This window comes from Mesorhizobium sp. WSM3868 (assembly GCF_002294785.1).
GTDB lineage: Bacteria > Pseudomonadota > Alphaproteobacteria > Rhizobiales > Rhizobiaceae > Mesorhizobium.
In genome coordinates this window covers 108,807-163,845 of the sequence record NZ_NSGB01000008.1, presented here as the reverse complement: position 1 = coordinate 163,845, position 55,039 = coordinate 108,807, and the positions used below count along the sequence as shown (strand labels likewise).

The following is a 55,039-nucleotide window of genomic DNA, read 5'->3' as shown; positions in this document are numbered from 1 at the left end:
TTCTAGCCATGGCGTGCGCGAGCCGAAGATGCTGGCGCGCGAGATCGTGCTTCTGATGGACGGCGCCTTTTCCAGCATGCTGATCCACCACAATCCCGACTACATCACGGCCGCCGGCCACGCCGCCGCGACGCTGGTGCGGGCGCGAATGGCAGCGGCGTAGACCTCGCCTGGCGTCTTGACCCCGTGGACCGCGACGGGCGAGTCCGGCGGCCTCAGCCGCGCGCTGCCACCTCCTCTGCCAACAGCCAGTCGATCATGGTGGCGGCGGGCGCGGGCGGACGGTCCGGTGCGAGAATCGAGAGAGCGCGGCCGGTCGGCACGCGCAATTCGGGAAAAGGCGCCACCAGCGAGCCGGCGGCAAGAGCGCGCGACACCAGCGCCTCATGCCCCATCAAAACGCCGGTGCCGTCGACGGCGGCCTGCACAGCCATGCTGTAGAGCGAGAATTCGGAACCCGTTTCGATCGACGGGCCTTTCACGCCGGCGACTTCGAACCAAAGGCTCCAATCCTCCGTCCAGGTGGTGTCCCAGAGCAGGAACTGCGAGGAAAGTTCGGCCGGCGTCTTCAATTGTCTGGCCAACGCCGGCGCGCAGACAGGAAAGATGACGTCGTCGCAGAGCTTGAAGGATCGGCCGGCGCCCGATCTGGTGAGGAAAATAGCGAGGTCGAAAGGCTCGCGCCGGAAGTCCGGCGGCTCTTCCAGCGCATGAATGGAGGGGCGCAGCGCCGGATGCGCCGCGCGTAGGGCCGGCAGCCGCGGCGCCAGCCAGAGCTGCGCGATCGAAGGCAATGCCGCAACGCTGACCTGCGGCCGGGGCGCCGAGATGCGCAATTCCTGCACGGCGAGCCCCAGGGCGTCGAAAGCGGTGGAAAACGAGGGTAGCGCCGAACGCCCAGCATCGGTGAGGTGCAGGCCTTGCGCGTGGCGCACGAAGAGCGGAGAGCCTAGCCAAGCCTCCAGCGCCTTCACCTGATGCGAGACGGCGGCGGGGGTCACGCCGAGTTCGTCCGCCGCCTTGGCGAAGCTTTCATGGCGTGCCGCCGCCTCGAAGGCCCTGAGGGCGTTGAGCGGCGGCATGCGCGGTCGCGGCGGATTGACGGCCATCTGCAGCTTTCCCAAATGCCGCGCCGCCTGCCATGACGGCGCGGCAATGCTTCGAGCGAAAGAACGGCGACCGCCTGCGCTCGCCTCCAGGACCTCAAGTCTATTTGAGGGCCACCGGAATGAGCTTGCCGTCGACCTTCCGCCACTCAAATACGACGAAGCCCGGCTGCTTGATATCCCCTTTGTCGTCATAGGAAATGGTGCCAAGCACGGTCGGGATAGCCGCTCCCGAATGGAGATACTCGGACGCCGCCTTCGGGTCGTCGACCTTGGCCTTGGCGATCGCCTCGGCGAGGATTTGGGTGGCGGCATAGGCATAGAGCGTGACGGCTTCAGTGGGCACGTTCTTCGCCTTCAGGTCGGCGACCGCGTCTTTGGCTTCGGGAAAGCTCGCCGGATCGGGGAAGGACGTCATCAGCGTGCCGGCCGCGCCATCGCCGCCGATGGCGCCGAACTCGCTGTTGGATATGACGTCGCCGCCCATCAGGACCGTCTTGACGCCCTGGTCGTGCATCTGGCGCACGATCAGGCCGGCCTCTGTGTGCTGGCCGCCGTAATAGACAAGGTCGGCGCCCGACTCCTTGATCTTGGCGACAAGCGCGCTGTAGTCCTTCTCGCCCGGGTTGATCTCCTCGCGCAGCACCTCCTTGCCGCCGCCGGAATTGTAGGCCTTGGCCATCTCGTCGGCGAGGCCCTTGCCGGCCGTCGACTTGTCGTCGACGATCGCGACCTTCTTGCCGGCAAAACGCTCGAGCACGAATTTCGCGGCGATGATGCCCTGCTGGTCGTCGCGGCCGCAGGCGCGGAACGCGTCCCATAGGCCTCGCTCAGTCACCATCGGGTTGGTGGCCGTGGGCGTGACGAAGAGCACGCCGTTTTCTGCATAAATCTCCGAGGCCGGAATGGTGACACCGGAATTGTAGTGGCCGACGACATAGTGCACGCCGTCGGCGACGAACTTGTTGGCGACCGACACGCCCTGCTTGGGGTCGGAGACATCGTCACCGACCGAGACGCTGAGCTTTTGACCGAGCACGCCGCCATTGGCGTTTATGCGCTGGATCGCCGTCTCGACGCCGACGCGGTACTGCTCGCCATAGGCGGCGTTCGGCCCCGACATCGGGCCGGCGACGCCGAGCACGATATCCGCCCTGGCGACGCCGGCGGCGGCGGCCATCAGGGCAGCAGTCATCAATCGCAGAATCATGCGCATGGTCATTCCCCTTTGTTGAAGAAGGCGGGCTTCTCGCCCGCGGCCCTTGCTTTTGACGAAGCGGGCTCCCTGCCCGCGGGTTCAGGCGCTCAGCTGACGAAATGCAGCTTCGTGAACCGGCGCCGGAATGCACTCACATCCGCCGCGACATCCTCCACGGCATCGTTGCCACGCAGTCCCCTGGCGATGAGGGCGGCAAGCTCGGGCATGTCCTTCTCCGTCATGCCCCAGCGCACGATCTCCGGCGTGCCGAAGCGCAGGCCGTTCATGTCGCCATCGACCCCCGTGACCGGCAGGCCGATGCCGCAGGTGAGGATGTTCGCACGCCTCAGCCGCTTCGCCGCCGCCTGGCCGCCGCCGAACTCCGCCGCCTCGATGGCGAGCTGGTGCGAGGCGGTGTGCCCCTTCGCGGTCGAGAACACCGGCAGGCCGCGCTCAGCCAGCGCGCTCGCCAGCGCCTTGGCGGTGCCGGCCATGGCGGCGGCATAGGCGCGGCCATGCGCCTTCCAGTCGAGCATGGTGATGGCCAGGGCGGCGGCCTTGGCGGCATCGAAATTGGCGGTCATGCCGGGAAAGGCGATGCGGTCGAGCTTTTCGGCGATCTCGGCGTCGTTGGTGACGATCAGGCCCGAAGGCGGGCCGCCGAGGCTCTTATAGGTGCTCATCGTCATCAGATGGGCGCCCTCCTCCAGCGGCTGCTGCCAGGCCTGTCCGGCGATCATGCCGCAGAGATGCGCGGCATCGAACAGCACCAGCGCACCGACCTCGTCGGCGATCGCCCTGATTTCCTGGATGGGATGCGGCAGCAGGTTGAGGCTGCTGCCGATGGTGATCATCTTCGGCCGGATCTCAAGGGCAAGTGCGCGGAGCCTCTCGACATCGACCGTGTAGCCGCCGGCATCGACGGGCGCGGCATGGATCTCCAGCCCGCACAGACCGGCGCAGCCCGCCATATGATGCGTGACATGGCCGCCGATGGCCGGCGGCGGCGCGATGATGGCGTCACCCGGCCGCGCCGCGACCATGAAAGCGTAGAGGTTGGCGATGGCGCCGGAAGGGACGCGGATTTCGGCATATTTCGCGCCGAAGACTTGCGCCGCAAGCTCGGCGGCGATGACCTCGATGCGTTCGACGCCCTCCAGCCCCATCTCGTATTTGTCGCCGGGATAGCCGAGCGACGGACGCGAGCCGAGCCGGGCGGCAAGCGCGGCCTCCGCCTTCGGGTTCATCACATTGGTCGCCGGATTGAGGTTGATGCAGTCGGCCTCGTGGATTTGCCGGTTGAGCGCGATGCCGTCCTCTATCGCGGCGAGCACGGCGTCGTTCCCCTGCCCGCTTGTGGCGGTTGCCAGCGCCTGGATAAAATCCTCGCAATGGGCGGGAACCCAGGGCCTGCGGGCAAGAGCGGTCATCGAAGCCTCCCTGTTGCCGGATGCGATGTCCGGCTCGTCAGGGCATGGTGGAGGCTTGGCCGGCCGGGCGCAAACGAGTAGTTCTAGCGGCTAGGCTTAGAAAATTTAGGGGTAGGAATTAGGGCAATGCGCCTGACTTAGGTGGTGCAATGCAGGAAGCGGATGGTCATTATAAGGAGAGTCTTTATAACGGTCGATCTGATCATGACCACCAAGGGGAGACGATGCGCTACATACGTCCGCAATCAATAGAAGAGGCCGCCGGCCTGTTGGCCAGCGCGGCCGGCCCGGCCGCGATCCTTGCCGGAGGCAGCGACCTTCTGGTGAGGATGAAGGGCGGCTTCATCGAGCCCGAGCTGATCGTCGACATCAAGGCGATAGCGGGCCTTAGCGAAATCAAGGAAACGGCAGACGGCTTCAGCATCGGCGCCGCGGTGCCCTGCGCGGTGCTCGGCGAGAACGCGGCGCTGAAGAAGGCCTGGCCCGGCGTCGTCGAGGCGGCCAAGCTGATCGGCTCGAAGCAGGTGCAGGGACGCTGCACAATCGTCGGCAATCTCTGCAACGCCTCGCCCGCCGCCGACAGCGTGCCGGCGTTGGTGGCTGCCGGCGCCAAGGCTGTTGTTGCCGGGCCGAACGGCAGGCGCACGATTCCCGTGGAAGCCGTGCCGACCGGACCGGGCCGTACCTCGCTGGCCAAGGGCGAGATCATCGAGGCGATCCTGCTCGACAAGCGCGCGCCAAATGCGGGCGACGCTTATCAGCGCTTCATTCCGCGCACCGAGATGGACATCGCCGTGGTCAGCGCCGGCGTGAACCTGACGCTCGGCGAGGCGGGCGCGATCAAGTCGGCCCGCGTGGCGCTGGGCGCCGCGGCGCCCACGGTGCTGCTGGTCGAGGAGGCGGCCGAGGTGCTCGTCGGCTCGAAGCTGGATGAGGCGACGCTGGAGCGGCTCGCCAAGATCTGCGCGGGCGCCTGCCGCCCGATCGACGACAAGCGCGGCACCATCGAATTCAGACGGAAAGTTGCGGGTGTGCTGGCGAAGCGTGTCGCCACCACCGCCTATGAGCGTGCAGGAGGCAAATGATGGCCGGTGTAGCGGTTTCAACGACAATCAACGGCGATCACGTCGAATATCTCTGCCAGCCGGACGAGACGCTGCTCGACGTGCTGCGCGACCGGCTGGGACTGACCGGCGCCAAGGAAGGCTGCGGGACCGGCGACTGCGGCGCCTGCAGCGTCATCGTCGACAACCGGCTGGTGTGCTCTTGCCTGGTGCTCGGCGCCGAGGCCGAAGGCCGCCAGATCGAGACCATCGAAGGTATGGCGCATGGCGACCAGTTGCATCCGCTGCAGCAGAAATTCCTCGAGCACGCGGCCTTGCAATGCGGCATCTGCACGCCAGGTTTTTTGATTGCGGCCAAGGATCTGCTCCAGAAGAACCCCTCCCCGAGCGAGGAGGAAATCCGCTTCGGGCTGGCTGGCAATCTCTGCCGCTGCACCGGCTATGACAAGATCGTGCGCGCCGTCCAGGACGCGGCAAACGTGATGAAGGGAGCCTGAGATGAATTTCGATCCGCGCTACTCGGGACGCAGCTTCTCATCTGTCGGCACGCGCCCCCTCCGCCCCGACGGCGTCGACAAGGTGACGGGACGTGCCCGCTACGGCGCCGACTTCAACATGGCCGGACAGCTGGTCGGCCGCGTGCTTCGCAGCCCGCACGCCCACGCGATCATCAAGAAGATCGACACGTCGAAGGCCGAAAAGCTCGCCGGCGTGAAGGCGGTGATCACGGCGAAAGACCTGCCGGACCTGACCGATGGCGATGCCGGCATGTTCGACACCCTCGACAATTGCATGGCGCGCAAGAAGGCGCTCTATGACGGCCATGCCGTGGCCGCGGTGGCGGCGATCGATGCCCGCACCGCCAGGCAGGCGCTGAAGCTGATCGAGGTCGACTATGAGGTGCTGCCGCATGTGACCGACGTCGACGAGGCGATGCAGCACCACGCCCCGCTCATCAACGATGCCATCTTCACCGAAGGGCTGGAGGAAAAGCCGGTCAAGCCGTCCAACGTCTCCAAGCGCACGCAATACGGCCATGGCGACGTCCACCAGGGTTTTGCCCAGGCCGATTTCGTCGTCGAGCGCTCCTTCAAGACCGAGCAGACGCATCAGGGCTATATCGAGCCGCATGCCTGCGTGGCGAGCGTCAATCCCGACGGCACGGCCGATCTCTGGGTCTGCACGCAAGGCCATTTCGTCTACCGCCAGCATTGCGCCCAGCTGCTTGGCCTCGAAGTCTCGAAGCTGCGCGTCACCTCTTCCGAGATCGGCGGCGGCTTCGGCGGCAAGACCCATGTCTGGGCCGAGCCGGTGGCGCTGGCCCTGTCGCGCAAGGCCGGCCGCCCAGTGAAGCTGGTGATGACCCGCGACGAGGTGTTCCGCGCCTCGGGGCCAACCAGCGCCACCTCGATCGACGTCAAGATCGGCGCGCGGAAGGACGGCACGATCACCGCCGCCGAAGCGACGCTGCGCTACACTTGCGGCCCCTATGCCGGCATGTGGGCGGAGATCGGCGCCATGACGGCATTCGCCTGCTACAAGCTGGAGAACGTCAAGACCGTCGGCTACGAAGTGCTGGTCAACCGGCCGAAGACCGCGGCCTATCGCGCGCCCTCGGCGCCGATGGCGGCGTTCGCGGTGGAAAGCGCGGTCGACGAGCTCGCCAAGGAGATCGGCATCGATCCGGTCGAGTTCCGCATCAAGAACGCGGCGCAGGAAGGCACCCGCGCCTCCTACGGCCCGGTCTACGGCCCGATCGGCATCGGACCGACGCTCGAGGCGGTCAAGGAGCACCCACATATGCGCGCGCCGCTGGCTCAGAACCAAGGCCGAGGCATGGCCTGCGGCTTCTGGTTCAACTTCGGCGGCCAGACCTGCACCGACTTGAACATCGGCATGGACGGCACGGTGTCGCTCGCCGTCGGCACAGTCGACGTCGGTGGTTCCCGCGCGTCGCTGTCGCTGGTGGCGGCGGAGGAGCTCGGCATCGACTACAGCCAGGTCAAGGCGATCGTCGCCGACACTTCCAGCCTCGGTTACAACGACATGACCGACGGCAGCCGCGGCACCTTCTCCTCCTCGATGGCGACCATCTCGGCCGCCCGCAACGCCATCAAGGTGCTGTGCGAGCGCGCCGCGCAGATGTGGGACATCTCGGTCGACGACGTTGCCTGGGAAAAAGGCCATGCGGTCGCCAAGGGCGAGAAGCACGGCAATCTCGGCAAGCTGTCGCTGAAGGAGATCGCCGCACAGTCCGGCAAGACCGGCGGGCCGATCGCCGGCCATAGCGAGCTCGTCGCCGACGGCGCCGGCGTCTCCTTCGCCACCCATATCTGCGACGTCGAGGTCGATCCCGAGACCGGCTCGACCAGGGTGATCCGCTACACGGTGGTGCAGGATGCCGGCAAGGCGGTGCACCCGACCTATGTCGAGGGCCAGTACCAGGGCGGTGCCGCGCAAGGCATCGGCTGGGCGCTCAACGAGGAGTATATCTACGGCAAGGACGGGCGCCTGCAGAACCCAGGCTTCCTCGACTACCGCATCCCGGTCTGCTCCGACCTGCCGATGATCGACACGCAGATCCTGGAAATCCCCAACCCCAACCACCCCTACGGGGTGCGCGGCGTCGGCGAGACCTCGATCGTGCCGCCGCTGGCGGCGATCGCCAATGCGGTGTCGAACGCGGTGGGCGTGCGCATGAGCCACATCCCGATGTCGCCGCCGCGGATTCTTGCAGCACTCGAGGCCGAACGGGAAGGCTAGCATGCTGAAAAGCGCGAAGCGGTTTTCAGCTCACGTCAGGGTCCAATGAGGATCAGGCGATAATGGTCCAAGTCACGCTCTGGGGCTCGCTCAGCGCCGCCGCCGGAGGCAAGGACAAGCTCGACATCGAGGCCAAGGACATCAGGGAGCTGTTCCGCAAGCTTGCGGAACAGCATCCAGCGTTCGAACCCCTGCTCGATCGCGGCATCGCGGTCGCGATCGACGGGACGATCTATCGCGACACGTGGTCGAAGGAACTGCCGCCGGGGGCGGAGATTTTCCTTCTGCCGCGGCTGGCGGGTGGATAGGCGGAGCGGCGACCGCCCTCGCCTGTTCGCCGGATTCGCGCTGAGCCTCACCCCTTTTTGACAGCGCCGGCAGTGACCTCATCCTTGTGCGCGGCAAAGGCTTCCAGGACCTCGGTCTTTTCGGCTTTCGGAACCTTGAAGCGGTCGAGCGTCCGCCCCAGTTCCGCTGCGACCTCGTCGAATTCGGCGGGAGAAATCTTCAGCTCCTTGTGGGCCTCCTCGAGGCCGAGCGGCGTCGCGCCCGGCTCGGTGGCCACGAACTTGAAGGGGCCGCCGGAAACATCGCACACCCACAGCGTACGCATGAACTTGAGGCCCGGCAGCCGTTCGAGGTTCTTGGTGTGCCATTTGCGCAGTTGCGGGTTCTTGGACTTCTTGCCGACGATGGGGTTTTTCACGACGGCGTCGCTGAAGTGATCGACCACGGCTGCGATGGCGAACACGCCCCCCAGCCGATCGTATAGACTCTTGTCCGGCGCGGTCTGCTTGGTCTGCGCCAGCGCATCGCCAGCGGGCAACATGGCGGTCGACGCGGCCGCCGCCGCCAGCACGGCGACGACGCTTCGTCTCGAAAGAGAGGTCGAAACAGCCGTTTTCATCTCTGGTACCTCCGTTGGGCCAGAGCCGGCCGCTCTGGCGGCTTCAATGCGTGATTGCGGGACATATGCACTTTGCCTCAAACGGCATCGTATGAGGAGCTAACGAAACTGCGCCCGAAATATTCCTCCGGCGGACCGGCAGCCTGGGGTCTATTCACGATGGCTAAAATTTTGCGTGACGGAGACGGATACATAAACGGCGTCGCGCGTTAATGCGCCTATGGCTGACGGGCTCTTCCGTGAATCGTGGCCTCGCGGAAACGGCGAGATGGCGCGATTCATTCGCGAATATCCCTGGTCGGAAAGCCCGCTCGGGCCGATCGAGACATGGACGCTCAGCCTGAGGACGACGGTCGACCTGATGCTCGCCGCCGAAGCCCAGATCGTGCTTTTCTGCGGGCCGGAGTTTGTCGCGCTCTACAATGACGCGTACGCGCCGACCATTGGCGACAAGCATCCGCGCGCGCTCGGCCGTCCCGCCGAGGAAAACTGGTCCGAGCTCTGGACCGACCTCGAGCCGCTGCTGCGCGGCGTTCTCGAAACCGGCGAAACCTTCTCGGCCAGGGACCGGCCTTTCTACATCGAACGATCCGGCCTGGTCGGCGAGACGGTCTATTTCGACATCTCCTATTCCGCGGTGCGGGCACAGGACGGCACGGTCGAAGCCGTGCTCTGCATCGTTTCGGAGACCACGGCCCGGGTGCTGGCGGCAGCAAAGGTGCGCGAAAGCGAGCAGCGGTTTCGCGCGCTGGTCAATGCCAGCTCCGACGTGGTTTACCGGATGAGCCCGGACTGGCAGGAAATGCATGAGCTGGACGGCCGCGGCTTCCTGTCGAGCGCCCAGGGGCCGGCGATCCGCTGGCGCGACGAATACCTGTTCCCGGAAGACCAGGCGAGCATCCAGGCGGCGATCGAGCGCGCCATCATGGAGCGCGGCGTGTTCGAGCTCGAGCACAGGGTGCGGCGCGCCGACGGGTCCGCCGGCTGGACCACCTCACGGGCAATCCCGATCGTCGATGACACCGGCAGCATCCTGGAATGGTTCGGCATGGCCGCCGACATCACCGAGAAACGGGCGAGCGAACAGCAGATCCAACTCTTGATGCGCGAGGTGAACCACCGCGTCAAAAACCAGTACGCGGTGATCCTTTCCATGATCCGCGAGACGAGCAAGCGCGCGACCGACCCGCGCGCGTTCGAACACCAGATCCGCGAACGCATCATGGCGCTGTCGCGCTCGCACGACCTTTTGGTGCTGAACGACTGGCGCGGCGCGGGCATGGCCGACCTTGTGCGCGAACATCTGCGGCCGTTCGGACACGAAGAGCGCATCTCGCCTTGCGGGCCGGACGTGACGTTGCGGCTGAACGCGGTGCAGAACATCGGCATGGCGCTGCATGAGCTGGGCACCAACGCGACGAAATACGGCGCCCTGGCCGGCGACGCCGGAACCGTGCGGATGGACTGGCGGGTAGCCCCGGCCCCCGAAGGCAGCGACTTCGAGCTGGTCTGGGAGGAACATTTTTCCGAACCTGCCGCGGCCGCGGATGCCAAGCCGCACAAAGGCTTCGGCAGCGTCGTTCTCCAACGCGTCGTCCCCACCAGCCTCTCCGGCAGCGCCTCCATGGAACGGCTGCCCGGCCTCGTTCGCTGGACGCTCTCGGCGCCGCTCGCCAACGTGGTTGTCGCCCGCGGGGCGGAGCTGGACGGCGATGAGCAGATCGGCGGGCTGACGTGAGGCCGGTTTCATCCTGGGAGACCGAACAGGGCGGCTCGCCGCCACGTCGGAAGCTCGCTGGCGCCGCCGAGCCCTCGCCGTAGCGCCGTACGCCGAATGGCTTGCGCTGCTCCCATTTTTGCTTTCCCCTTCCCCACTTTTTTAGAACAGAAAAGCGCCAGCTTTTCTGTTCTGGACTCTGGATATTTGGACTCTGGATTCTGGCTTATGGATTATGGGGCTTATCCCAGGCCTTAACCCCTGGCTTATCCAAGCGCAGAATTCCATCAAACTTCCAAAGGCTTGGGCTACGGGTGCTCAGCATGCCTTTGAAGCGCGTGCGCACGGGCCGGCGATCTCCTGTTGCTGTCTGGCCAACAGTGAACAAAATGGGAACAAAAATGTCAAGCCGGGCACCGCTGACAGAGCTGGCGATCGTCGCCTTTGCCGTCATCGGCTTCCTGTTGCCGAGGCGCTTTAAGGAGGCAGGCTGGCAGCCGCCGGGATCTGATGGCAGAGAGATGCGGCTGGCCTGCTGCAGCCAGCCGCGGCCGGCGGCTTATGAATTCTTTGCTGCGGATCCGATCTCCACATCGTCCAGCCCCTTGGCCTTGTAGACGACGTAGGAGATCGCCCAGGCGGCGATGAAGATGCCGATAATGGCGAAGCCCAGATTGTTGAAATTGTCGTTGAGCGTGCCGACGCCGTTCCAGAAGCCGCCCGACAGACCAAACTTGTCACCGATCAGGCCGAGCGCCTCGATGCCGCCGATCAGTACTGCGACAAGGACCGACACCAGGGTGATCGTCATGTTGTAGTACAGTTTGCGGATCGGCTTGACGAAGGCCCACTCATAGGCGCCGAGCATCATCACACCATCGGTCGTGTCGACCAGTGACATACCGGCCGCGAAAAGCACCGGGAAGACCAGAATGGCTTCGAACGGCACGCCCTTGGCCGCTTGTGCCGCGGACACGCCGAACATGGCGACTTCGGTCGCGGTGTCGAACCCAAGGCCGAAGAGGAAACCAAGTGGGAACATGTGCCAGCTCTGCGACACCAGCCGGAACATCGGGCGGAAGACGCGCGCCAGGAAGCCGCGATTGTTGAGCAGCAGGTCCAGGTCCTCCTCGACAAACGCCCCACCGGCCCGCACCCGCCGATAGCTTCTGTAGATCGAGAAGAAGATGACGATGTTCATCGCCGCGATGGCGAGCAGGAAGAGTGCGGAAACGCCGGTACTGATCGTGCCGCCAATCTCCTGAAAGCTCTGGAAGCGGCCGAGCAGGGACGTTGCTGCCGCGATAGCCGCAGCGACGATGACGACGATCGTCGAATGGCCGAGTGCGAAAAAGAAGCCGACGGAGACCGGCCGTTTGCCGTTCTGCATCAGCTTGCGCGTGACGTTGTCGATGGCCGCTATGTGGTCGGCGTCGACGGCGTGGCGCAAGCCCAGGCCATAAATGACGAGAGCGACGCCAAGCAATGTCGGCTTGTCGTGGAAGGCGACGAAAGCCCACAGCCACGCCCCGACGTTGAAAATGGCGAGCGCGCTGTAGATTGTAATCAGCCTGGCCTTCAGGTCCGGCGCGGTTTTGTTCAGCATTTTCGATAGTTGGATCAGCATGGTTCTGCCTTTGACGTTGCCTGTCATCGCAGGGAACTCGCCCCGCCCTCCGGCCAGGCGCGCACACCGGATCACCCCGTCCGATGTTCTGCTTTGACGTCCGTGATGGCAGGTCTCCTGGCTCGCGGATTCCCGCCGCTTTCGCCTTCCCGGCCCATGCAGCCAGTGGCATCGTGAAAACGGCACGCCGCTTACAGTTGCGGGGGCAGCCACGGCTTTGGATTTCTCCGCACCGCGTTCCCTTTTGATCCCCGAAGGGAACCATCGGCGCGAATTCGCCACACCGCGATTGGCCAGTCAATCAACAACTCCGACGGCCAGCCGCCTCTCACGCCATCGTGACGAGATCGCCGCGCCCCCCCTCACACCCCCAGCGTCGGCTCGGTATTCACCTCCAGCGCCTCTTCCGCCTCGTCTTCTTCGCCAAGCACGTCGCCCTTCACCGGCAGCGCCCGGCCGATCCACATCGGGTCGATCAGGTGGTCGCGCTTGGGGTTGGTGGTGTTGGGATGGATGAGGATGCTTAGGCCGCCGTGGTTCAGCATCAGCCAAGGAACCAGCGTGGCAAAGATCTCGGTGGCGAAGGAGACCTGGTACATGGCTTGCTGGTGCGGGCCGACCGGCTCGTCGCGCCAGTTGCCCAGGCGCACGCGGAACCGTTCTGCGATGCGCTGGCGCAGCCATTCGGCATGCTGCCGCTCGGCTTCCCCGCCGTAGTAGATATGGGCGTGATAGCTGGCGATCTCGGCGATCGGCCTGACTTCGTTCATCGCGATGCTCCCCTTCGATGATTTTTTTGCGCCCGGCGGAACTCTAGCCGAAGCGCGGGCGCCTTGTCTGCAGCCGGCCGCGGTCTGCGCCTGCGGTCGGCAGGGTTGTCGGATATGGCGCTCCCCCGCTCCGTCTCGGCTGCGCCGAGCCACCTCTCCCTTCCACCTTGTGGGGGCGAGGAATTGCCAAACCGCCGAGGTTGCAACCGGCAGGAAGGATGGCAACGGCCGTTGTGCCTTTGGCCTAAATCACCGCGGTGACCGCGCCCTTCGCATTTAGGCGGCAGCCGACTTTCGCCTGCCTCACTTCGATGCCGCCTCGCCTGTCATAGTCTATGCGCACCTCGATCGGCGCGTTGAGCCCGCTTCGGCGTTGACGCAAGGGGCCGGCGCTGACCGTGTAAACACGCACGGCGCCGAGGGGCTTGGCGGCCGCCGCGATCGCGGCGCGACAGGCGCGCACCACGGCGGCCGGCGTGCCCCGTATCGCCTTCGGAGGTGACAGCGGCGCGATGCGATAGCCTTTGGTGACCCGCCGGAGGTCGCCGCCGGCGGATCTGGAGGGCCTCAGCACTGGAGGCAGCACAATGGTCTGCGTCGCGCTCTTGGCCAAAGCAGGAGCTGTCGGCACCGCGGCCGGGTTCTGCGCAGAGGCAGCCGATCCGCTGACGGCGGAAGGATCGTCGCCCGCGGCGGCGCCGCCCACGCTTGTCGACACGCCTGTGCTGGTGCTGCCCAGATTGCCGCCGGCATTGACGCCGAGCGATCCGCCGCCAGTCGATGCGCCGACGTTTGCGCCGCCGACACCGTCGGCACTGGCGCCCACGCCCGCCGACACGCCTTGCGAACCGGCGCCCAATCCGGCGCCCACGCCGATGCCGCCGACCTTGCCGCCGACGCCGACGTCAAGCGCCGAGGCAGGCCCGATCGGGATGGCGATCGCCAGCGCGGCTGCTAGGTATTTTTTCATGGCCAGACCTTTGTTCCAAGGCCAACCTTGTGTGGCTCCTCATCGAGCGTCCGCTCGACAGCGGTCTGCGAAGCCTTCGTCGCGCGAATGCGTGCCGAGCGATGGCGACTTCTCGCCCTGCCAGGCATCGGCCTCGGCGGTGACCGGCGCGGCTGGAGGCCGCTCGAAAGACGAATGATAGAAAAGCGGTCTCGGCAACGCCAAGCACTGAAAAAGGCTTAGGACTTCTCCTTTCAACTTAGCTGTCGACAGCAGGGCAAGTTTGAGCTCGCTTACGCGCTGCTAACGGGCAACTTTCAAATTAGTTTCAACTAAAATTCAACAGAACAAGGACACCACCGTGCCAGCGCCGGTTGCTGATGCCGACGCCGGGCTCTCGTCGGAGTGGCCCCGTCTCGCTTCGCCGGGCCAATTCTCCCCCACTTCCTGGCCGGCGAGGAAAGCGGCAAGCCGCACTCGACATTGTGTATGGTGGACAATTCAGTCTTCCCTTATCAAGGACAGCGCATGGCATCCATGGTTGCCGGACAGCCGTCGGGGATGCTTTTCGAATGAGGCAAGGGATGGGGGACGAACGTCGCGGACGGTCCTGATCCGTCGCAGCTGCGCCGGCCTGGAGGCTTGAGAGTCGCCCAGGGCGGCAAGGCGCCCGCGCTACCGGCTCGAAGCCGCAACGCTCGTCGCGCTGGCCGACAAGGACGCGGTGCTGGTCGGCCAGGCCGACCTGTTGCGATCGATGGTCGAGGGTGCGGCCGGCGATGCGATCCTGGCCAACAAGCGCGAGATCGAGACCGGCATCGCCGCCATCACCGCCACATTGCGCGACAGGCAATCGTTCTTGCTGTGAGGGCCGGCTAGGCCCTGCCCTTGGAGCGCCTCACGCCTTTTGACTGGTGAGGCGCTCGAGCGCATCGACGATCAGGTCGCAGAATTTCGCATGGTCGAGCTTCATCGCCACGGTGTTGCGGAAATCGACCTGCTCGCTCGCCGTGCCGCCGAAATGGCGCATGCCGCCCAGCTTCTCGAAATTGCAGACCGTCATGCCCTTGGTCCAGCGTCCGGCAAGCTCGACGCGGATATCGGCCTTCTCGGTGGTGAAGACGCCTGCATCGATCATCGCCGCCACGCAGCAGGCGTCATGGACGGCGGGATAGGCTATCTGCAGCAGGCCGCCATGCGTGGTCGCGATGAATTCCCAGATGTCGAGGATGAATTTGGCGATCGGGCCGCCGACGGCGCGCACCCTGTCCTGCAGGTCTGGGGTGGCCAAGGCCTGGTGCGTGAGGTCAAGCCCCACCATGGTGACGTCCCAAGCGGCGCGGAACACCACGTCTGCGGCCTCCGGGTCGGCATAGACGTTGAACTCGGCCGCCGGCGTGATGTTGCCGCGCGTGAAACTTCCGCCGATCGCGACGACCCGCTTCACCCGCTCGACGATGCGCGGCTCCTTGCGCACGGCCAGAGCGATGTTGGTGTAGGGCCCGACCGGCACCAGCGTGACGGTTTTCGGCTCATGCGCCATGACCGTTTCGATGATGAAGTCGACGGCATGGCGCTTGTCGAGCTCGAACGAGGCGGGCGGCAGCTCCGGGCCATCGAGCCCGGTCTCGCCGTGGATCTCGACGGCCAGCACCTGGTCGATGATCAGCGGGCCGGGCGAGCCTTTCGCCACCGGCACCTTTATGCCGTAGGCCGTGCATACGGAGAGCGCATTGCGCGTGGTGTTCTCGACATTGTGGTTGCCCGAAACCGTGGTGATGCCGAGAAGGTCGATGTTCGGGTTGCCGGCCGCAAGCAGGATGGCGATGGCATCGTCGTGCCCCGGATCGCAGTCGAGGATGATCTTTTCCATGAGGGTCGCCTCTCCCTGGCCTGCGGCGATTACAGACCGGGGCCTCTGGTGACGTCAAGGTTGCCATCCGGCCGAAGCGCGATCACCACAACGGACGCTCTTGCCGCCCTGCCCTTGATGCCGCCCTCAGCGCGCCTGCCCTCCTCTCGCCCCGCTCCCCCACAGCGCCCGCGCGAACACGTTGCGCTTGCCCTTGCGCGGCGCCAGCTCCACATCGCTGACCAGCTTCGCGCCGCCTTCGCGCCGCTCCAGCGTGATCTTGCGGCTGTGGAAGGCTTCCAGCTCGGCGCGGTGGGCGACGCTGATGACGGTGACCTTCGGCAATGCCTGGATCACCGTCTGCATCATCTTGTCCTGGCTCTTCTCGTCGAGCGCCGAGGTCGCCTCGTCCAGCACGACGATGTCTGGCTCGTGCAGCAGCAGGCGCGCGAAGGCGAGGCGCTGCTTTTCGCCGCCGGAGAGCGTCTGGTCCCACGGCGCCTCTTCCTCGATCCTGTCCCGCAGGTAGCCGAGGCCGACCTTGTCGAGGGCGGCGTCGATCTCGTCCACCGTCCAGTTGTCGGCGGCGGCCGGATAGGCGACCGCGCGCCGCAGCGTGCCGGTCGGGATGTAGGGGCGTTGCGGCAACATGAACAGCCGCTTGCCGGCATGGAAATTGACGCTGCCGCCGCCCCAGGGCCACAGGCCCGCGACGGCCCGCACCAGCGTCGACTTGCCGGTGCCGGATTCGCCGGCGACCAGCACCCGCTCGCCCGGGTTGATCTCGACCTTCGTCTCCTTGACCACGCCGGTGCCGTCGTTGAGGGTGACGGAGAGATCGTCCAGGCTGAGCATGGCGCCGTTTTGCGTCTCGCCGCGCCGGATGCGCCCAAAGGACTCGCTCTCTTCGGCGCGCTCCAGCCCGTCGAGCGACATCATCAGCGAAGCGACGCGGCGCGCCGAGGCGTTCCAATCGGCCAGGCGCGGATAATTGTCGACCAGCCAGCCGAACGCGCCTTGCACGATGGCAAAGGCGGAGGCCGCCTGCATGACCTGGCCGAGCGACATCGAGCCTTCGAGGAATTTCGGCGCGCAGAGCAGCACCGGCACCACCGGCGCGAACAGCATCGACCCTTGCGAGACAATCGCGGTGCGCATGTGCTGTCCGGTCAGCAGCGCCCATTGCCTCAGCACATGGCCGAAATTCCTGTCGATGCCGCTGCGCTCCTCCGCCTCGCCGCCGAGCAGCGCGATGCTTTCGCCGTTTTCGCGCACGCGCGTCAGCGTATAGCGGAATTCGGCTTCCGCCTGGTTCTTCCGCTCCGAAAGCTGCACGAAATGGCGGCCGATGACCACCATCGAGGTCGAGGTGATGGCGGCATAGATGACCGCGGTGACGACGAGGAAGCCGGGGATGGTGATGCTCTCGCGGCCGAGCGGCAAGGTGAGCGCGCCGCCGATGGTCCACAGCACGACGATAAAGGTCGAGGCCGCCAGAAAGGCGTTGAGGACGCCGGAGATGAAATCGACGGGGGACTCGGTGGCGATTCGCAGATCTTCGGTGAGACGGGCTTCGGGGTTCGAGTGGTCGCCGGCGACGAGGTTGAGCTGATAGTAGCGGCCGCTGGCCAGCCAGCGCGCGATGACAGATGTGGTGAGCCAGGAGCGCCAGCGGCGCTGGATCGTCATACGCAGGTAGACCTGAACGACGACGAGGCTGGCGCTTCCGGCAACCAGCGGCACGAAGACGGCGCTCAGCATATAGACGGTGTGGACATTGCGCTGCTCGATGGCGTCGAAGAAGGCGCGGTTCCAGACATTGATGCCATACTGGAAGCCGACATTGACGCAGATCAGCACCAGCAGCCCAATCGTAAACGGCCATGCGAGCTTGTCGCCATTCCGGCCCCAGTAGCCGCGCCCGCTGATCCAGAACCGCCTAAAGAGGTACTTCCTGCGCGCCTGCTCGGCCTCCTCGGGCGTCAGCTTCGGACCGGGCTCGACGGATTCCGGCGGCGGCGGCGCCGGCTCGCCGACGGCCTCCGGCGTGGCTTCGGCCGGCTCCTCTTGCTCGAGCGATTGCCTCGGGTGCGGCTTCTCTTCGCGGGGTCTTTCCGGGTGCAAGCTTTCCGGCGGCGACTTTTCCGGCCGCGTCTTGCCCGGGGGTGCTTTCGCTGCGCCCGTCTTTGCGAGGCGCGACTTCCCGGCACCGCGCGGCTGCGCGCCGTCGGCCGATCTTGGCTTGAGCTTTGCTTCAGACATCAGCCGACAACGGCTCAAAAATCAGAAGGTTTCACGATCTCGGCGAGAGATGTTGCCTGCCCGCTCGGGCCTCGACCTCACCTCACCCGGCAAAACCCCGCCGCGCGGCGGCCATGCCTTCCCACATCAGCTTGATCCCCAGCGCGCCGACCACGGCGCCGGCGGCGCGGTCGATCCAGTGCTTGGTGCCGAGATAGGCCGCGCGCGGCCGGCTTGAGGAAAAGGCGAAGGCGACGACCGCGTACCAGACGAATTCGTTGAGGAAAAGCAGCGGCGGCAGGACCAAGAGCATCCAGAGCGGCGGCGAGGCCGGAAGCATGGCCGCGAACATCGAGGCGTAGAAGATCGCCGTCTTCGGATTGGCAAGCTGGACCAGAAGCGCGCGACACAGCGCCCGCCAGAACGAGCCGGCGCGCGCCGAGGCATCGTTCGCGATCTCGATCGGCTGATTGGCGCCGCGCCAGATCTTTATGCCGATCCACAGCAGATAGGCGCCGCCGGCGACGCGCAGGAAAATGTCCAGCCAGGCGACCTGGACGAGCAGCGCGGTCAGGCCCGCGACCGCGATGATGGCGAAGATGAAGCCGCCGATGCCCATGCCGATCGCCGCCGCCAGGCCATCCGTGCGCTCGCCGGCCACCGCGATGCGCGAGACGACGACGAAGCTCGGCCCCGGGCTCATCGCCCCCAGCAGGAAAACGCCAAGGATGGAAAGGATGGTTGCAATCTCGGACAAGGCTTCCTCCGCAGGTCGGCTGCAATTGCCTGCGCAGTACAATGCACGCGCCGCGCGCCTTGTCACCATCCTGGCGGGCGATCGGCGAGCGCGAGCATGCCCAGACGGCGTCTGGTCAGGCAGGAGCCGCGCCCTATGTCTTCCGCGGCCCGTCCAGCCATCGGGCAAAACACCGCCTTTTTGCGGAACAAGCGGCAACTGCTTGGGTTGGCAGCCGTGTTCAGCAGTCGTACGGTATATGGCGGAAGTGCCTCTGCACACGGGGAGACTTCAGATGAAAGCTGCCGCAGAACGCGACCCTCGCAGGCGCGAGCTTTTGAAGGATCACGGCCCAGCCGGACTGGCCGCGAAGTCTGTTTCCGGCCGCGCCGCGGCCCAGCGGCGTCGACGACGCGCCGCCCACAGTCAAGACGTCCCGCCGATCCGTTCGCGCCAAGCATGATCCGTTCCAGTGCTTTCCTTCCCTAGACCAAGGCGAGGCCGCTCGCCGCTCTGGATGGGCCTGATCGCAACGCTCTCCGGCTGCGCGGGCGGGGTGCTCGACCCGCAGGGCCCGATCGGGGCGGGCAACCGCACGATCCTGCTCAACTCGCTGGCGGTCATGCTGGTCATCGTCATTCCGACGCTGGTGGCGCTGCTTTTGTTTGCCTGGATGTTCCGTGCCTCCAACCGCAACGCGCGCTACGAGCCGGAATTCACCTATTCGGGGCGTATCGAGCTGATCGTCTGGTCGATCCCGACGCTCACCATCCTCTTCCTCGGCGGTCTGATCTATTACGGATCCTACCATCTCGACCCGCGCCGGCCGATCGCCTCCAGCCAGCCGCCGCTCGACATCCAGGTGGTGGCGCTCGACTGGAAATGGCTGTTCCTCTACCCCGACCAGGGCGTCGGAACGGTCAACCAGCTGGTCATCCCGGCCGGCGTTCCCGTACGTTTCAAGCTGACCTCGGCCAGCGTGATGAACACCTTCTTCGTGCCGCAGCTCGGCAGCATGATCTATGTCATGAACGGCATGCAGACCGAGCTCAACCTGCAGGCCGACCGCGAGGGCGACTATCTCGGCCTGTCGGCGCATTTCAGCGGCGATGGCTTTTCCGACATGAATTTCCGCGTGCGCGCCGTCCCGCCGGACGAATTTGCGCGCTGGGCCTCTTCGCTGCATGGCGCCGGCGGCGTGCTCAACGCCCGCGCCTATGGCGAGCTTGCCCGGCAGAGCATCAACGTGCCGCCGGCCTCGTTCGGCGTCGTGCAGGACGGCCTGTTCGACGCGATCGTGCGCCAGACGCTGCCGCCCGGTCCGGGTCCCGCCGAAACCGCCGCCGGCGAGCCGCAGGTAAGCCCCAAGGCCCAGCCCAAGGCCGGGACGCCGGCGCCTGCCCAACAGCCGCAGCCGAAAGCGGGAGGATGACGATGCTCGGCAAGCTCGACTGGTCTGCCATTCCCTTCGATCAGCCCATCCCGCTGGGCGCCGCGCTTGTCGTCTTCCTGGCGGCCGCCGCGGTGCTGATCTGGGTCACGGTGAAAGGATACTGGCCCTATCTCTGGGACGAATGGATAACCTCGGTCGACCACAAGCGCATCGGCGTCATGTATATCGTTCTGGCGGCGCTGATGCTGCTGCGCGGCTTTGTCGATGCCGTGATGATGCGCACGCAGCAGGTGCTCGCCATCCACGGGCCGGGCTACCTGCCGCCCGAGCATTACGACCAGGTCTTTTCGGCCCACGGCACGATCATGATCTTCTTCGCCGCGATGCCCTTCGTCATCGGGCTGATGAACTTCGTCGTGCCGCTGCAGCTCGGCATCCGCGACGTCGCCTTCCCGACGCTGAATTCGGTGAGCTTCTGGCTGACGGCGACCGGCGCGCTCCTGGTCAACATCTCGCTCGTCGTCGGCGAGTTCGCGCGCACCGGCTGGCTGCCCTATGCGCCGCTGTCGGAGACGACCTACTCGCCGGGCGTCGGCGTCGACTATTATCTCTGGTCGATCCAGATATCCGGCGTCGGCACTCTGCTCACCGGCGTCAACCTGGCGACCACCATCCTCAAGATGCGCGCGCCTGGCATGGGCTATCTGCGCATGCCGATGTTCTGCTGGACATCGCTCGCCTCCAACCTGCTGATCGTCGCGGCCTTCCCGATCCTCACCGCCACGCTCGCCATGCTGACGCTCGACCGCTACCTCGGCTTCCATTTCTTCACCAACGAAGCCGGCGGCAACCAGATGATGTTCATGAACCTCATCTGGGCGTGGGGCCATCCGGAGGTCTACATCCTGGTGCTGCCCGCCTTCGGCATCTATTCCGAGATCTTCTCGACCTTTTCATCGAAGCCGCTGTTCGGCTACCGGTCGATGGTCGCCGCGACGCTGTTCATCTGCATCGTCTCCTTCATGGTCTGGCTGCACCACTTCTTCACCATGGGCGCCGGGGCCGACGTCAATGCCGCCTTCGGCATCGCCACCTCGGTCATCGCGGTCGGCACCGGGGTCAAGATCTACAACTGGCTCTTCACCATGTATGGCGGGCGCGTGCGCTTCGACACGCCGATGCTGTGGGCGCTGGGCTTCGTCACCACCTTCATCATCGGCGGCATGACCGGCGTGCTGCTCGCCGTTCCGCCGGCCGACTTCATGCTGCACAATTCGCTCTTCCTGGTGGCGCATTTCCACAATGTGATCATCTCGGGCGTGCTGTTCGCCGCCTTCGCCGGCTTCACCTACTGGTTCCCGAAAGCCTTCGGCTTCCGGCTGCATGAGGGCTGGGGCAAGGCCGCGTTCTGGTTCACGCTTGCCGGCTACGTGCTGGTCTTCGTGCCGCTCTATATCGTCGGCCTGCTCGGCATGACCCGCCGTCTCCAGCATATCGACATGGACCTGTGGACGCCGTGGCTGGTCGTGGCGGCCTTCGGCATAGCGGTGATGATCGTCGGCGCCGCCTGCCAGGTCGCGCAGCTCGTCGTCTCGATCAGGCATCGCGACGAACTGCGCGACGAGACGGGCGACCCTTGGGACGGCCGCTCGCTGGAATGGTCGACATCCTCCCCGCCGCCCTTCTTCAACTACGCGCGGCTGCCGCATGTCGAGAACGAGGAACCCTACTGGACCATCAAGCAGCGGGCGATGGAGGAGCAAAGGCCCGGCGAGGACGAAAGCTATGAGCCGATCGAAATGCCGCGCAACAGCCCGACCGGCTTCGTCACCGCCTTCTTCAGCACGCTGATCGGCTTCGCCCTGATCTGGCACATCTGGTGGCTGGCGATCGTCGGCTTCATCGGCGCCTACATCACTTTCGTCGTCTTCGCCTGGCGAGAGCACGGCGACTACGAGGTCTCCGCGGAGGAAGTCGAGCGCATCGACCGCGACGGCAGGGCCGCACAGCTTGCCTGGCTGCGCACACGGGAGCGCGTGGCATGAGCGACATGGCGGCCGGCAGCGCGGCGCGCGATCCCTACCGGGTTGGACGGTCCGGCGGGCATGGCCATTGGGGACACGGTCATGGGGGTCACGGCCATGCGGGACACGGCCATGGCCTGCTCTCGGCGACCGGCCACGGCCAGGGCGGCCCGGCCTCGAAGTTCGTCACCGTGGCCTACGGCTTCTGGATCTTCCTCCTGTCCGACATCATCATGTTCTCGGCTTTCTTCGCCGCTTATGCGGTCCTGTCGACGGCGACCGCCGGCGGGCCATCCGGTAAGGAGCTGTTCGAGCTGCCGCGCGTTGCGGCGCAAACGGGGCTGCTGCTCACATCGAGCTTCACCGGCGGGCTGGCGACGCTCGCGACCCAGCGCCGGTCGATGGCCGCCACCCAGTTCTGGCTTCTGGTCACCGGCCTGCTCGGCGCTGCCTTCCTGTTCCTCGAGGTGCAGGAATTCGCGGTGATGGCGAGCGAGCAGGCAGGCCCTTCGCGCAGCGCCTTCCTGTCAGCCTTCTTCGCCCTTGTCGGCTGCCACGGCACCCATGTCGGGCTCGGCCTGCTCTGGCTCGGTACCATGATGGCTCAGCTCTGGGTGAAGGGCTTCCGGCCGGAAATACTGCGCCGGCTCCACTGCTTCGGCCTGTTCTGGCACGCGCTCGACATTATCTGGGTCGCCATCTTCACCCTGGTCTATCTCTTGGGAGCGTCGCCATGAGCGACATCGACAGCCGGACCGACGAGGAACTCGACCGCCGCGATTCGGCGCCGGGCGAGGAGCGCATCACCGAGCATGAGCTGGCGGGAGGGCTGTCCGGCTACCTGCTCGGCTTCGGCCTGGCGATCCTGCTGACCATCGCCTCTTTCCTCGCCGCGCAGACCGGCCTGATCTACCAGCCGGCGGTGATCTCGGCCCTGGTGGTGCTGGCGATCGCGCAGATGGGCGTGCATCTGGTCTTCTTCCTGCACCTGACCACCGGGCCCGACAACACCAACAACGTGCTCGCGCTCGCCTTCGGCGTGCTGATCGTCGCGCTGGTCGTGATCGGCTCGGTCTGGATCATGGCCCATCTCAACCTGAACATGGCTCCGATGAGCGCCCATCAGGCCAGGATGATGCCATAAGGCGGCTCAACCCGCCGGCAGAGGCGTTCTCCCGCGTGGGTCGCCACCGTCACAGCCGGCCCGATCGACGTCATGACCCCATGCCAAAAGCATGGGGTCACATCGATGTGAGAGGGTTTTATAGACTTCCCGCCGGTCAGTGAATGCCGATGCGTCGCGTCACCTGACCGTTGCTTTCCCAGTAGGTATGCTTCTTGGCAATGATGGGATCGTCCATTGCGGGTTGGACCTGCCCTCCGGTACTAACGGCGCGCGAGGTGACTGTGTGCTCCCCGGCGGAGGGCTTGGGCCAGTCGACGGACCATATCTTCCAAGCGAAGTCCGCCTTTTCGGTTTCATCGATGGTCGCCGGCATCCAGGGGCCGTCATCGATCTTCACCTCGACCCGCTCGATCGGCGCGCCCCAGGCCGCCCCGACGATCCGGTAATCATTGCCGATATGAGTGACCCGGGCCGGCGCAGACTTCAGGCGCGCCCTCCCGACAGAGGTTTCCATCCATACCGTCTCTCCGTTGTGCTCCTCCTCGCGCAGCGTGACATAATCGCGTCCCATGAACTGGTTCACGAAGCGTTGTTCCCTGACTTCGATACGCTTGAGCCATTTCACGTTCGCGATCCCGTACCAGCCCGGCGCAATCAGCCGCAGCGGGAACCCGTTATCGGCAGGCAAGGCAGTGCCGTTCATCTCGTAGCAGAGGATATTTTTGGGGTCCAAGGCGTCGGCGAGCGACATGCTGCGCGCAAAGTTCTGCGTAAACTTGACGTCGTCGGCTCGCTTGATTTCACCTTTATCGGCGCCCCAGAAGACAATCTCGATGCCACTGTCGAGGATGCCGACCTCCATAAGGATCGGGGCGAGCGGCGTGCCCGCCCAGCGAGCATTGCCAATCCCGCCATTGAAGAACGGCAGGCCAGTATTGCCCGAACATTCGACCGTGAACGTGACTTCCTGGCGCGTTCGAGCCTTGATGTCGGCGAGCGTCAGGGCAGTCGGCTTTTTGACGGACCCACCAATTTCGAGCTTCCACGTGCTTTCGTCGATGACCGGCCGGTCGAAATGCGCGATTGAGAAGAACTTGTCGTTGGGCGTCACCCAGGAATCGAGATCCTCCCACACCAACTGATTTTTGATGACTTGCGGAACCGGGTTTGGCGGCAGCTGATCGAGCCATTTGATGACTTCCTCGCCGGCCCGGGTTGGAAAAGCATAGGCAATCCGCGATTGAAAGGACGCCAGCGCCACGAGGGTTGCCCCTCCTCGAACCATGAATTCACGTCTGGGAAGGTAATGCATGATCACTTCTCCTCCAGTGAAAAGCTCAGTTCTCCTTCAGTGAGTAAATGCGAATAGCGACCGCGATCGCGCAAAGCAGAAGCCGGACGCGGCGGGCAATGATGAGAGCGCGTGGAACACCCCCCGAGTTGGAAGTGCGCCCTAGTTGAAGCGACGTCTCCCGCTCTCAATGCGCCGGCGTGTCAGGTCCGAGCCGGCGGTCTTCAACTATACGCCCTATCTGTCGTCGTGGCGAGGGCAAGGGCTGGCATCTTCGCATCAGGACTCGATACCTGCATCGTGCTCCAAGCTTGAATGCCGCCGACGATTGATGCGTTGCATCTTGTGAACGGCATGGACCTGGTCAGCACCGATGTCAGCTCTGAGGCGTTGCCGATCCTGCCAAAGTCCGACCCGTGACGTCCCACCAGGTCTTGACGAAGATCGGCGGGCCTGTTTGAGACTCGGGGTCAAATGGGGACACGTGCTCCACGGGGAGACAAACAGGCGGTGGGCAGGCTGTGAGGCGCGTTTTTCGATTGCTTGCCGCGGCGATCCTGGCGGCCGGCGTGGCCGGGTGCACCAGCATTTCCTACTACGCGCAGTCGCTGGAGGGCCATGTTGAGATCATGGCGGCGCGCAAGAATGTCGGCAAGCTGATCCGCGACCCCGCAACGCCGGAGGCATTGCGCGTCAAGCTGACGTCGGCGAGCGCCATACGCCGCTTTGCCACGGATGAACTGGCGCTGCCCGAAAACAGCAGTTACAGCAGCTATGTCGACATCGGCCGGGACGCTGTGACCTTGGCGGTTTTTGCCGCGCCGCAATTCTCGCTCACGCCCGTAACATGGTGCTTTCCGGTCTTCGGCTGCGTTCCGTACCGGGGTTACTTTTCCCGGAAATCGGCGGCTGAAAGCGCTGCCGAACTGCAGCGACAGGGGCTGGACGTTTACGTCTCGGGCGTCACCGCATATTCCACGCTCGGATGGTTCAGCGATCCGCTGCTCAGCACCATGCTGCGTCAGGACGACACCTATCTCGCAAGCCTGGTCTTCCATGAGCTGGCGCATCAGAAAATCTATGTGAACGGCGACTCCGCGTTCAACGAGGCTTTCGCGGTTTCGGTCGAAACCACCGGCGTCAGGAAATGGCTCCGCGCCACCGGCAATCGCGCGGGATTGCGCCGCTACGAAGCCAATCGCAAGCGCAGCGCCGATTTTCTCGGCCTGATAGCGAAAACCCGGGACGAGTTGCGGCAAGTCTATGGAAGTCCGCGTAGCCCGCAGCAGATGGCCGCTGCCAAAGCAGCCGCGATCGACAGGCTGCGGATGCGCTACCGGCGCATGCGCGATACGCGCTGGGCCGGATACCGGGGCTATGACGCCTGGTTCGATAGCCCGATCAACAACGCAAAGCTCGCCGCGACTGCCGTCTATGGCGAACAGGTTCCGGCGTTTCTTCGCCTGTTCGACTTGTGCTCCGGCGACTATCCAAGGTTCTACGCCGCCGTTCGAAGGATCGGGAATTTGCCCAGACCTTCGCGCGCGCAGACGCTGAAGACCGTGGCGGCGTGCGATTGACGCGAACAGGCAGGGGCCGGCCGCGCGTACCCGACATGAGCGAAGCCAACTCGGGCAGCCCATCACACAGGGCGCGCCATATGCGATTGCCCTTAGGCAGCCGCGCGGTGCCGCGACGCCCAAAAAGGCCTCTTGCGGAGCCTCGTCGCAACAGCGGCGCCCGGTCGGCGCGCGGCCCCTAGCTCGAAAACGTCACGGTCACGCCGCGCTGGCGGAAATAGGCCTGCATCAGCTTGCGGCCCGCGCGGTTGTTGTACGCCAGCTTGGCCGGCTCGAACACCGCCTGTTTCAGCCCTTCCCGCGCCATCGCCGCCTTGAGCGTCGCGATATGCGCATCGATGTCGGCGTTGTCCGCGCGGATCGAGGCATAGATGCTTTCGGTCGCTTCGGCCACGGTCGGTTCGCTCACTTTATGTCGTCCTTCGGTTGATTGCGCGGCGGCTTAACCGGGCCTGAAAACAAAAACAAGGCTCCATGGGTCCTTGTCGCACTCACCTCTCAGGAGAACCCTGCCCTATTCTCCCCGCCAGCTGCTTGGCGTTTTCCGGCGTGATCGCCCACGCCGACGCGATCGCCCCAACGTAAAGGCGTCCAACGGCTAGGAAGTGAGCGCCAGCCACGCCGTGCCGAAGACCAGCGTCAACAGCGTCAGCGGCAAACCGACCTTGAAGAAAGCTGCGAAGGACAGCTCCTTGCCGGCCGCTCTTGCCTGCTCAGCGACGATGAGGTTGGCGACCGAGCCGAGCAGCGTGAAATTGCCGGCGAGCGTCGAGCTCATCGCCACGACCAGCCACGCGCGGTGGGGGTTTTCGAGCCCCGGGATGAACGGCCTCAACGCCAGCACCGCCGGCACGTTGCTCATGACGTTGGAAAGCACCGCGGTGAAGCCGGAGAGCCGCCACACATCGTCGAGGCCCATATTCTTCGCCGCGGCGATCATGTCGGGGGTGAGCAGCGTGCGCTCGGCGCCCGCCACGACCACGAACAGTCCGGCGAACATGAAGAGCAGCGGGCCGTCGATCTCGCGGTAGATGCGGTGCGGCTTGATCGCGCGGGTGACGAGCAGGAAAGCGCCGGCAATGAGCGCCGCCTTGGCGACGGGCGCGCCAGCGAAGAAGGCGAACGCCAGCACCACGCAGACGATGGTCGCCTTCAGGACCTGTCCGGGCAGCATGCGGCCGCGATAGACCTCGGGGCTGAGCTCGGCGGCGCGGGAGAATTCGCCGCGGTAGACGATGCGGACAATGACGATGACGGCGACAAGGCCGAACAGCGCCACCGGCGCGAGCGCCGCCGTGAAGGCCGGATAGGAAATGCCCGAGAGCGCGCCGATCACCATGTTCTGCGGGTTGCCGGTGATGGTGGCGACGCTGCCGCAGTTGGAGGCCGTGCAGGTGGCGATCAGGTAGGGAACTGGGTTGCGCCGCATGACGCGGGTGACGTGGACGACGATCGGCGCCATCACCAGGCAGATCGCGTCATTGACCAGAAAGGCCGAAAGCACTCCGGTCAGAAGCGTCACCATGACGAGCAGCATGAAGGGCGCGTGCGCATGCTCAATGGCGAAGCCGCCGAGCGCCCGGAACGCGCCCGACACTTTCAGATGCGCGACCACGATCATCATGCCGAGCAAAAGCGTGATCGTGTCGAAATTGATGGCGCGGTAGGCATCCTCCATGCCGATCGCGCCGATGGCGATCATGGCGGCGCCACCGAGCAGCGCGATGCCGGCGCGATCCAGCCTGAAGCCCGGAATACGGCCGACGGCAACGCCGGCATAGGTGGCTACCAGGATGAAAAGCGCTCCCGCGCCGGTCCATGTCATTGCAGGAAGATCCCGTTGCCTGCCCTCACCCGGCGGAATCTGCTCGGGGGGCCCTTTGCCGGACGAGCTTTAGCAACGGCAGCGCAAAGTGAAAGGGTCGAGGGATGAAACTTTCGTCATCCGTCCGGGGCTTTTATATCTCGGATAGCTAATGTAATGTCTTGAGAAAAACAGGACCGACAATCCAGTCGTTGGGGACTAAATGGATGAACGCGGTCGTTGAAGCGGAGCATCGCGTCTCGCCAAACGAGAATCTGATGCCCTCGGCGGAATGCCGGCGCTGCCATGGCGCCAGGAAAGTTTTCATTTGCGCCCGCTGGGTCGCCTCCAACAGCCATTGCTGCCCGGAAGGAACGCACCGGCTGAGCTGTCCGGGACACAGTGTGGTCTGCCTGGAATGCGGCGGATCGGGAGGCCAGAATGCCTGACCGGGTTCTTACCGACGTGGCGCTGACCGTCGCTTCGCCGTCCGTCCGACCGCGACAAGGCCGGTTGCGCAGACATCGTCATCGGCGGCGTCTTGCTGTTCAAAAGCCTTGCGGTGTTCCGGCGGCGAGCCATATTCGTACCGCAAAAGCGATCACTGAAAGCTGGCGCCTCGATGAAAAGCCTGACGAACGCCCTTGTTGCCGGCACGATGTTATGGACCGTGGGCGCCGCCGATGCGCGGCCCGACACACGCGCCATGACCTGTGGCGAGACGCAGGCGCTGATCCAGCGCCGGCATGCCGCCGTGCTGACCACCGGGCCCAACACTTATGATCGTTTCGTGCGCCAATTCGGCAATGAGTGCGACTGGCCGGAAGTCCCGATGCCGGTCGCGGTTCCGACCCGTGACGGTCCATGCCGCGTCTACCGCTGCGAGGAACCGGTCTTCGACTTCCCCGGTTGAGCGACGCACCGACCGCGCTGTGGAACAGTTGAGGCGGCATGCGAATTGTAGCGGATGGTGACACCAATGTCCCGGCTGCAGGAGGAACGGCCATGCTCAACGATGTCATGCGTAGCGGCAGCTGCCTGTGCGGCGGTGTCCAGTTCCGGGTTACCGGGGAGCCGCTGAGGGTGGGACTTTGCCATTGCAAGGACTGCCGCAAGACCAGCGGATCGGCGTATCAGGCCTTTGCCATATGGCCGCGCCAGGCATTCGAAAGCGCGGGTATCACCAGCACCTATGGCGGACGAAGCTTCTGTCCAACCTGCGGCAGCCGCTTGCCGTCGGTTCGCGAGGACGAGGCCGAGGTGATGATCGGCAGCCTGGATGTCGTGCCGACCGAAGGGCTTGAGCCCAGCTACGAATTGTGGATCGGTCGGCGCGAGCAGTGGTTGCATCCTCTGCCCGAGGCGAGCCAATTCGAGCATGACCGGACCGTCGCTGAGTCGGCGGCCGATGATGCCGAGCCGGAGGCCGTGCGGGAGCCCTATCGCGAATCGGCCTAAATGCTGAATGGCAGTAAGGCTTAAGTCGCAGAGCAAAGACGCATCGGTCCAGCGAGCCGGCGCCTATGCCCCTGAACGACCGGGCGCTGACCGCGAGGGCCTTGTCTTCTTCTGGAAGTCGGGCATTTTCAACCAACGGTCGGTTTGCCGGAGCGGCAGCGGCCGCTAGCATCCCCGGCGCGGCGAAAACCTTTTGGAGGCCGCTTCGGCCGGCGCGGCTCAGGCAACACCAGCATTGCCGCGCCGGCCTTACAAGATGGATAGTATGTCCAGCCCAGGCGTTGCGTCCGGGCGAATACAACTTTTGATGTTGTTTAAGTTCGAAAGCTTCCTTCTCGCGCGAAGCACCGGCTTCATTTGCGACACGGAAATGAAAATTGTTTCGGCCAGAGAAAATTTTTCACCAAACGTATTTCCTGGATGATGCCAACTATGCGGCGTAGCTACGCAAGCAAGCGGCAGGCCCAATCATTTTCCTGCCTTGTACAAAAACTCACCTTTGTTTCTTTTTGATTTTAAGACATAGTACTGGCGAATCCTGAAACCGGACGGGGCGGTTTTCATGACACTGGCGCCTCAACGCAGCCGCAACCTGCATATGCGGTATCCACCTATCGACGGGTTTTGGACCTGGGACATCAAGCGCGACCGCGTCTATGGGGACGCGAATCTGTCCGCTTATTTCGACCTGACGCTCGAGGAGTTCTCGCACGGCGCGCCGCTGGAGCGGTGCATGCAAAGCATCGAGCGGGACGATCAGCCGCGGGTTCGGCTGGCGATCCGCAAGGCGATCGAGCGCAGGTCAGGTTTTCGCGAGGTCTACAAGGTCCGCTCGGAAAAGATGGGGCTGCGCAAGATCCTTGCCGTCGGCCAGTGCTATGTCGATGACATGGGCGAGGCAGCGCTCTATCCCGGCTGGTTCATCGACCTGACGCAGGATGCCGCGGGCGAGGATCACTCGCTGCGCGAGATCCACGACCATGTCGAGCAGGCCAGGGAAATCGCGCAGTCGATCGGGGACGACATGCTTTCCTACCTGCTGGACAACATCCAGGAAGAGACCCTGCAAAGGCTTGGCGAGAAATCGAGGAGGCGCAAATCGTCCTGAGGCGATCTTTGGCAGTTTCTCGGCCGGGTTCCGGGCTAGCTTCTGGGCGGAAGCCTGCCGCGCCTGCTTATCTCGGCCGTCACCAAGCGCGCGAAATGCGAGTGGGGCGAGCGGCGCTCGATAAGCTTGGCTCGCTCGAGGGCGGCGTCGCCGTAGAATTCGATCAGCACGTTGGCGGCCTTGGCGGCATCGGCCTGCAGCCTGCCGAGATCGGCCTGTCCGCTCCCGCTCGCGGGCTCGCTCCTGGCAATCACGTCAAGCATGGCTTGCAGCTTGTCGGGAGTGCTGCCCTCGTCTTCATGCATAGTCGCCATCCGATTGGGGGCGTAAAATATCGACATTTTCGCGCGATGTGCAACAGCTTCATTGATCGAGCGCGGCTGCAGCCGGGCGCAGCATGGCCGCGAGTGAGCCGACAACCTTCGTACAAGTATAGTCAACGCAGACATTGGGGGCACCGATGGACCAGCCGAGCAAAATGGAAAACCTGCAGTTTGCGCAGGGGATCTTGCGCGAGCTTCGCCAGAAGGCTGAGGCCGATGGCGAAAAGCTTCTGACCTATCTCATCGACATGGCTTACCTTGAAGCCAGCGACCGCATCCGAGCCCACTGGATCGGCAGCCACGAAAACGAGAACCGCCGGGCCAAGGGCTAAGGGCTACTGTTCCAGCCGGAGCATGCCGGCAAAGTGCGAGCTTGCGCCCAGAACGCAAAAAAGCCCACCATGCCTTTCGGCACGGCGGGCGTGATCCTGAATGAAGGGCTGCGCAGCCCTAATTTTATGATGCGGCGGCCTTTTCGCGGACGGGCAGCTTCCAGCCCGGCCGAACGAAATGGCAGGTATAGCCGTTGGGGTAGCGCTCCAGATAATCCTGATGTTCGGGCTCGGCCTCCCAGAAGGCACCGGCCGGAGCGAGCTCGGTGACGACCTTGCCTGGCCAGAGACCCGAGGCGTCGACATCGGCGATGGTGTCTTCGGCCACCCGCTTCTGTTCGTCGCTGGTATAGAAGATCGCCGAGCGGTAGCTCATGCCGACATCGTTGCCCTGACGGTTCCTAGTCGTCGGATCGTGGATCTGGAAGAAGAACTCGAGCAGCGTGCGGAAACTGGTCTTGGTCGGATCGAAGACGATCTCGATCGCCTCGGCATGAGTGCCGTGATTGCGGTAGGTTGCGTTCGGCACGTCGCCGCCGCTGTAGCCGACACGGGTGGAGATCACGCCGGGCAAGCGGCGGATCAGATCCTGCATGCCCCAGAAGCAGCCGCCGGCAAGGACCGCGCGTTCGGAAGAAGCCATGTCAAACCTCCTTTGGATTTCTCCATAAGTGGGGATTGTGGCCTGCTTCTTCCAGCGGCTCAAGCGGCAGGAAAAGGGCGCCTAGGACACGGTGGCAGGCAGGGAACACAACCGAACGCGGTGCCAAGTCTGCGCCGATTGCTCGCCGGTCGGGCAAACCGGCGAGCCTCGGTGCTGAGCGCCAGCTTCACTTGGCCCCTTTATCGCCTCTGCCGTTGTCGCCTGCGCCATTGTTGCCCCGGCCGGGATTACCCCGGTCATGGCCATGGCTTTCACCACCGAGGCAATTGGCGTCGCCGACGCCGCAGCAGCGGCCGGCCCACAGCTTGTTGGTCGGCGTGTTGGCGCATTCGTAGATCTGCTGGCCGGCCATCGCGGAGCCGCCCAGGATGGATACGGCCAGGGCGGCAAGAAGTGCATTGCGAAGGATTGCAGTCATCGAAAATCTCCATGGATACACGGGTGTTCATTTGCACCGATGCGTCGCATGACCACGCGAACTGGTTCATCGCGATTGGCAGAATTCTTCCCGGCCGATGTCGCCAATGGTCGGGATCGATCGGAACGGCTACCATTCCTCGCCGCTCATTCTTCTGGTGCGGGCCTGAAGCGCCGCACCACCACCTCGAACACGATGTCCGAAATCCACATGGCCGAGACGCCGATCAGGAAGGCGGCGGCTAGAGTGGTGGTGTCGTCGGCGGCGTCGGGCATCGGCAGGCCGCTGGCCTCGACCCAAGCGACCGTGGGGAGCGTCAGATAGGCGGCGGCCAAGGCGCCGCAGATCGGCGAGGCGATCATCTCGCGCAACTTGTAGCGATGGCGCGACAGTGCCCTGAGCACCCCGCCGGCGAGCCCGGCGGCCACCACTTGGCCCTTGACGCCGAGCAGATCGAAGATGTCGTGCATCAGGGCCTCCAGCCACAGAGTTTTTCGCCCTTGCGGTTGTGGGCGAGAAGCGTACGCGCCTCCTCGTCCGACAGCGTCTCGACGGCCTTGCCGGAGAGACGCAACGGCGAGGCAACCGCGCAGAAGCCGCCCTTGGCCGTGGTGCAGCCGCAGAGCGCTGCGACGACGGCGGCGGCGATCAGTCCCTTGCCCATGACTTCAGCTCCTTCTTGACCGCACCGGCGGGCAGCGCGCCGATTTCGTTGTCGATCTGGGCAGTGATATCGCGGGCTGCCGCCTCGCTGGCCGCCTGCCGGTCGCGCTCGGCCCGCGCCCCCGCAAGCCTTTGGTGAAAGCCCCAACCAAGTGCGGCAATGAAGGAGGCCAGAACGCCCAAAATCGCCGGATTGCCCGAGAGGAAGGACAAGAGCGCCGTCATGCCAGCCACCACACGACGAGCGCCGCGATCAGGAGCAGCGCACCGATGACCCAAGGCAAAGCCTGGCGAACGAGTTCGGTGAAGACCTCGACCATTTTGCTACCTCATTTCGACCAGTGCAATTTGCGGGCGAGCGCGTACCAGGCCTCGGCGGCGAAGCTGAGCGCCAGGCCGAGGGCGGTTTCGAGCGCCATATGGATGTCGGGATCGGCCGAGAGCGCCTCGGCGTCGCCGGCGCCCAGCAGCCCGCGCGCGACGAGCACGCCCGCGCCATAGCGCAGCGCTATGCGGATGATGACCGCGATCATTGGCAGAACACTCCGAAGAGATTGCAGGGCAGATGCGCGGCCCAGGCGGCGGCCGAGCCGAGCGCCAGCGCGACGGAGGCGAGGACGGCGGCGGCCTTGCGAGCCGATGCCTGCGGTGTGGCCGGCGGGGCGCCGTCGCCGCCATAGGCGTTGATGGCCGGCTGCGCGGCGTCAGAGACCGAAACTCGCGACGAGGATTGACGCGGCGCCTCCGGCTGCGCCGAGATGAGCAGCGCAGCGGAGCGCACCGAGGCGACGCGCGCGCGCCAGCCCTTGCCGAAGGTCGGCCAGATCGGCAGCCGCTGGAGGAAGGCAAGCCGCGCATCGCAAAGCATGTCGATGACGACGCCGGCGGGTTTCGCCCGGGCCGCGGCGAGCGTCGCCGGCCCGATGCGGCCGTCCTGGGCGACGCCGAGCACTGCCTGGAGGTATTTCGCCGCCCTGCCCGGCCCGCTGTTCACGGCGAAGTCGAAGACGGCATAGTCGAGGCCGTCGGGGAGCTCGGCGCCGGATACGGCGTCCCAGTAGAACCGCCGATAGACGGTGGCCACCTGGCCGTGCGTGATCTTCCTCAGATCGGCCTTGCTGGCGTCGGCCTTCACGTGGCGGCGGAAGTTCGCGAGTGTGACGCCCTTCATGGTGGCGCCGCCGGGATCAGCTTTTCTGTCCGACCAGCCGCCTTCGGATTTGAGCACGAGCGCAAGCGCCCGCGCGAAGTTGCGGTCCATGAGAGGCTCCTTGGCTTGCTGGTTGGTGGGAAAAGCTCGGCCGGCGACTTGCGTTCGCGCCGATTCAGTTCTTTAGAAAAACCTTAATTGCCGTGTGGCAATGTCAGGAGACGGCGGTTGGGCTCCGCCGGTTCGTGGGGTTGAGGCGTTCACGCCGAGGGGTTGGGCAAGATGGGTTTGATGTTACCCGAAATGGGCGAGTGCCAGGGCTGCGGCGGCACCGGCACGATCTTCGAATGCCCGAGATGGCGCAGTTCCAACGGCCACTGCTGCCCGGCGGGAACGCATCAGCACAGGTGTCCGGGGGTGAGTGTGCGCTGCGCGGAGTGCGAGGGGACGGGTGGGGTTCGGTTGGCTGAGGGGTGTGCGGTGGAGAGATTGGTGTGACACACTAGTAGGCAGCCGCTTGATTCGACTCGCTGCGGTGGCAGCTCTGAGGTGCCCACGAGCCGCGCTCGAATGAAGCGCCATACGGACGCCCGCACCGGGCCGGTTTACGAGTTTCTTTTCTCTCGGAAGGCAGTGGTTTCACCCAAGATTGTTTTGCAGTAAGACTTACCTATGTGGATCTATGGCCTCTCCGCACTAGTTGTCGGCCTCTTCGCTGCTCTGTGGCAGCGTAGACGCCCAGTTCTCGTTATCAGCTCTGAGGAAGCTATCCGATTGAAAATGCTTCCTCTGTTCACGAACAATTGGAGCGACGAAGACTGGAGTAAGTGGCGTCGGCTGATGGATGCCGACTTGGTTCAACTTTCGGATATCGAAGGCGATTTCGGCCCGAGTTATCTAATGGTGCTAACGCCAGCGGGCGAGAGAGCGCTTCGGGTCTGATCGAGCTGCGTTTGCCGCGATGCAGAACACATCGGAGCTGGCGAAGACCAAGTGCCTCTTCTTACGCAGTCTTTCCTTATCGGAGAGCCATAAGGATTAGGAGTTGCCCGCTCCCTGTGTTTGTGGGGTTGGCCGTAACGCCCCTAGCCGTTTGCGCTGAGCCGAATATGTCGCATGCGCAACTGAAGCACGAGACACTTTCAGGCTGGACATCAAACTTCTCGGTGAGATTAGTCCACGAAATGCTGTCCGCAGTTGATCCATTGTATGCAAGCCCTCCAATCCAGCCACCAGCCTGACAGTCGATCGCCGCATTCATTGGGTCAGCGGAACTTGTATTGACCGCTGTTGGCGTTGTGCTGCTTTTGAGATTGAAGAGCGGGATTACACAACAGGCGGCCCGAGCCATCCCGGCGCTGAAATTAACGTTCACGTTTCCAGTTGCTCCGCGCGGCGCAGAATAAAAGGCGAGCACCGTTGTCCCGTTGAACTGCTTGTAAAGCAGCGAGCAGTCTTGACCGCCAACATCGAGTGACACAAAATCGGCGACCGAGCCCGAGCGCGCCATGATCCCTATAATGGGATATGCGTCTACCGTGATCCCCGACGTAAGACCGGTGAACGCAAAGGTTGTTCCATCGGTTGTGATTATCTGATTCAGGACTGTCCCCTGAGCGACCGCAGGGACCGTTACCGAGGGGGTCGTAATCGGAAAAGGGAAGCTCATTGGAGCGCCTGTACATGTAGATGAGTGCCACCCTGTCCCTTTGAAATGAACAAGCGGAACTTTTGTCCCGAAGTAGTAGTGAAGGCGTCTCCGGTTACCTTCGTGAAGCCCGAAGTGACGATGGCACCCGCGCTTGCACCATTCGTGTAGTCAATCACCAGGGAATAGGAACCTGATGCCGAAGGCGCGGCCAGGGTGTGCGCGCCGTTGTTGGTGGCCGACCGGAAATTGCCTCCGGCTGGCGAGGGCGTGTAGATTCCGCTGGACTTGGTGCCGTCGGAAACGTCGGTGCCAAAATATCCAGCGTTCAGCGTTGTATCGGCATCCTTTCTCACCATGGCCGCTGCGATCTCCGCCAGCGTATCAAACGCCGCGGACACCCCGCCTAGCACTACATCGATCGCTGCCTTCACAAACCCCGTGGTCGCGATCTGCGTCGTGTTGGTACCAGGCGCAGCGGTCGGTGCCGCCGGCGTGCCGGTGAGCGTTGGGCTCGCTTTCGGCGCAAATGTCGTATCGACATAGGCCGTCGTGGCGATCTGAGTGGAATTGGTTCCAGCCGCCGCCGTCGGCGCCGAAGGCGTGCCCGTAAACGTCGGGCTTGCCTTCGGCGCAAGGCTCGACACCGCCACGCCGCTGTCCTTCACCACCTTCCCCGTCGTGCCGTTGAAGGTGGCGACGTTGTCTGCCGTGGCGGAGGCCGGTCCGGCGACGAGGCTCGCCACCGCCACCCCACTGTCCTTGCCCGCCTTCCCCGTCGTGCCGGCGAACGTCACGATATTGTCGGTCACCGAACTCGCCGGCCCGGAAAAATCACCACTGCCAAGGCCATCCGCGCCTTTGTCGCCGGCGCGGATGAAGATCAGCCAGATGCCGTCGGCGGTCGTGGGCAAGGTGCCGGCGCCACTGACATAGGCGAGCGTCAGTTTGCGATAGCCGCCGCCGTCCACCACCGAGCCGGTGACGCTGTAGACATAGGCGATTGCCGCTGACGCCTTTGAGCGCAGCGAGAGCTGGCCCTTGATCGGGTTGGTGCTGTCGTCGAACGTATCCAGGATGCCGCTCACCGTGGCGCCGCTGGAATCGAGGTTGTCGATATAGGCGGCTGTGGCCGAGGCGGCGCTGACATTGTTCAGCCGCAGCGTGCCGTTGCCGGGGTCGGCATCGGCGGTGCTAGGGGAAAAGGTGTAGCCAAGTGCCGCCACGGCGTTGGCCGCGGCGGCGGCGCTCGCCGCCGCGTTGGTGGCCGAGGTCGTCGCATTGGTCGCCGAGCTGGCAGCGGCGCTTGCCGAGCCCGACGCGGCCGTTGCCGAGCCGGCGGCGGCACTTGCCGAGGTGCCGGCGCCGGTCGCCGAACCGGAAGCAGCGGACGCGGAGCCGGCCGCTGCCGTCGCCGAATTGCCGGCATTGGTGGCGCTGGTCGCGGCATTGGTGGCGGAAGTGGACGCGGCGGTGGCCGAGCCGGAGGCGGCCGTGGCCGAGCCAGCCGCATTGGTGGCGCTGGTGGCGGCGGCATTCTTTGAGGTGAGCGCCGCGGCAGCGCTCGCCGCAGCGGCGTTCGCTGCGTTCACGGCGTCGCCGAGCGTGTCCTGCGACAGATAGAAGCTCAGCGTGATCGGATCGGCGCCGATCGCCGGATCCAGCGTCTCGAAGGCATAGACCCGATCGGCCGAGACCGTCCCCTCCTGCACATGCACGGTCGTGCCCTTCTGCATCGTGCGCGCCGTGCGGGCGTCGGCGGCGCGGAACCACTGGCCCTCGCTCGCCGTGTAGATGCCGTTCTCGGTCTGGTCGGCCTGGTCCTTGACCAGTACGCGGTCGCCGACTTCGGCCGCCACGCCATCAATGGTCTGCAGGCCGTAAAGGGTGATGTTCGCGATCGTCGCCAGGCGCGCGGGTTCGCGTTCGCCGGTCAACAGGCGAACGGCGGCAGTTGCAGGTCGGGCCATAAGGCTTGCTCCATGAAAAAGCCCCGCGAAAGCGAGGCTTGAAAAGATCGGGATTAGCGCGCGGCTAGATTTGTAGCCGCACCGGAATCAGCTCTTTGTCACCGCGATTTTCGCCAACAGCTTCATTGAGCCTGTCCGCGCTCGGTATCCGAGCCATCTGAATCCAAAATTGCGCCCGCTCCAGCCGCCCCGCCAGCGGTGCCAGCGCTCCTGGAAGCGCGAAATGGCGGCCTGGGTGTTGAGATTGTTCTGGCGCAGCCGCGAGTCGTACAACATCGCATCGAGGTCGACCTGCCCCTGCCGGGCGTTGGCCGCCAGCACTTCGGTCGGAGAACCGGAACTACGGTGACAGTGCATTATTTCTATGCGACCGACCGAAGGCACCTCAAATGGTTACGAATCGGCTTTGCGGCGCATCATTCTCTGCCTAGGTCAGTGTGCCCACTTCGATCGTCGAACGGTTTGAAGCTAGCCATAGGAAGACCCAGTGCATCCAGAACGTCCAGGATACGCTCCGACATGACGAGTCGCAGATCCGAGGCAATACCGAAGTCGGAGTGGCCAGCCTCTCCCTCTATCTTTAGCCAGACAAGAGGCGGAATCTTAATGTCGGAATAAACGTCACGAAAATTGTCGGAAATTGTGATTTTGACGTCAGCGAATGTCGCACCGGAGAAACCGGCCTGCTGCAACGCGAATTTGGCCTCCTCCGTGATAAGAAAGCAAGGAAAGCTTGCTACGAGAACATCGCCGGGCCAGCCGTCGACTTGAAACACAAGCTTGTTGACGATCGGCGGATGCACACTTACGTCCATCACAGTACCCTCATCCAGTTCGCCCATAACAATCGGCTCTACGTAGAAGTATTTCATTAATCACCTATAGGAGGAATTACGGTGACACTGCACTATTTTCTATCGACTGACCGGAGACAGACCCAAATAGTGGCTAGTCAGTTTTGAGGCGGATCATATCCTCCGCCCAGCTGTGCTCTATTCGTCGAACGGTTTGAAGCTGGCCAAAGGAAGCCCCAGTTCATCCAGAACGTCCAGGATGCGCTCCGACATGACGAGGTGGAGATTCGAGGCGATGCCGAAGTCGTCACGACCTGCCTTTCCATCAACCTGCAGCCAGACAAGCGGCGGGAGCTTTACGCTGGAAAAGACGTCGCGAAAATTGTCGGAGATTGTGATTTCGACGTCTGCGAATCTAGCACCGGAGAAGCCGGCTTTTAGCAGGGCGCGCTTGGCCTCTTCTGTCACAAGAAAGCAAGGAAAGCTTTCTATCAGAACATCGCCCGGCCAGCCATCGATCTGGTAGACGAGCTTGCTGACGATCGGCGGATGCAAGCTTCTGTCCATAACAGTTCCGCGATCCATTCCGCCAGCGGTAACGGGATCTACGTAAAAATATTCCATCATTCACCTATTGGTGGGTCGAAAAGATGCCCGTACTTTTTGTCGATTTCGGTGGCTTTATCAATTATCTGCTGACGAGTGGCGGTTGGATGAGATCGATAAAAATCCATCCACTCGCTTTTAATTACCTTCTGGTGCAAATTTGTATCAAATTCTCCGCGAATTCCTCGAAGATTCTCATTCGAATATATTTCCTGCTCAGTAAATAACCCTGGATACTTTTCGATAACCTGCTGCTCAACGCTATGGTGAACCACGTAGTCACTTGCATTTAGGTAGCATTCCGACCAAAAAAGGTCTTGCGATGGTTTTTTGATTCCTCCCATCCTACTGCAGCTCCCGCATATTTGACTCGCACCGGATCTCTGGCAAGCATTGCCCCGAGCATTGCATTTGTCCAATGCGCGCTTGGACCGCGGGACTGGTTAAAATGCAAAGCGAGCAAGCCCTTGTTGGCGTCGGAGGGTTTCGGCATCTACACCGTGAATAAGTGCCTCGCCCGCCTCAGCTAGATCGCCGGGCCGCCCGAGGGAAATCGAGAGCTTCTCACCCCTTTGTTTCGCGGCCTTACCAGTCCCTTCAGGCCAGAGGCGGCCAACCGCTCGCCAGGAATGGCTCCGAAGGCATCAAGCAATGCTTCGCTGTAGTTACCCTCCAGCGCCGCATTGCCCGCCTTTTCGAGCGCAAACGACGCCCCCAGCGGGGTGATATCAGCTACCGAAACGCTGTCCTCGCCAAGCCCATCTGAGCCCACAAGCTTTTGCGCGAGAAGACGCCATAGGCTTCCTCGCTCACTGTCTCCCGCGAATAGTCGCCCTAGCCATTCTTGATCTGTGGGGATGTAGTTAGTGAGCTCTGCTTTCGACCCTGAACGACCTAGGTCGACTTGTCTTAGCCAAATCGAGAAGCCCCATGGGGTCGACTATTGCTTCGCGGCGTGTTCGGTTGGCTATGCCTTTCTCTCTCTGGGCCGCGCGGCGCGCTGGCTCTCTGGCATGTTCGGCAAGGCAGCGGCGAACAGCCTGTCGAACAGGCCAGTCTTCACTACTCGGCCATTGTGCGGATCGGCCTGGCCATACATGGCCTCATGCAGGCCGCTGCCATCGGCCGGCGCGTTCGCCGTCGCCTCGTCTTCGGCCTGCGCGATTCTCGCCGTCGAACCGGCGGCGCGCCATTTCGGCATCGAACGCCTCCTGCTGTTCCTTCATCTGCTGGTAGCGCTCGGCGACGGCGGAGAGGTGATCGCCCAACCCTTGCATGGCGCCGCCGATCGGCGAGCCCTGGGGATATTGCACCCCATTGCCGGTATCGAGCCGGCGCTGGGCGACGGAAAGAGGAATGATGTGTACCATTCAGGTGTTCCCTGCCCAACTTGCTCTGGAAAAGGGGGAGGCGCCGACGATCACGGCGTTGCCCGACTGCAGGCTGCCGGAACTCGGATTCTTGGTCGGGTCGTAGATTTTGGAGAGGCCGCCGATGAGGCTGCTGCCAGCGTTGAAGATCGAGGCGGTCATCGCCTGCTTGCCTTGGAAGCGCGAGATGGCGGCCTGGGTGTTGAGATTGTTCTGGCGCAGCCGCGAGCCGTACAACATCGCATCGAGGTCGACCTGCCCCTGCCGAGCGTTGGCCGCCAGCACTTCGGTCGGCGAACCGGCAATGCCGACGCCCGAGGCGCCGGCCTGGGCGCGCGCCTGGGCTTCGAGCAGGTCCTGCTTGTGGCGCTCCTGGCTCCGCTCGAAGGCGGCGCTTTGCGCGTCGGCCTGCGCCTGCTGCTCATAGGCCTTGGCCTGGTAGTTGGCCATTTGCTGCTGCTGGACGCCCTGCATCAGGGCGCCGCCGACCGAAATGGCCGTGCCGAGTAGCGCTAATGTGCACATGGTTCAGCCTCGCTTGGGTTTCTTGGTTGAGCCGGCGACGGGCGCGCGGAGCCCCGGACGCGCGTCGAGCGCGCCGCCGGAGCTGATCAGCGAAAGAAGCAGCCGGTCGGCCGCCAGGCCGGCGCGGCTGAGGCGCGCTGGCGCGGCCGCGCGCGGACCGGCCATGGCGGCGCGGCGGGCGGCGGCCAGGCTCACCCTCCGGCTCGGCAGGCCGGCGGCGTAGAACAGGCCGTTGGCGGTGGCAATCGCCCGCGACAGCGCGTCGGCCTCGAACAGCTCCTCGCGCAGTTCCTCGACCAGCCGGCGGGCGGCGCGCCAGCGCGCGCCGAGCAGCGCCGCCTTGCCTTCGATCTCCTCGCTGAGCGCCTCGATGTCGGCGCGGGCTTCGGTTTGAGCCGCAGTGGCGCGGCGGTCGCCGGCGGCGGCGATTGCTCTTTCCAGTATCGCGATCGTGTCGTTGCAATCGTCGAGCGCGGCGCGCGCGGCGGCAAGATCGCCGTCGCCGAAAATGGCGCGGTCTTCCGCCTGCTTCAGGCCTTGGCGGCTGGCGACGGCTTCGCTGAGGTCGGTGTCGAGCAGAGCGATGACGGCGGCGAAATCCGCAGCCGTCCGCGCCCTGCCGAGAGCTTCGGCATGGGGTGTCATGTGTGGGTTCCTTGGTGGACGGAGAGGCCGGCGGGACAGCACCCCCCTCTGTCCTGCCGGACATCTCCCCCGCAAGGGGGGAGATTGGCAGTTCGGGCGATGTACTGTCACTTGCAAGGTCGGCAATTGGCGAAAGCAAAGACGCCAGCTGATCTCCCCCCTTGCGGGGGAGATGGCCGGCAGGCCAAAGGGGGTGCGCGGGAACTCGGCGTTGGGCTATTGCGGCAGCAACATCGCTTACGGCTCCGCGTCGAACACCGGTGTGAACGCCCGGATCGTGCAGGGCGTCGGGTTGACGTGGCGGATCCTCACCTTGCCCTGCCCTTCCCAGCTGTCGTCGATCGGCACTTCGACATTGCCGGTGTAGAGCTTCGCCTTGCCGTCGGGCGCGACGACCGAGGGCATGCGCACGGCCTCCCAGCGGCCGCGGATGAAGGACTGCACCTCAAGTCCCGTCGTGTCGGTCTCGAGCAGCGACAGGATCGCCTGCGCCACCTTCTTGCGGCGACCGAGGAGCGAGCCGTCCTGGCCGCCGACATCGAGCTCCAGCGTATCGGCCTGCGACTGGAAAGGCAGCCCGACTTGCCATTTCGCGGCGGTGGCGCCGGAGGGCAGCGTCACCTGACCGGAGGCGACGATGCCGTCGCCCAGCACGTCGACTTTCTGGCCGTTGAGATGGCCGAGGCCGGAGACGACGTTGACCGGGCCCCCTGAGTAGGTCAGCCCGCAGTCGACCTGGAAAGCGTCCGCGAGCTCTCCGTATTCGAAGGGCGCCTGCATCACCTCGATGTAGCGTTTCGTCAGGCCGCCGATGGTGCGCTTGACGAACAGCCAGATGTCGTCGACGCCGTTTTGACCCGGCGTCACCACCGCGCTTTCGACCATCGCCCAATCGGAGCCCGAGAAGGTCCCGCCGAGACGATGGCGGTGCATGCCGCGGACTTCCTGGCTCGGCTGGTGCGTGTAGCCCCCCAGCTCACCATTATCGAGGGGGAACCACAGGATCGGGTCGGGGTCGGTCTGGTAGGCGAGCTCGACCACGCCCTGCTTCGGAATGTGCTCGGATATCTGGCCGATGTCTTCGGACTGATATCGGCTGGTCTGCACCTGGGTCAGCTCGGCGATCGCCCGGCGCGAACGCGTGACATAGAGGAAAGATTGCCCGGCATCGACCGGTCGGATGCGGGCGCAGCCGAAAGTGCGCGAGCGACGGTTCTTGAAGGAGGACGGCGTCAGCGCCTCGTCGATGCCAGAGCCCGACAGGGCGCGGATGCCGCCGGAGGTGCCGATCAGCAGCGCGCCGTCGGAATCGGCGATCCACAATATGTCGTTGGCCTGGCCGCCGCCGGCCTGGACGAATTCCAGCGCGTCGTCGTCCTTCTCGCCGAGCGCGAAATTGTCGAAGTCGCCGGTGGCCGATGCATAGACGGAAAAGCGCCGGCTGAAGGCCAGGCGCTCCTCATAGAGCGAGCCGGACTCGACATATTTGCCCGGCACGAAGGTCCCGAGCCGCCAGCGGGTGATCGGGTTGGTGTTCGGCAGGGCATGGCCGTAGATTACGATCTTCACCACGGTGGTGCTGGTGCGGCTGGTGATCTTGGCCCAGCGCCATACGCCGTCGGAGCCGAGCAGCCGGATGGCGCGGCCGACATCGGTGGCCTGGAACCCGGCGCCGCCGTTGATGCCGGCCGTGCCGGATGCGGTGAGATCGAACGGCGTCTGGTCGGAAGCCGCGACATGAAAGGCAAGCTCCGCGGCGATCGAATTGGTCGCATCGTCGCCGCCGCCGCCGCTGAACACCAGCTGATGGTATTCGAAGGCGGACTTGTTGGGGAAATCGTAGAAGCGCGTCTCGCCATTACCCCAGCCGAGCTCGCCGGTACGGGTATCGAGCGTGGTCCAGGAAACGCCGTCATTCGATCCCTGGACCTCCCAAGCGGTGAAGAAGTCGTAAGCCTGGGTCGCCTTGCTCGAGGCGGTCAGCCAGTAGGCGTCAACGACCCGCTGAGCGCCGCCGGCGGTGCGGTAGCGGATGAAGCCGTCGCCGCCGCCAGACAAGATGAGATGCTGGGTCTTGTCACGGTCGAACATCTTGAAGTCGTCGGCGCTTGCCGCGGTAGCGGAGACGGTGCCGGCTGGCGTCGTGTTCGAGGTCATCTTGGGCGTCAGGTGGCCGGTGTCGGAAAGCGTCAGCGTCGTGGCGGTATCGTTGATGTCGTCATAGGGACCGTCGAGGAACTCGAAGTCCTCGAGCGTCCACACGGTGTGCGCGGTGCGGGTCAACACCTTGGGCGGATAGTCGCGATGGGTGATCCACATCTGGTCGGCCGACTGCACATAGGCGAGCTCGAAGAGGTCTGCCTCCAGATAGGGCGAGGCGATCTCGACCGTGCCGACCCGCGCGCCATAGGCATAGACGCGGATATAGAGGTCGCCGAATTCCAGGCAGTAGGCCTGGTCGGAGGAAAAGATGAATGGAATGCCGCGCGTCTTCTTGGCCGAGTTCTTCACCTCGGCGACGAAATAGGTGCCGCCGCGGGCGCGGATGCCGCCATGCGGCAAGGTGACGAAATTCTCGCATTTGGCGAGCGCCGCCCGGTAAAGGTCAAGCGAAGCGCGGGAATGGAGCCTGGGCGAGATCTCGCCGCGGGTGAAGACGTCTTGGACCGGATAGAGCGCTGTCATTTAACGAAAGCTCCTCAAATCGCCGCGCTGGGTTGCCCAGCCGCCGGTGTAGAGCCGGCCGCCGCGCTGGATGGCGTTGGCCGAAAAGGCGGCGTCGAGGGCGCGATCATAGGCGGCGCGGGCAATGTCGATCATGCCCGCCTTATGGGTCAGCGGATGCGCGACCTTGATGGCCAAAGCCGCCACCAGCACTTCGGTGAACAGCGCGTCCCAGTCGTTCGGATCGGTGAGGTTGGCGATGTAGCGGATCGTCAGCGGTCCCGGCTGATCGGAATAGACCAGCCCCGCCTCCTGGCGCCAGGAAATCGGCACGCCGACCGGCTCGCCGGTGTCGGTCAGCGGTAGCGGGCGGATGCAGTCGGCCGGCAACTCGTAGGCATAGTTCAGCGTGCAGTCGCCGCTTCCTGAATCCGAGCCCGGCACCAAGGCCGAAAGGATGGCGAACACCCAGGCATGTTTCGCCAGCTCGCCCTCGCGGGTGAGGTCGAAATGCAGGTTGAGCAGGCGGGCCGCCTTGACGTCCTGGTCAAGGCTGTCGATCGGCGCCTCGTCAAGGACTGCCAAAGCCATGTTGGCGATGTCGAGCGGGGTGATGGCCATGGGTCAGCGCCTCGTCCGGCTTGGTCGAGCAAAAGTCATGGGGAACTCCGGGCATGAAAAAAGCCGCCACTGGCGGCTTGGATTGCGTGCGGAATGTCAGCGTGTCGGCGCTTTACGGCGTCCTGCCCGGGCGGAGCCAGGAACGCTGACGCCTCAGGCAGCCAGCGAATTCCCCTATGTTTGCGGCAGCTCGGCCGAAGCCAGTCAGGACCCTAGAAATGATAGTTGATACCGATGCGGACGGTGTCGAAGTCGATGCGGTCAGTCGACGGATCCGGCGGATTGCTGGTCGAGAAGGACGGCCGGCCAAGGTCGACATGCAAATATTCGGCCTTGAACGAAACCTGCTGATTCATCGCCCATTCTACGCCGGCGCCAGCGGTCCAGCCCCAACGTGTGTCGCTGAAATCGCAAGTCGGACTAGCACCGCATGCGCCGAGATCGGCCGATCCCTTCACGTGACCGACTGCAAGGCCACCGGTGGCGTAGGGAAGAAAATTCTCGAAGGCATAGCCTACGCGAGCGCGGCCGGTGCCGAACCAGTCGACCTTGGCCGTGCACCCTTGGCCTGGGACGCCGCACGGGGGCACGAAGGGAATCTCTAGTACGCTGCCGTTCATATCGGCGTAGCTGATATCGGCTTCCGCACCGAAAACAAACTGACCCTGCTGCCAGTTGTAGCCGGCAGTCAACCCGCCAACAAAGCCGTTGGAATCGAAGTCGACCGAGCTACCAGAGTAATGATAGCTGTCGGACTTCCAGCCGTAGCCGGCGACGCCGCCGAGATAGGCACCCGACCAGTTGATGCTTTCCGCCGGAGCGCCCGCCACCGCATCGGCGGCCATTGCGGACCCGGTCAACAAAGCCAGCAAACCGGCAAACAAGAAGGAAAGTGAGCGCATCGAAACCCCAAAGTGAAACCCGACTCCCAACCTATCAGCGGCCACCGAGCGTTGATGTGTTTTTGCGCAACACAACCGAATTTTTGCAGTCAGAGGTTGCTGTCGGCACATCGGTAATCGTTCGAGAACGATCGTTGCTGTGAGCGCTGACCAAGCGGCCAGCTTGGCGGAGCATTGCCTCCCCGCCAAGCGGTCGAAAGGTCGTTACGCCTCCGTCGTCTTCAGCGCGATGAAGCTCATGTTCTTCACGCTGGAGGCGGTGCGGTCCCAGTTCGCGGCCAGCGCCAGCTCGGCGTCGGTGGCGAACTCGCCGGCGGTCGAGGCGTCGAGAAAGCGCGTGCCCGGGACATGCGCCACGAAATGCCGGCGACCCACCATTTCAGTGACGCCGCCGCCATGGCCCTGGCGCGGCTTGCGGTCGAACTCTAGCGGACCGCCTTCAGAGTTCACCGGCAGCTCGTTCCACAGGATCGCCTTGTCCTTGAACATGAACGCCGTGTAGACGCCGGCCGCGACCGGGATGTCGTCGTCGACCACGCAGCGCAGGCCCATGTAATAGGGGATCAGCGGCCCGCCCTGCTCCGAGGACGGCACATAGTCGATGAGGTCGGCGAGCTTGAGGGCCTTCATCTGCTTGGAATGCATCCAGATGGTGCGGAACTTATCGGCGCGGTCGCCCATGAGGTACGCCGCCTCGATGATGTCGGTGTCGACGATCGAGGCGCCGGTGGTGCGCACCAAGTCGCCGCCGTCATTGGCGACGTTGTCGGCGAGCACGCCCTTCAGGATGCCGAGCAGGGTCAGCTTGTTGGCGCGCTGCCAGTATTCGGTCTGGCGGCGCACGATCAGCTTCTGCGGGTCGTCGCCGGCAAGGATCGCGGTCAGGTCCGGAACGCCCCAGGCCTGGGCTCGCACGTTGCGGGCGGCGACCTCGCGGCGCGAGCCGATCTTCTTCATCTCGATCGAGTCGGCCGGATCGTCATTGACCGGCTCCGACGGATCGTTGCCGAGATCCTTCCAGCCGGGCATGTCGACGGAGCGGCCGCCCATCGAGAGTTTCGAGGAAATGGCCGGGTCGGAGAACAGGATCCCGGCCTGGTAGATTTCGAGCGACTGGACGTGCTCCTCGAACGAGTATTGGGCATAGACGGACGGAACGATCGCGTCCGCGATGCGGGTATAGGCGTCTGCCATTCTTTCTTTCCTTCAGGTTTGATGAGGCGGTTTCAGAGAGGGTTGCTGGGCATCCAGAGGTCGGGATTCTCACCGGCCTCGCGGGCCAGCCGCCGGGCGCGTTGAGGGTCGCTTTTGACAAGGGCGGAGATGGCCGAAATGTTGCGCTCGCCGGCGGCGTTGCGCCGGAAGGGGTTCTGGCCCCTGGGCGCTCCGTCGGCGTCGATCGTGTCTTCGCGGAACATCGCCTCGCCGATGGCGTGGAAGGCCCGGGCGATCTGCGGATCGGTCAGCGCGCCGTCCGGCAGAAGGATGCCCTTCTGCTTGTAGGCGTTGACCAGGCCGAGCTTCTTCATCGCCCGGTTCGCGACCTCCAGCTTCTGGCGAAAGCCGTCGCTGTCGGTCGGCCCCCAGTCGCGCACCAGCTCGTCGTGGGTGGCTTCGACCGAGCGGGAAAGTGCCGCCTGCTGGGCAGCGGCCTGCTCGGCCATGTAGCCGACGAAGCGGTCGTGATAGGCCTGCGCGGTTCTGGGGCTTGCACCCGCTTCGACCGCCCAGGCCTTCGAGGCATTGGCGAGTTCGTCCGAATAGGCGAAGTTTTCCGGCAGGTTGTCGGGCCGCCGGTATTCGACCTTCTCGGCCGAGGTCAGTGGACGCATCGCCTCCGGGAGTCTCGAATGGAACCTGTCCCATTCCTCCTTCGGTGCGTCCTTGCCGGGAACGCGCAGGCTTTCGCCCTGCTGGCGGTCCAGCTCCGCATAGGATGTGAAAACCCGATCGAGGCTTTCAGCCTTGGTCCAGCCCTTGGCTTCAGCGAGCTTGCGGTTGCCTTCGGAAAGACCGTCAAACCAACTTTTGCCGGCCGTCGGGGCGGACCCGTTGTCCCCGGAAGCCGGAGGCGTCGCCAGGTTGCCCGCCGGCCGCGAAGCCACGGACCCGGCCTCTGCCAGATCTGTCATGAGTTAAATTCCTTTGTTCAGAGTTCCAGAAGGAGCGCCGGCGCTGAAGCTGCCAATCTTCCCACAGGTGGGGGAGATGGCCGGCAGGCCAGAGGGGGGCGCGAAGGAACGCAACGTCGCGTTTGTTTGCATGAATTCAGATACGGTCAACGGCAAGGTCGGCGGGACAGCGCCCCTCTCTGCCCTACCGGGCATCTCCCCCACGAGGGGGGAGATCAGCAGTTCGTGCGCCTACGCGTTATCCCCCCAGTTCTCCCACAGCAGCGTGATCGTCCCCGTCACCGCGAGGGTGCCATCGGCGTCGATATCGGTGCCCGTGGCAAACGCCAGGTTGAGATATAGGTCGACCGGCGTCGTTGTGCCGTCGAGCGTCGCGGCGGCGGCGATGTCGGCGGTGGAGGCCGTGGAGACCGCGGTGCCCACGCCGTCCAGCGTGCGGGCGGTGGATGCCAGCACATTGACCATGGTGCCGGAAAGCGTGGCGCTGGACGCGGCCGCTGAGCCCAGCGACCAGGTCAAAGCCGCATTGTCGTTGATGGTCGAGGCGCGGGCAGTGAGCACCGCAAACTGCAGCCTCGCCGTGCCGCCCTTTATGCGCACCTTGCCGTCGGCGAAGTCGAAGATCTTCTGGCTCGCATAGGCCAGCGCATCGGCGACCGGCACCTGCATGCCGGCGAAGCTGAAGACGGTGCGGTAAGCTCCGCCCTGCCCGCTGGTCGCGGCCTTCAGGCCGACCTTCGGCGGGGCAAGGCCGGCCTCGCGGGCGGCGGCGCGCGCAAGGGTCCGGGGTAGTCCTCGGGTCATCTCATGTCTCCATTCCTGGGGGTGAGGCGTGGTCCGCGCAGCGGACGGAAAGCCAATTGCTTGGCTTTCCGAACACGAAGGGCGAACGCCGATTGGGCATCCTGCGCAGACTCTGGACGCACTCTTGAATTGTGTGTATCAATACACAACATGAAGAGTGCCGACGTTATCGCTAGATTACAGGCTGACGGCTGGTTCGAGGTGGCTCGCAAGGGGCAGTCACGCCCAGCTCAAGCACCGCACCAAACCGGGCCGCGTGACGGTGCCGCACCCCAAGCGCGACATTCCGATCGGCACATTGAAATCCATCGAGAAACAGTCTGGCTGAAGCTGAGGTAGAAATATGCGACACTATATCGGCCTGATCCACAAGGACGCCGACAGCGATTTCGGCGTCTCGTTCCCTGATTTCCCCGGCGTGATCACGGCTGGAACAAGCCTCGACGAGGCCCGCATGCTGGCCGAGGAGGCGCTTGCCTTCCATGTCGATGGCCTTGTCGAGGATGGCCAGGCCATTCCCGAGCCGTCATCCCTCGAGGACGTGATGATCGATAAGAACAATCGCACGGGTGTTGCCATCCTAGTCACGCTCAAGACCGAGGAGGCTAGGGTGGTGCGTGTCAATGTTACAATTCCCGAGGATGTGCTCAGCGAAATCGACCGCTATGCCGAGCGCCACGGCTACAGCCGCTCCGGGTTTTTGACCGTCGCGGCCAAGCAGGCGATGCGGAACGAAGCCGCGTAGCAGCCTCGCAATCTGATTCAGAGAGCGTCGCTATCTTACTGTTTGCCATTAACATTTCCGGTTTGGAAACCATGAACTTCAACAGCCGGGAAACCCTGACTCACTTCGTGAGCGGGTGCCGCCGCCGTTCCGCCGCAATGCGACCGCAGTTCAGCTTCGTTCGCCCCTGTCGTCAGTCCCGGGGCTTCAGAGGAGTTCTAGAGATGATCATCAAGAAGGCTATTCTGGCGGTGCTCATGACCGCGGCGCTTGCCGGATGCGAGACGCAGACCGAGGGTCAGCAGCGGGCCACCACCGGCGCGTTGATCGGCGGCGCCGGCGGCGCGCTGGTCGGCCAGGCGATCGGCGGCAACACCAAGAGCACCGTCATCGGTGCGGCGAGCGGCGCGCTGCTCGGCGCCGTCGTCGGCTCGGCCACGACGCCGCAGCGCCGCGGCGAGCAGCTCTGCCGCTACCAGGACCGCTACGGCCGCATCTACACCGCGCCTTGCGACGACCGGTACTATAACGGCGATTATTGATCGTTTCGGTCTTCCCTTCTCCCCGTTTCACGGGGAGAAGGTGCCCCGAAGGGGCGGATGAGGGGCTGCGCCAAGGTCTGAGATGCTGGCACTATCGAGCGCTGAAACGGCGAAGCGAAGGCGACGCTAAGGGCCATCAGCTCGCAGGCTGGCTCTGCCGGCGGCCGCGAACAAAATCCACAATCAGCCAGATCAACTGAGCAATACTATAGACCGGGCTGTGAGACCAATCCGGCGCCCCGTTATGCGAGTAGCCGTAAGCAGAGGCGACAAGGGCGAGCGCGCCGCAAATGATATGCACCAGCAACAGGCGCAGCACGCCACCGTTCCAACTCTTTGTAACCCATAGCAATAATCGGCTCAGCAAAAACGTCGGAACGAGCGCCCCGAGCAGCATCGCGGCAGACCCTGCACCCATATAATCCCCCTTTGTCTAAGTGCGGATAGCTTCGAAAGTTTCTAAGAGGCCAGCGAATACCTTTCTTCTGCCTATTCAGATTTTACGCCCTTTAGCAACTCTCGCTTGCATTCAGTCACCGTACCTGCATTTTTAGTTGTACGCAACCTCACGGTTTGTGGGTGAACATGATTATGTGTATCTATCACGGTCTGCTTGTGGGTTGCGCTTGGTGCCTCGTGCATGCCACCCCCCGGGGTCAAGCCTACACGCGCACTGGTGTTCCGGGCGGCAGTCCCTTCACCTTGGCGATGATTTGGCCCATGATGTGCCAATAGACATCCAAGTCCGACAACTCGAAATTGTCGATCGTGTCCTCACCTCCCAGAAACAGCGGTTTCTTGTAACCTACGCATTGTTGGTAATTCGGTTCGGCCCCACCGCTCTCACGCCATGCTGCGTATCCGTCGGGGACCAAGGCGGCACCGTCCTCCTCCACGAGCTCGACGTCGTGGAAAGTCTTGATATTGGACGGTATCTGCAAAGCTTCCGCCGTATGCGGTTCGAACATCAAAACGCCTGGCTCGCCCTGCTCAAGCCTTCCGGTGTCGACCGCAAAGGCCGAGCCTTGCCAGTCATAGCCAAAGCAAGTTATCCGACCGGAGAATTCGGGGAAGCCCAACAATACTCTTGCGTTCCATCGCGCGACGTCCTGCGCCCGCATTATTCGATACAAGCCATGACGGAACGTCGCGCCGCCGAAGGTCGCGAGCAACTCATTCAGCCCGGCCACCTTTGTGTCCAGCGAAGAATTACCAGAATCCGCCGGGACCCTGCTATCTACCTCGAAGTTTTTTTGGAATATCTCGAACATCACGATCTCCAATAGTTACCTTGTTGATTTTAGTTCCCTTTGGCAGATTCTTAATCAAGTTATTGATTTGAGACCCGAGACTTGTGTTAACGCTGGCGTCAAGCAGAGCCATATTGTCGATTGTATCTGAACCTCCAAGCTGCAAATCGACTCGGTGGTCCACATGGCTGCCGGCAAGAACCTGGTTGCCAGCGGCTATAAACCTCCTACGCGCCGATCCAAACAGCCGCACAGCACGGCTAACCACAGTGTCGGCTTCGGTCAATATCTTAACTTTGAGATCCGCCGCAGCCCGTTGCGTGGCATCCCATTCAGGCATGTAGTAGAGATGGAGATCGTGGCCGGCAGTAGATTCATCGACGCCGGCGATAGTACCTCCGGCCTCGACCTCTGGAGGCGCTGTGATGCTCTCGGAAGCTGAAGGAGCCGGAGCCTCCAGCGCTGCATTGGACGGGACCTCGGTTTGGCCACCAGTGAGCCTTGCCACGACCCGGCTGCCGCACTAATCCCCTCGGCGAGCGCATTTCCACCGGCACCCAAAATCGCGCCGGAGCCCATTTCCCGCACGATGTCCCGCCCGTTGAGCGCGGCGTCGATGCCACTGAGCATGGCGCCGTCGGCGGCTGCGGTCGCGCTTCGCGCGAACAGGCCCGGCACGCCCTTGAGAGCCTCAGCTCCGAATCTTCCGGTGAAGGTAAGGCCGACGCTCTGAAGACCATGGCCGGTGACGAAAGCGCCGAGCAGGTTTGCGCCTATGGCAGCCGATCCGGCACGGTCCTCGGCGTCTTCGGTTTCGGCTTGCTTGGCCGCCAGCAGCTCGTCGTAGCTCTTGTCGGAGAAAAGCCAGTTCATCCCGGCAGCGAACTTGTCGGCCTGTTCGAAAGTTGCGCCGTTGGCCATCAGCCTGACGACGTCGTTCGTGGCGGCGAACGGCTTTTGCCACCATGGGCCGGCGTCGAACCGCGCGCGTGCCGGATGCGCAGCCATGTTGATCAGATCGGACTGGAGGTTCTTTGCCTGGGCTTCCAGTTCCGCCGGCGTGATCTTCGGATCATCCGCCGCGTTCTGGCGGAGGCGAGCCAGAGCGGATTGGAAAACCTGTCCGGCCAATGCGACGCGCGCCTCGGGGTCGCGCACCGCCTTCAGAATGTCGCTCAGTTCGATGTTGCGCTGCTGCAGCGGCACGCTGTCATCGACATATCTGGCGCCAAGGCTGTCCGAGAATTCCTGCGGAACGGCCAATACTGTGCTGAAACCCAGATGCTGCTGGGCAGCCCTGGCCCAGTTGACGGCCGCCTGAAATTCCTCAGGCGTCTTGACCTTGCTCCAGTCCGGAGCGTCGCCGCGAAACAATTGGCTGACGTAAGCGACAGGATCGGCTTCGCGGGCGGCCATGATCAGCTGGGCGGCGCCGGCCTTTATCTCGTAGCGTTTGCGCTGTTCCGGCGAACCGCTCGGTCCAGGTTCGGAATCGCGAAGCTCTGCATGGATCGCCTGGTTCGGCGCCGCATGCATGTCGGAGTAGGCTTTGGCGACACCGGTTTTGATCCGAAATTGTTCGAAATGTTGTGGCCCCAGGTCGGCGCCGTAGACCTTGACGAAGTCCTGCTCGGTCGGCTCTTCCTCGGGGTATCTGCCGGTGATGGCGATGACCGCCGGGGCGTTCTGCTCGGCAAACATGACCCTCGCATTCGCACTGACCATCTGAGCCGCGGTGGCGTTGTTCGCCTGAGCCTTCAGCGCGCCGATGTCGCCCGGCTTCAGGTAGGTGACGGCGTCGAGAGGAATGGTTGCTGGGTCATTCCGCGACGGCCGTTCGCCGAACGCCTGTGCGACCATTTCATCCGGCGTTTTTTGGCTGTTTGCTTCCGTTGTTTCGTTCCGAGCACCGCCAGCAAGCTGCAAACGCACCGTCTCGCCCATCCCGTCACTCGCCACCTTCCCCGCGCTGAGCATCTCGGCGGCGCGGCGCGGGTCTTGCGCGATCAGGGCCTGCATCCGCGCCTTCGCGGTGCTGGCCCGCCAGTCGGCTTCGGCCTGCAGCCTGATCTGCGGGTCGAGGTCCATCTTGGCGATGAGATCGAGACCGACTTGGCGGGAGACTTCGAAGGCGGCGGTGTCGTTCGGATCGCTCCGCGCGATATTGCTGAGCTCGGCGGTGTGAACCTCCGACACCTGGTCCTGCTCATATTGCTTGCGGCGCTGAATCTGTTGGAGTGCCAAGCGTATCGAGCCTGCCTCGCGTAACGCTTCCTTGCGGCCTGCGAGGCCGGCACGCAGTTCGCTCGGCGCCTGCTTCAGAAAATTGCCGAACAGCGTGTCGAACAGGCCGGTCTTCACCACCTGGCCGGTGTCCGCATTAACCTGGCCGTACATGGCTTCGTGCAGGCCGGCGCCGTCGGCGGGCGCATTGACCACGGCATCGGCTTCGGCCTTGGCGATCTCGCCGTTCAGCCGGCGGGCGGCGATCTCGGTGTCGAAGGCCTGCTGCTGCGCCTTGCGCTGCTCGTAGCGCTCGGCGGCAGCCTGCCAGCGGTCGCCAAGCTGCTGGACCGCCTCGCCTACCGGCGAGGAGTCGGGGTACTGCACGGCGCTGCCGGTATCGAGCCGGCGCAGGGCGACGGAGAGAGGAATGACGTGGACCATTGGCTGTTTCCTGCCCAGGCAGTTTTGAGACGCGTGCAGTGACGGACCGCCGGGGATGGCGGCCGGTTGGCGGTGCGGGTGGTGAGTTTCGGGTGGAGCCGGATGGCGGAGGGATCGCGACGTGGTTCGTGCGACCGGGCTGGCGTTGACGCGACCGCGGCGTGGCAGATCACGGCAGGCAGGCGCGAGGCACCCCCCTCGGTCCTGCCGGACATCTCCCCCCTCAAGGGGCCTCAAGGAGGGAGATTGGCTGCATGCATGCTTTCGCCAATCACCAACGCTGCAGAATTGGCGGTGGGAGCGAAGCTGCTGATCTCCCCCACTTGGGCGGAGATTGGCAGTTCTAGCGCCTCATCTCTCCTCGGCCCGCGCCGCCTTTTCGAGTGCGGCGAGCTCGCCATCTTCCAGCATCAGAAAACCCATGATGTGCTGCACCACTTCGGCGCGCGCGTTGCTCAGCGCACTGTGCAGTTCGAAGCCCTCGGGCGTCTTGGTGCGCGCCAGCCAGTCGCCGTAGGACGGGCGGCGATAATAGCCGGTGGTGGCGGTGAGGTCGGCGAGCACCATCTCGCCGTCCTCGCCGGAAAAGGCGCGGCGATAGGCTTTGGTCAGCGCCGCGCGCGCGGCCAAGGGGCCGCCGGCGTCGGATGGGCGGGCAAAGCGTTTGCGGCTCATGCGCCACCATTGGCGGCGCCGGCAGGCATCGCGCCTTGAGCAGCGGCAGGAGCACCAGCCGCGCCACCGGCAGCCGCGCCGCCTTGGCCGCCCTGCATCATCGCCTGCAGGCTGTCGAGCAGGCCGCTGTCGCGCGCTTGCACTGCCGCCGGAACGGCGTCCTTCGCCACCTTGCCGGCGGTGGCGATCGCGGCCAGGCCGGCCTGCGCTTGTTGCGCTTGCGCCCTGGCTCCACGCAGGCCCTCGACCTCGTCCTTGCGTCGAAAAATGCGCTGCGGGCTGCGGCCGGCGCTCTGCACGACGCGGAGCGCCTCGTCGCCGTCGATATTGTCCATGATGCCGGGATCGAACTGCGCCATCTGCATGGCGGTCGTCACCACCTGGATGGTGTCGCGGGCTTCGGCCGAGCGGCGCAGCACGTCGAGCGGGCCGGTGAAGGTCGGCCGCACCGTCTTGCCGGCAAGACTCTCCGGCGGCGCGAAGCGGCTGTCCTCGTCATAGAGGCCCTTGTCTTCCAGGATCGAAAGCTCGCGGTCGAGATTTGCGGCAAAGCCGGCCTGGATGATCGAACCCGACGGCCCGAGCAGCGCGCCTTCTCCTCCTGGCGGATCAGCGCCTCGGTGGCGGTCATCTGCGGGTTCTGCACCAGCGTCTGGAAAAGATTGACGAACATCATGTCGCGAATCTCCTCCGCGCGGCTCGCCGCATAGTCGAAGGCATAGCTGGGGTTCTGGCCGGTCGCGATCGGCTGGATCAGCGCCCGGCCATTGTCGTCGATCAGGCCCGGATAATTTTCGCCGGGATTG

Annotated in this window: 59 protein-coding genes, 1 pseudogene and 1 riboswitch (2 of these 61 only partly in view); of the genes and pseudogenes, 19 read left to right on the top strand and 41 right to left on the bottom strand. The window is 64.2% G+C overall.

Annotated elements, in window-relative coordinates; translation table 11 throughout:
- Nucleotides 1-163: the 3' portion of a TetR/AcrR family transcriptional regulator gene (locus tag CK221_RS15525; protein ID WP_066997130.1), read on the top strand. The gene continues 419 nt to the left of window position 1, outside the view; 163 of the gene's 582 nt are visible here — the last part of the coding sequence; the start codon falls outside the window, past its left edge; its stop codon occupies nt 161-163.
- Nucleotides 164-215: 52 nt separating this feature from the next.
- Here the strand turns inward: CK221_RS15525 and CK221_RS15520 are convergent, their stop codons facing one another.
- The 3 genes from CK221_RS15520 to CK221_RS15510 all read right to left on the bottom strand — a co-directional run bounded on the left by CK221_RS15520 (nt 216) and on the right by CK221_RS15510 (nt 3,734).
- Nucleotides 216-1,109, bottom strand: a complete 894-nt coding sequence (locus CK221_RS15520) for a LysR family transcriptional regulator (protein ID WP_245430653.1) — start codon at nt 1,107-1,109, stop codon at nt 216-218.
- Between the two features lie 100 nt (nt 1,110-1,209).
- Nucleotides 1,210-2,328: a branched-chain amino acid ABC transporter substrate-binding protein gene (locus CK221_RS15515; RefSeq protein ID WP_095778327.1), complete on the bottom strand. Its 1,119-nt coding sequence runs from the start codon at nt 2,326-2,328 to the stop codon at nt 1,210-1,212.
- An 83-nt stretch (nt 2,329-2,411) separates the two neighbouring features.
- Nucleotides 2,412-3,734: an aminotransferase class I/II-fold pyridoxal phosphate-dependent enzyme gene (locus CK221_RS15510; protein ID WP_095778326.1), complete on the bottom strand. Its 1,323-nt coding sequence runs from the start codon at nt 3,732-3,734 to the stop codon at nt 2,412-2,414.
- Nucleotides 3,735-3,958: 224 nt separating this feature from the next.
- Here CK221_RS15510 and CK221_RS15505 point away from each other — a divergent pair, with 224 nt between their 5' ends.
- The 4 genes from CK221_RS15505 (at nt 3,959) to CK221_RS15490 (ending at nt 7,869) form a co-directional block, all read left to right on the top strand.
- Nucleotides 3,959-4,819 (top strand): xanthine dehydrogenase family protein subunit M, encoded by an 861-nt coding sequence (locus tag CK221_RS15505; RefSeq protein WP_066997123.1) that lies wholly within the window; start codon nt 3,959-3,961, stop codon nt 4,817-4,819.
- Nucleotides 4,819-5,295: a (2Fe-2S)-binding protein gene (locus tag CK221_RS15500; RefSeq protein WP_095778397.1), complete on the top strand. Its 477-nt coding sequence runs from the start codon at nt 4,819-4,821 to the stop codon at nt 5,293-5,295. Before CK221_RS15505 ends, CK221_RS15500 begins: the two co-directional genes overlap by 1 nt.
- Before the next feature lies 1 nt (nt 5,296).
- Nucleotides 5,297-7,561, top strand: coding sequence for a xanthine dehydrogenase family protein molybdopterin-binding subunit (locus CK221_RS15495; RefSeq protein WP_095778325.1), 2,265 nt, complete (start codon nt 5,297-5,299; stop codon nt 7,559-7,561).
- Between the two features lie 62 nt (nt 7,562-7,623).
- Complete coding sequence (locus CK221_RS15490; protein ID WP_066997117.1) at nt 7,624-7,869, top strand: MoaD/ThiS family protein; 246 nt, start codon at nt 7,624-7,626, stop codon at nt 7,867-7,869.
- A 47-nt stretch (nt 7,870-7,916) separates the two neighbouring features.
- Here CK221_RS15490 and CK221_RS15485 read toward each other — a convergent pair whose 3' ends face one another.
- Nucleotides 7,917-8,420, bottom strand: a complete 504-nt coding sequence (locus CK221_RS15485; RefSeq protein ID WP_245430652.1) for a group 1 truncated hemoglobin — start codon at nt 8,418-8,420, stop codon at nt 7,917-7,919.
- Nucleotides 8,421-8,736: 316 nt separating this feature from the next.
- Between CK221_RS15485 and CK221_RS15480 the strand changes: the two genes are divergently transcribed.
- Nucleotides 8,737-10,206 carry an HWE histidine kinase domain-containing protein gene (locus CK221_RS15480; RefSeq protein ID WP_179295142.1) on the top strand — a complete coding sequence of 490 codons (1,470 nt, stop codon included), beginning with the start codon at nt 8,737-8,739 and terminating at the stop codon, nt 10,204-10,206.
- A gap of 538 nt (nt 10,207-10,744) precedes the next feature.
- Here the strand turns inward: CK221_RS15480 and CK221_RS15475 are convergent.
- The 3 genes from CK221_RS15475 to CK221_RS15465 form a co-directional block, all read right to left on the bottom strand.
- Nucleotides 10,745-11,812, bottom strand: coding sequence for a HoxN/HupN/NixA family nickel/cobalt transporter (locus tag CK221_RS15475; RefSeq protein ID WP_095778396.1), 1,068 nt, complete (start codon nt 11,810-11,812; stop codon nt 10,745-10,747).
- An 89-nt stretch (nt 11,813-11,901) separates the two neighbouring features.
- A riboswitch (cobalamin riboswitch) is annotated at nt 11,902-12,093 on the bottom strand.
- Between the two features lie 81 nt (nt 12,094-12,174).
- Nucleotides 12,175-12,582, bottom strand: a complete 408-nt coding sequence (locus CK221_RS15470; protein WP_095778322.1) for a DOPA 4,5-dioxygenase family protein — start codon at nt 12,580-12,582, stop codon at nt 12,175-12,177.
- Nucleotides 12,583-12,826: 244 nt separating this feature from the next.
- Entirely contained in the window at nt 12,827-13,552 is a 726-nt protein-coding gene (locus CK221_RS15465; protein ID WP_095778321.1) for a hypothetical protein, read from the bottom strand.
- Between the two features lie 703 nt (nt 13,553-14,255).
- Here CK221_RS15465 and CK221_RS30285 point away from each other — a divergent pair.
- Nucleotides 14,256-14,399: a hypothetical protein gene (locus CK221_RS30285; protein ID WP_179295141.1), complete on the top strand. Its 144-nt coding sequence runs from the start codon at nt 14,256-14,258 to the stop codon at nt 14,397-14,399.
- 30 nt (nt 14,400-14,429) lie between these two features.
- Here CK221_RS30285 and CK221_RS15460 read toward each other — a convergent pair whose 3' ends face one another.
- The 3 genes from CK221_RS15460 to CK221_RS15450 form a co-directional block, all read right to left on the bottom strand.
- Entirely contained in the window at nt 14,430-15,404 is a 975-nt protein-coding gene (locus CK221_RS15460; RefSeq protein WP_095778320.1) for a nucleoside hydrolase, read from the bottom strand.
- Nucleotides 15,405-15,530: 126 nt separating this feature from the next.
- Entirely contained in the window at nt 15,531-17,645 is a 2,115-nt protein-coding gene (locus tag CK221_RS15455; protein WP_095778319.1) for an ABC transporter ATP-binding protein/permease, read from the bottom strand.
- Between the two features lie 82 nt (nt 17,646-17,727).
- Nucleotides 17,728-18,327: a LysE family transporter gene (locus CK221_RS15450; protein ID WP_245418802.1), complete on the bottom strand. Its 600-nt coding sequence runs from the start codon at nt 18,325-18,327 to the stop codon at nt 17,728-17,730.
- A gap of 550 nt (nt 18,328-18,877) precedes the next feature.
- Between CK221_RS15450 and cyoA the strand changes: the two genes are divergently transcribed.
- The 4 genes from cyoA to cyoD are packed head-to-tail and all read left to right on the top strand — an operon-like array spanning nt 18,878 to nt 22,921.
- The gene (gene cyoA / locus CK221_RS15445; RefSeq protein WP_066997088.1) at nt 18,878-19,792 is read left to right on the top strand and encodes a ubiquinol oxidase subunit II; all 915 of its coding nucleotides are present in this window, start codon (nt 18,878-18,880) and stop codon (nt 19,790-19,792) included.
- A gap of 2 nt (nt 19,793-19,794) precedes the next feature.
- On the top strand, nt 19,795-21,798 hold the full coding sequence (gene cyoB / locus CK221_RS15440; protein WP_179295140.1) for a cytochrome o ubiquinol oxidase subunit I: 2,004 nt from the start codon (nt 19,795-19,797) through the stop codon (nt 21,796-21,798).
- On the top strand, nt 21,795-22,514 hold the full coding sequence (locus CK221_RS15435) for a cytochrome (ubi)quinol oxidase subunit III (protein ID WP_095778316.1): 720 nt from the start codon (nt 21,795-21,797) through the stop codon (nt 22,512-22,514). Before cyoB ends, CK221_RS15435 begins: the two co-directional genes overlap by 4 nt.
- Nucleotides 22,511-22,921 carry a cytochrome o ubiquinol oxidase subunit IV gene (gene cyoD / locus CK221_RS15430; RefSeq protein ID WP_095778315.1) on the top strand — a complete coding sequence of 137 codons (411 nt, stop codon included), beginning with the start codon at nt 22,511-22,513 and terminating at the stop codon, nt 22,919-22,921. The genes CK221_RS15435 and cyoD overlap by 4 nt, the downstream gene beginning before the upstream one ends.
- A gap of 136 nt (nt 22,922-23,057) precedes the next feature.
- Here cyoD and CK221_RS15425 read toward each other — a convergent pair whose 3' ends face one another.
- Nucleotides 23,058-24,215: a sulfite oxidase gene (locus CK221_RS15425; protein ID WP_095778395.1), complete on the bottom strand. Its 1,158-nt coding sequence runs from the start codon at nt 24,213-24,215 to the stop codon at nt 23,058-23,060.
- A gap of 500 nt (nt 24,216-24,715) precedes the next feature.
- Here CK221_RS15425 and CK221_RS15420 point away from each other — a divergent pair, with 500 nt between their 5' ends.
- The gene (locus CK221_RS15420) at nt 24,716-25,774 is read left to right on the top strand and encodes an aminopeptidase (protein WP_066997077.1); all 1,059 of its coding nucleotides are present in this window, start codon (nt 24,716-24,718) and stop codon (nt 25,772-25,774) included.
- Nucleotides 25,775-25,952: 178 nt separating this feature from the next.
- Here CK221_RS15420 and CK221_RS15415 read toward each other — a convergent pair whose 3' ends face one another.
- Both CK221_RS15415 and CK221_RS15410 read right to left on the bottom strand, forming a co-directional pair.
- Nucleotides 25,953-26,183: a hypothetical protein gene (locus CK221_RS15415; RefSeq protein ID WP_066997074.1), complete on the bottom strand. Its 231-nt coding sequence runs from the start codon at nt 26,181-26,183 to the stop codon at nt 25,953-25,955.
- Between the two features lie 189 nt (nt 26,184-26,372).
- Nucleotides 26,373-27,599 (bottom strand): anion transporter, encoded by a 1,227-nt coding sequence (locus tag CK221_RS15410; protein ID WP_095778314.1) that lies wholly within the window; start codon nt 27,597-27,599, stop codon nt 26,373-26,375.
- Nucleotides 27,600-28,200: 601 nt separating this feature from the next.
- On the opposite strand from CK221_RS15410, the gene CK221_RS15405 reads away from it, so the two are divergent.
- The 3 genes from CK221_RS15405 to CK221_RS15395 all read left to right on the top strand — a co-directional run bounded on the left by CK221_RS15405 (nt 28,201) and on the right by CK221_RS15395 (nt 30,144).
- The gene (locus CK221_RS15405; protein ID WP_095778313.1) at nt 28,201-28,491 is read left to right on the top strand and encodes a hypothetical protein; all 291 of its coding nucleotides are present in this window, start codon (nt 28,201-28,203) and stop codon (nt 28,489-28,491) included.
- Between the two features lie 92 nt (nt 28,492-28,583).
- Nucleotides 28,584-29,036: a GFA family protein gene (locus tag CK221_RS15400; RefSeq protein ID WP_066997067.1), complete on the top strand. Its 453-nt coding sequence runs from the start codon at nt 28,584-28,586 to the stop codon at nt 29,034-29,036.
- Nucleotides 29,037-29,598: 562 nt separating this feature from the next.
- Complete coding sequence (locus CK221_RS15395; RefSeq protein ID WP_095778312.1) at nt 29,599-30,144, top strand: hypothetical protein; 546 nt, start codon at nt 29,599-29,601, stop codon at nt 30,142-30,144.
- Between the two features lie 35 nt (nt 30,145-30,179).
- On the opposite strand, the gene CK221_RS15390 is transcribed toward CK221_RS15395, so the two are convergent.
- A complete protein-coding gene (locus CK221_RS15390; protein WP_095778311.1) occupies nt 30,180-30,449 on the bottom strand; it encodes a hypothetical protein in 270 nt (89 codons plus the stop codon).
- A gap of 155 nt (nt 30,450-30,604) precedes the next feature.
- On the opposite strand from CK221_RS15390, the gene CK221_RS15385 reads away from it, so the two are divergent.
- Complete coding sequence (locus tag CK221_RS15385; RefSeq protein WP_095778310.1) at nt 30,605-30,799, top strand: hypothetical protein; 195 nt, start codon at nt 30,605-30,607, stop codon at nt 30,797-30,799.
- A 124-nt stretch (nt 30,800-30,923) separates the two neighbouring features.
- Here CK221_RS15385 and msrA read toward each other — a convergent pair whose 3' ends face one another.
- From msrA to CK221_RS15265, 21 genes are all read right to left on the bottom strand, one after another.
- Nucleotides 30,924-31,442: a peptide-methionine (S)-S-oxide reductase MsrA gene (gene msrA / locus CK221_RS15380; RefSeq protein ID WP_095778309.1), complete on the bottom strand. Its 519-nt coding sequence runs from the start codon at nt 31,440-31,442 to the stop codon at nt 30,924-30,926.
- Between the two features lie 187 nt (nt 31,443-31,629).
- Nucleotides 31,630-31,881 (bottom strand): hypothetical protein, encoded by a 252-nt coding sequence (locus tag CK221_RS15375; protein WP_095778308.1) that lies wholly within the window; start codon nt 31,879-31,881, stop codon nt 31,630-31,632.
- Nucleotides 31,882-32,027: 146 nt separating this feature from the next.
- Nucleotides 32,028-32,351 (bottom strand): hypothetical protein, encoded by a 324-nt coding sequence (locus tag CK221_RS15370; RefSeq protein ID WP_095778307.1) that lies wholly within the window; start codon nt 32,349-32,351, stop codon nt 32,028-32,030.
- Nucleotides 32,351-32,545, bottom strand: a complete 195-nt coding sequence (locus tag CK221_RS15365; RefSeq protein ID WP_095778306.1) for a hypothetical protein — start codon at nt 32,543-32,545, stop codon at nt 32,351-32,353. Before CK221_RS15365 ends, CK221_RS15370 begins: the two co-directional genes overlap by 1 nt.
- Nucleotides 32,530-32,769 (bottom strand): ABC transporter permease, encoded by a 240-nt coding sequence (locus CK221_RS15360; RefSeq protein WP_095778305.1) that lies wholly within the window; start codon nt 32,767-32,769, stop codon nt 32,530-32,532. The genes CK221_RS15365 and CK221_RS15360 overlap by 16 nt, the downstream gene beginning before the upstream one ends.
- A gap of 104 nt (nt 32,770-32,873) precedes the next feature.
- Nucleotides 32,874-33,077 (bottom strand): hypothetical protein, encoded by a 204-nt coding sequence (locus CK221_RS15355; RefSeq protein WP_095778304.1) that lies wholly within the window; start codon nt 33,075-33,077, stop codon nt 32,874-32,876.
- The gene (locus tag CK221_RS15350) at nt 33,074-33,805 is read right to left on the bottom strand and encodes a glycosyl hydrolase 108 family protein (RefSeq protein WP_245430651.1); all 732 of its coding nucleotides are present in this window, start codon (nt 33,803-33,805) and stop codon (nt 33,074-33,076) included. The genes CK221_RS15355 and CK221_RS15350 overlap by 4 nt, the downstream gene beginning before the upstream one ends.
- A 1,554-nt stretch (nt 33,806-35,359) precedes the next feature.
- Nucleotides 35,360-37,312 (bottom strand): hypothetical protein, encoded by a 1,953-nt coding sequence (locus CK221_RS29810; protein WP_143749050.1) that lies wholly within the window; start codon nt 37,310-37,312, stop codon nt 35,360-35,362.
- Between the two features lie 87 nt (nt 37,313-37,399).
- The gene (locus CK221_RS15330) at nt 37,400-37,633 is read right to left on the bottom strand and encodes a hypothetical protein (protein WP_179295131.1); all 234 of its coding nucleotides are present in this window, start codon (nt 37,631-37,633) and stop codon (nt 37,400-37,402) included.
- A gap of 95 nt (nt 37,634-37,728) precedes the next feature.
- Entirely contained in the window at nt 37,729-38,184 is a 456-nt protein-coding gene (locus CK221_RS15325) for a hypothetical protein (RefSeq protein WP_095778300.1), read from the bottom strand.
- A gap of 120 nt (nt 38,185-38,304) precedes the next feature.
- Nucleotides 38,305-38,661 carry a hypothetical protein gene (locus CK221_RS15320; RefSeq protein WP_245430650.1) on the bottom strand — a complete coding sequence of 119 codons (357 nt, stop codon included), beginning with the start codon at nt 38,659-38,661 and terminating at the stop codon, nt 38,305-38,307.
- 68 nt (nt 38,662-38,729) lie between these two features.
- Nucleotides 38,730-39,056 (bottom strand): hypothetical protein, encoded by a 327-nt coding sequence (locus tag CK221_RS29805; RefSeq protein ID WP_143749048.1) that lies wholly within the window; start codon nt 39,054-39,056, stop codon nt 38,730-38,732.
- Nucleotides 39,057-39,815: 759 nt separating this feature from the next.
- Nucleotides 39,816-40,082 (bottom strand): hypothetical protein, encoded by a 267-nt coding sequence (locus CK221_RS15310; protein WP_179295139.1) that lies wholly within the window; start codon nt 40,080-40,082, stop codon nt 39,816-39,818.
- Nucleotides 40,083-40,607, bottom strand: a complete 525-nt coding sequence (locus CK221_RS15305) for a hypothetical protein (RefSeq protein ID WP_095778298.1) — start codon at nt 40,605-40,607, stop codon at nt 40,083-40,085.
- Between the two features lie 3 nt (nt 40,608-40,610).
- Complete coding sequence (locus CK221_RS15300; RefSeq protein WP_095778297.1) at nt 40,611-41,252, bottom strand: hypothetical protein; 642 nt, start codon at nt 41,250-41,252, stop codon at nt 40,611-40,613.
- Between the two features lie 237 nt (nt 41,253-41,489).
- Complete coding sequence (locus tag CK221_RS15290; RefSeq protein ID WP_095778296.1) at nt 41,490-43,937, bottom strand: hypothetical protein; 2,448 nt, start codon at nt 43,935-43,937, stop codon at nt 41,490-41,492.
- Complete coding sequence (locus tag CK221_RS15285; RefSeq protein ID WP_095778295.1) at nt 43,938-44,537, bottom strand: hypothetical protein; 600 nt, start codon at nt 44,535-44,537, stop codon at nt 43,938-43,940.
- 212 nt (nt 44,538-44,749) lie between these two features.
- Complete coding sequence (locus CK221_RS15280) at nt 44,750-45,439, bottom strand: outer membrane protein (RefSeq protein WP_066999317.1); 690 nt, start codon at nt 45,437-45,439, stop codon at nt 44,750-44,752.
- A gap of 204 nt (nt 45,440-45,643) precedes the next feature.
- Nucleotides 45,644-46,633: a Coat protein gene (locus CK221_RS15275; RefSeq protein ID WP_095778293.1), complete on the bottom strand. Its 990-nt coding sequence runs from the start codon at nt 46,631-46,633 to the stop codon at nt 45,644-45,646.
- Between the two features lie 32 nt (nt 46,634-46,665).
- Nucleotides 46,666-47,571: a hypothetical protein gene (locus CK221_RS15270; protein ID WP_095778292.1), complete on the bottom strand. Its 906-nt coding sequence runs from the start codon at nt 47,569-47,571 to the stop codon at nt 46,666-46,668.
- 231 nt (nt 47,572-47,802) lie between these two features.
- On the bottom strand, nt 47,803-48,375 hold the full coding sequence (locus CK221_RS15265) for a hypothetical protein (protein WP_095778291.1): 573 nt from the start codon (nt 48,373-48,375) through the stop codon (nt 47,803-47,805).
- A gap of 150 nt (nt 48,376-48,525) precedes the next feature.
- On the opposite strand from CK221_RS15265, the pseudogene CK221_RS15260 reads away from it, so the two are divergent.
- The 3 genes and pseudogenes from CK221_RS15260 (at nt 48,526) to CK221_RS15250 (ending at nt 49,641) form a co-directional block, all read left to right on the top strand.
- Nucleotides 48,526-48,703 (top strand): annotated as a pseudogene (locus CK221_RS15260) (type II toxin-antitoxin system HicA family toxin).
- A 15-nt stretch (nt 48,704-48,718) separates the two neighbouring features.
- On the top strand, nt 48,719-49,120 hold the full coding sequence (locus tag CK221_RS15255; protein WP_095778290.1) for a type II toxin-antitoxin system HicB family antitoxin: 402 nt from the start codon (nt 48,719-48,721) through the stop codon (nt 49,118-49,120).
- Between the two features lie 203 nt (nt 49,121-49,323).
- Nucleotides 49,324-49,641 carry a YMGG-like glycine zipper-containing protein gene (locus CK221_RS15250; protein ID WP_066999331.1) on the top strand — a complete coding sequence of 106 codons (318 nt, stop codon included), beginning with the start codon at nt 49,324-49,326 and terminating at the stop codon, nt 49,639-49,641.
- Nucleotides 49,642-49,777: 136 nt separating this feature from the next.
- On the opposite strand, the gene CK221_RS15245 is transcribed toward CK221_RS15250, so the two are convergent.
- The 6 genes from CK221_RS15245 to CK221_RS31080 form a co-directional block, all read right to left on the bottom strand.
- Nucleotides 49,778-50,038, bottom strand: a complete 261-nt coding sequence (locus CK221_RS15245; protein WP_095778289.1) for a hypothetical protein — start codon at nt 50,036-50,038, stop codon at nt 49,778-49,780.
- Between the two features lie 265 nt (nt 50,039-50,303).
- Nucleotides 50,304-50,912, bottom strand: a complete 609-nt coding sequence (locus CK221_RS15240) for a T6SS immunity protein Tdi1 domain-containing protein (RefSeq protein WP_066999434.1) — start codon at nt 50,910-50,912, stop codon at nt 50,304-50,306.
- Nucleotides 50,913-51,173: 261 nt separating this feature from the next.
- The gene (locus tag CK221_RS30280; RefSeq protein WP_179295138.1) at nt 51,174-53,558 is read right to left on the bottom strand and encodes a hypothetical protein; all 2,385 of its coding nucleotides are present in this window, start codon (nt 53,556-53,558) and stop codon (nt 51,174-51,176) included.
- A 351-nt stretch (nt 53,559-53,909) separates the two neighbouring features.
- Nucleotides 53,910-54,233 (bottom strand): hypothetical protein, encoded by a 324-nt coding sequence (locus CK221_RS15230; protein ID WP_095778288.1) that lies wholly within the window; start codon nt 54,231-54,233, stop codon nt 53,910-53,912.
- Complete coding sequence (locus CK221_RS31085) at nt 54,230-54,682, bottom strand: hypothetical protein (protein WP_348628439.1); 453 nt, start codon at nt 54,680-54,682, stop codon at nt 54,230-54,232. The genes CK221_RS15230 and CK221_RS31085 overlap by 4 nt, the downstream gene beginning before the upstream one ends.
- A protein-coding gene (locus CK221_RS31080) for a portal protein (protein ID WP_348628438.1) crosses the window boundary here: on the bottom strand, nt 54,607-55,039 show its 3' portion. The gene runs 989 nt beyond the window's last position; 433 of the gene's 1,422 nt are visible here — the last part of the coding sequence; its start codon lies beyond the right edge, outside the window; it ends in the stop codon at nt 54,607-54,609. The genes CK221_RS31085 and CK221_RS31080 overlap by 76 nt, the downstream gene beginning before the upstream one ends.

Coding starts and splice junctions, on each gene's coding strand:
- CK221_RS15520 (WP_245430653.1), bottom strand. CDS start 1,109: ATGGCCGTCAATCCGCCGCGACCGCGCATGCCGCCGCTCAACGCCCTC.
- CK221_RS15515 (WP_095778327.1), bottom strand. CDS start 2,328: ATGACCATGCGCATGATTCTGCGATTGATGACTGCTGCCCTGATGGCC.
- CK221_RS15510 (WP_095778326.1), bottom strand. CDS start 3,734: ATGACCGCTCTTGCCCGCAGGCCCTGGGTTCCCGCCCATTGCGAGGAT.
- CK221_RS15505 (WP_066997123.1), top strand. CDS start 3,959: ATGCGCTACATACGTCCGCAATCAATAGAAGAGGCCGCCGGCCTGTTG.
- CK221_RS15500 (WP_095778397.1), top strand. CDS start 4,819: ATGGCCGGTGTAGCGGTTTCAACGACAATCAACGGCGATCACGTCGAA.
- CK221_RS15495 (WP_095778325.1), top strand. CDS start 5,297: ATGAATTTCGATCCGCGCTACTCGGGACGCAGCTTCTCATCTGTCGGC.
- CK221_RS15490 (WP_066997117.1), top strand. CDS start 7,624: ATGGTCCAAGTCACGCTCTGGGGCTCGCTCAGCGCCGCCGCCGGAGGC.
- CK221_RS15480 (WP_179295142.1), top strand. CDS start 8,737: ATGGCGCGATTCATTCGCGAATATCCCTGGTCGGAAAGCCCGCTCGGG.
- CK221_RS15475 (WP_095778396.1), bottom strand. CDS start 11,812: ATGCTGATCCAACTATCGAAAATGCTGAACAAAACCGCGCCGGACCTG.
- CK221_RS15470 (WP_095778322.1), bottom strand. CDS start 12,582: ATGAACGAAGTCAGGCCGATCGCCGAGATCGCCAGCTATCACGCCCAT.
- CK221_RS15465 (WP_095778321.1), bottom strand. CDS start 13,552: ATGAAAAAATACCTAGCAGCCGCGCTGGCGATCGCCATCCCGATCGGG.
- CK221_RS15460 (WP_095778320.1), bottom strand. CDS start 15,404: ATGGAAAAGATCATCCTCGACTGCGATCCGGGGCACGACGATGCCATC.
- CK221_RS15455 (WP_095778319.1), bottom strand. CDS start 17,645: ATGTCTGAAGCAAAGCTCAAGCCAAGATCGGCCGACGGCGCGCAGCCG.
- CK221_RS15450 (WP_245418802.1), bottom strand. CDS start 18,327: ATGAGCCCGGGGCCGAGCTTCGTCGTCGTCTCGCGCATCGCGGTGGCC.
- cyoA (WP_066997088.1), top strand. CDS start 18,878: ATGGGCCTGATCGCAACGCTCTCCGGCTGCGCGGGCGGGGTGCTCGAC.
- cyoB (WP_179295140.1), top strand. CDS start 19,795: ATGCTCGGCAAGCTCGACTGGTCTGCCATTCCCTTCGATCAGCCCATC.
- CK221_RS15435 (WP_095778316.1), top strand. CDS start 21,795: ATGAGCGACATGGCGGCCGGCAGCGCGGCGCGCGATCCCTACCGGGTT.
- cyoD (WP_095778315.1), top strand. CDS start 22,511: ATGAGCGACATCGACAGCCGGACCGACGAGGAACTCGACCGCCGCGAT.
- CK221_RS15425 (WP_095778395.1), bottom strand. CDS start 24,215: ATGCATTACCTTCCCAGACGTGAATTCATGGTTCGAGGAGGGGCAACC.
- CK221_RS15410 (WP_095778314.1), bottom strand. CDS start 27,599: ATGACATGGACCGGCGCGGGAGCGCTTTTCATCCTGGTAGCCACCTAT.
- CK221_RS15405 (WP_095778313.1), top strand. CDS start 28,201: ATGAAAAGCCTGACGAACGCCCTTGTTGCCGGCACGATGTTATGGACC.
- CK221_RS15400 (WP_066997067.1), top strand. CDS start 28,584: ATGCTCAACGATGTCATGCGTAGCGGCAGCTGCCTGTGCGGCGGTGTC.
- CK221_RS15395 (WP_095778312.1), top strand. CDS start 29,599: ATGACACTGGCGCCTCAACGCAGCCGCAACCTGCATATGCGGTATCCA.
- CK221_RS15390 (WP_095778311.1), bottom strand. CDS start 30,449: ATGCATGAAGACGAGGGCAGCACTCCCGACAAGCTGCAAGCCATGCTT.
- CK221_RS15385 (WP_095778310.1), top strand. CDS start 30,605: ATGGACCAGCCGAGCAAAATGGAAAACCTGCAGTTTGCGCAGGGGATC.
- msrA (WP_095778309.1), bottom strand. CDS start 31,442: ATGGCTTCTTCCGAACGCGCGGTCCTTGCCGGCGGCTGCTTCTGGGGC.
- CK221_RS15375 (WP_095778308.1), bottom strand. CDS start 31,881: ATGACTGCAATCCTTCGCAATGCACTTCTTGCCGCCCTGGCCGTATCC.
- CK221_RS15370 (WP_095778307.1), bottom strand. CDS start 32,351: ATGCACGACATCTTCGATCTGCTCGGCGTCAAGGGCCAAGTGGTGGCC.
- CK221_RS15365 (WP_095778306.1), bottom strand. CDS start 32,545: ATGGGCAAGGGACTGATCGCCGCCGCCGTCGTCGCAGCGCTCTGCGGC.
- CK221_RS15360 (WP_095778305.1), bottom strand. CDS start 32,769: ATGACGGCGCTCTTGTCCTTCCTCTCGGGCAATCCGGCGATTTTGGGC.
- CK221_RS15355 (WP_095778304.1), bottom strand. CDS start 33,077: ATGATCGCGGTCATCATCCGCATAGCGCTGCGCTATGGCGCGGGCGTG.
- CK221_RS15350 (WP_245430651.1), bottom strand. CDS start 33,805: ATGGACCGCAACTTCGCGCGGGCGCTTGCGCTCGTGCTCAAATCCGAA.
- CK221_RS29810 (WP_143749050.1), bottom strand. CDS start 37,312: ATGGCCCGACCTGCAACTGCCGCCGTTCGCCTGTTGACCGGCGAACGC.
- CK221_RS15325 (WP_095778300.1), bottom strand. CDS start 38,184: ATGAAATACTTCTACGTAGAGCCGATTGTTATGGGCGAACTGGATGAG.
- CK221_RS29805 (WP_143749048.1), bottom strand. CDS start 39,056: ATGGGAGGAATCAAAAAACCATCGCAAGACCTTTTTTGGTCGGAATGC.
- CK221_RS15310 (WP_179295139.1), bottom strand. CDS start 40,082: ATGGTACACATCATTCCTCTTTCCGTCGCCCAGCGCCGGCTCGATACC.
- CK221_RS15305 (WP_095778298.1), bottom strand. CDS start 40,607: ATGTGCACATTAGCGCTACTCGGCACGGCCATTTCGGTCGGCGGCGCC.
- CK221_RS15300 (WP_095778297.1), bottom strand. CDS start 41,252: ATGACACCCCATGCCGAAGCTCTCGGCAGGGCGCGGACGGCTGCGGAT.
- CK221_RS15290 (WP_095778296.1), bottom strand. CDS start 43,937: ATGACAGCGCTCTATCCGGTCCAAGACGTCTTCACCCGCGGCGAGATC.
- CK221_RS15285 (WP_095778295.1), bottom strand. CDS start 44,537: ATGGCCATCACCCCGCTCGACATCGCCAACATGGCTTTGGCAGTCCTT.
- CK221_RS15280 (WP_066999317.1), bottom strand. CDS start 45,439: ATGCGCTCACTTTCCTTCTTGTTTGCCGGTTTGCTGGCTTTGTTGACC.
- CK221_RS15275 (WP_095778293.1), bottom strand. CDS start 46,633: ATGGCAGACGCCTATACCCGCATCGCGGACGCGATCGTTCCGTCCGTC.
- CK221_RS15270 (WP_095778292.1), bottom strand. CDS start 47,571: ATGACAGATCTGGCAGAGGCCGGGTCCGTGGCTTCGCGGCCGGCGGGC.
- CK221_RS15265 (WP_095778291.1), bottom strand. CDS start 48,375: ATGACCCGAGGACTACCCCGGACCCTTGCGCGCGCCGCCGCCCGCGAG.
- CK221_RS15255 (WP_095778290.1), top strand. CDS start 48,719: ATGCGACACTATATCGGCCTGATCCACAAGGACGCCGACAGCGATTTC.
- CK221_RS15250 (WP_066999331.1), top strand. CDS start 49,324: ATGATCATCAAGAAGGCTATTCTGGCGGTGCTCATGACCGCGGCGCTT.
- CK221_RS15245 (WP_095778289.1), bottom strand. CDS start 50,038: ATGCTGCTCGGGGCGCTCGTTCCGACGTTTTTGCTGAGCCGATTATTG.
- CK221_RS15240 (WP_066999434.1), bottom strand. CDS start 50,912: ATGTTCGAGATATTCCAAAAAAACTTCGAGGTAGATAGCAGGGTCCCG.
- CK221_RS30280 (WP_179295138.1), bottom strand. CDS start 53,558: ATGGTCCACGTCATTCCTCTCTCCGTCGCCCTGCGCCGGCTCGATACC.
- CK221_RS15230 (WP_095778288.1), bottom strand. CDS start 54,233: ATGAGCCGCAAACGCTTTGCCCGCCCATCCGACGCCGGCGGCCCCTTG.